The 56,324-nt window shown below is 64.7% G+C and carries 56 protein-coding genes and 1 other RNA gene (1 of these 57 running past the window's edge); 23 read left to right on the top strand and 34 right to left on the bottom strand.

The window, feature by feature from the left end; translation table 11 throughout:
• The 3 genes from EKH81_RS04220 to EKH81_RS04210 form a co-directional block, all read left to right on the top strand.
• Positions 1-421 carry the final stretch of an ABC transporter ATP-binding protein gene (locus tag EKH81_RS04220; protein ID WP_132059116.1) on the top strand. Its footprint begins 578 nt before the window's first position, so the window shows 421 of its 999 coding nt (coding positions 579-999); its start codon lies off the left edge, out of view; it ends in the stop codon at positions 419-421.
• Positions 418-1,191, top strand: a complete 774-nt coding sequence (locus EKH81_RS04215; protein ID WP_132059115.1) for an ABC transporter permease — start codon at positions 418-420, stop codon at positions 1,189-1,191. Before EKH81_RS04220 ends, EKH81_RS04215 begins: the two co-directional genes overlap by 4 nt.
• Positions 1,192-1,807: 616 nt before the next feature.
• The gene (locus EKH81_RS04210) at positions 1,808-3,091 is read left to right on the top strand and encodes a DUF6895 family protein (protein ID WP_132059114.1); all 1,284 of its coding nucleotides are present in this window, start codon (positions 1,808-1,810) and stop codon (positions 3,089-3,091) included.
• A 57-nt stretch (positions 3,092-3,148) separates the two neighbouring features.
• On the opposite strand, the gene EKH81_RS04205 is transcribed toward EKH81_RS04210, so the two are convergent.
• The 3 genes from EKH81_RS04205 to kynU all read right to left on the bottom strand — a co-directional run bounded on the left by EKH81_RS04205 (position 3,149) and on the right by kynU (position 7,090).
• Complete coding sequence (locus EKH81_RS04205) at positions 3,149-4,768, bottom strand: hypothetical protein (RefSeq protein ID WP_132059113.1); 1,620 nt, start codon at positions 4,766-4,768, stop codon at positions 3,149-3,151.
• Positions 4,761-5,636: an ABC transporter ATP-binding protein gene (locus EKH81_RS04200; RefSeq protein ID WP_132059112.1), complete on the bottom strand. Its 876-nt coding sequence runs from the start codon at positions 5,634-5,636 to the stop codon at positions 4,761-4,763. Before EKH81_RS04200 ends, EKH81_RS04205 begins: the two co-directional genes overlap by 8 nt.
• 164 nt (positions 5,637-5,800) lie before the next feature.
• Positions 5,801-7,090, bottom strand: a complete 1,290-nt coding sequence (gene kynU / locus EKH81_RS04195; protein ID WP_132059111.1) for a kynureninase — start codon at positions 7,088-7,090, stop codon at positions 5,801-5,803.
• 131 nt (positions 7,091-7,221) lie between these two features.
• On the opposite strand from kynU, the gene EKH81_RS04190 reads away from it, so the two are divergent.
• From EKH81_RS04190 to EKH81_RS04170, 5 genes are all read left to right on the top strand, one after another.
• A complete protein-coding gene (locus EKH81_RS04190; protein ID WP_132059110.1) occupies positions 7,222-8,799 on the top strand; it encodes a heme-binding protein in 1,578 nt (525 codons plus the stop codon).
• 221 nt (positions 8,800-9,020) lie between these two features.
• A complete protein-coding gene (locus EKH81_RS04185) occupies positions 9,021-9,923 on the top strand; it encodes an acyltransferase (RefSeq protein ID WP_132059109.1) in 903 nt (300 codons plus the stop codon).
• 45 nt (positions 9,924-9,968) lie between these two features.
• Complete coding sequence (locus EKH81_RS04180; protein WP_132059108.1) at positions 9,969-11,081, top strand: PQQ-dependent sugar dehydrogenase; 1,113 nt, start codon at positions 9,969-9,971, stop codon at positions 11,079-11,081.
• 375 nt (positions 11,082-11,456) lie between these two features.
• The gene (locus tag EKH81_RS04175) at positions 11,457-11,978 is read left to right on the top strand and encodes a PadR family transcriptional regulator (RefSeq protein WP_132059107.1); all 522 of its coding nucleotides are present in this window, start codon (positions 11,457-11,459) and stop codon (positions 11,976-11,978) included.
• Between the two features lie 281 nt (positions 11,979-12,259).
• Positions 12,260-12,493 carry a hypothetical protein gene (locus tag EKH81_RS04170; RefSeq protein WP_132059106.1) on the top strand — a complete coding sequence of 78 codons (234 nt, stop codon included), beginning with the start codon at positions 12,260-12,262 and terminating at the stop codon, positions 12,491-12,493.
• A 209-nt stretch (positions 12,494-12,702) separates the two neighbouring features.
• Here EKH81_RS04170 and EKH81_RS04165 read toward each other — a convergent pair whose 3' ends face one another.
• From EKH81_RS04165 to EKH81_RS04155, 3 genes are all read right to left on the bottom strand, one after another.
• A complete protein-coding gene (locus EKH81_RS04165; RefSeq protein WP_132059105.1) occupies positions 12,703-13,188 on the bottom strand; it encodes a twin-arginine translocation signal domain-containing protein in 486 nt (161 codons plus the stop codon).
• A 135-nt stretch (positions 13,189-13,323) separates the two neighbouring features.
• Complete coding sequence (locus tag EKH81_RS04160; RefSeq protein WP_132059104.1) at positions 13,324-13,743, bottom strand: hypothetical protein; 420 nt, start codon at positions 13,741-13,743, stop codon at positions 13,324-13,326.
• Positions 13,744-13,892: 149 nt separating this feature from the next.
• Positions 13,893-14,504 (bottom strand): helix-turn-helix transcriptional regulator, encoded by a 612-nt coding sequence (locus EKH81_RS04155; RefSeq protein ID WP_132059103.1) that lies wholly within the window; start codon positions 14,502-14,504, stop codon positions 13,893-13,895.
• 133 nt (positions 14,505-14,637) lie between these two features.
• Here EKH81_RS04155 and EKH81_RS04150 point away from each other — a divergent pair, with 133 nt between their 5' ends.
• Complete coding sequence (locus EKH81_RS04150) at positions 14,638-15,255, top strand: hypothetical protein (protein WP_132059102.1); 618 nt, start codon at positions 14,638-14,640, stop codon at positions 15,253-15,255.
• Here EKH81_RS04150 and EKH81_RS04145 read toward each other — a convergent pair whose 3' ends face one another.
• The 4 genes from EKH81_RS04145 to pyrH all read right to left on the bottom strand — a co-directional run bounded on the left by EKH81_RS04145 (position 15,256) and on the right by pyrH (position 20,163).
• Positions 15,256-17,064: a site-2 protease family protein gene (locus tag EKH81_RS04145; protein WP_132059101.1), complete on the bottom strand. Its 1,809-nt coding sequence runs from the start codon at positions 17,062-17,064 to the stop codon at positions 15,256-15,258.
• Between the two features lie 112 nt (positions 17,065-17,176).
• Complete coding sequence (locus EKH81_RS04140) at positions 17,177-17,491, bottom strand: hypothetical protein (RefSeq protein WP_132059100.1); 315 nt, start codon at positions 17,489-17,491, stop codon at positions 17,177-17,179.
• Between the two features lie 156 nt (positions 17,492-17,647).
• Positions 17,648-19,441 carry a lysine--tRNA ligase gene (lysS, locus tag EKH81_RS04135; RefSeq protein ID WP_368407695.1) on the bottom strand — a complete coding sequence of 598 codons (1,794 nt, stop codon included), beginning with the start codon at positions 19,439-19,441 and terminating at the stop codon, positions 17,648-17,650.
• Positions 19,438-20,163, bottom strand: coding sequence for a UMP kinase (gene pyrH / locus EKH81_RS04130; protein WP_132059099.1), 726 nt, complete (start codon positions 20,161-20,163; stop codon positions 19,438-19,440). The genes lysS and pyrH overlap by 4 nt, the downstream gene beginning before the upstream one ends.
• Positions 20,164-20,269: 106 nt before the next feature.
• Between pyrH and thiL the strand changes: the two genes are divergently transcribed.
• Complete coding sequence (thiL, locus tag EKH81_RS04125) at positions 20,270-21,145, top strand: thiamine-phosphate kinase (RefSeq protein WP_132059098.1); 876 nt, start codon at positions 20,270-20,272, stop codon at positions 21,143-21,145.
• A 15-nt stretch (positions 21,146-21,160) separates the two neighbouring features.
• On the opposite strand, the gene EKH81_RS04120 is transcribed toward thiL, so the two are convergent.
• The 7 genes from EKH81_RS04120 to EKH81_RS04090 form a co-directional block, all read right to left on the bottom strand.
• Positions 21,161-21,448, bottom strand: coding sequence for a type II toxin-antitoxin system RelE family toxin (locus EKH81_RS04120; RefSeq protein ID WP_132059097.1), 288 nt, complete (start codon positions 21,446-21,448; stop codon positions 21,161-21,163).
• Positions 21,423-21,632, bottom strand: a complete 210-nt coding sequence (locus EKH81_RS04115) for a hypothetical protein (RefSeq protein WP_132059096.1) — start codon at positions 21,630-21,632, stop codon at positions 21,423-21,425. The genes EKH81_RS04120 and EKH81_RS04115 overlap by 26 nt, the downstream gene beginning before the upstream one ends.
• 211 nt (positions 21,633-21,843) lie before the next feature.
• Entirely contained in the window at positions 21,844-22,962 is a 1,119-nt protein-coding gene (locus tag EKH81_RS04110; RefSeq protein WP_132059095.1) for a site-2 protease family protein, read from the bottom strand.
• Positions 22,963-23,043: 81 nt separating this feature from the next.
• Positions 23,044-23,997, bottom strand: coding sequence for an AEC family transporter (locus tag EKH81_RS04105; RefSeq protein ID WP_132059094.1), 954 nt, complete (start codon positions 23,995-23,997; stop codon positions 23,044-23,046).
• 142 nt (positions 23,998-24,139) lie between these two features.
• Positions 24,140-24,391, bottom strand: coding sequence for a DUF7123 family protein (locus EKH81_RS04100; protein WP_132059093.1), 252 nt, complete (start codon positions 24,389-24,391; stop codon positions 24,140-24,142).
• 324 nt (positions 24,392-24,715) lie between these two features.
• The gene (locus tag EKH81_RS04095) at positions 24,716-25,522 is read right to left on the bottom strand and encodes a molybdopterin synthase (protein WP_132059092.1); all 807 of its coding nucleotides are present in this window, start codon (positions 25,520-25,522) and stop codon (positions 24,716-24,718) included.
• Positions 25,523-25,579: 57 nt separating this feature from the next.
• A complete protein-coding gene (locus EKH81_RS04090; protein ID WP_132059091.1) occupies positions 25,580-26,458 on the bottom strand; it encodes an HVO_0234 family beta-propeller protein in 879 nt (292 codons plus the stop codon).
• 139 nt (positions 26,459-26,597) lie between these two features.
• Here EKH81_RS04090 and glmM point away from each other — a divergent pair, with 139 nt between their 5' ends.
• Complete coding sequence (gene glmM / locus EKH81_RS04085; RefSeq protein ID WP_132059090.1) at positions 26,598-27,962, top strand: phosphoglucosamine mutase; 1,365 nt, start codon at positions 26,598-26,600, stop codon at positions 27,960-27,962.
• 25 nt (positions 27,963-27,987) lie between these two features.
• Here glmM and EKH81_RS04080 read toward each other — a convergent pair whose 3' ends face one another.
• The 3 genes from EKH81_RS04080 to EKH81_RS04070 are packed head-to-tail and all read right to left on the bottom strand — an operon-like array spanning position 27,988 to position 30,202.
• Complete coding sequence (locus EKH81_RS04080; RefSeq protein ID WP_132059089.1) at positions 27,988-29,130, bottom strand: DUF7118 family protein; 1,143 nt, start codon at positions 29,128-29,130, stop codon at positions 27,988-27,990.
• Positions 29,123-29,527: a phosphoribosyl-AMP cyclohydrolase gene (hisI, locus tag EKH81_RS04075; RefSeq protein ID WP_132059088.1), complete on the bottom strand. Its 405-nt coding sequence runs from the start codon at positions 29,525-29,527 to the stop codon at positions 29,123-29,125. The genes EKH81_RS04080 and hisI overlap by 8 nt, the downstream gene beginning before the upstream one ends.
• A gap of 51 nt (positions 29,528-29,578) precedes the next feature.
• A complete protein-coding gene (locus EKH81_RS04070; RefSeq protein ID WP_132059087.1) occupies positions 29,579-30,202 on the bottom strand; it encodes an IMPACT family protein in 624 nt (207 codons plus the stop codon).
• 578 nt (positions 30,203-30,780) lie between these two features.
• On the opposite strand from EKH81_RS04070, the gene EKH81_RS04065 reads away from it, so the two are divergent.
• The 5 genes from EKH81_RS04065 to EKH81_RS04045 all read left to right on the top strand — a co-directional run bounded on the left by EKH81_RS04065 (position 30,781) and on the right by EKH81_RS04045 (position 34,610).
• The gene (locus tag EKH81_RS04065) at positions 30,781-32,214 is read left to right on the top strand and encodes a single-stranded DNA binding protein (protein ID WP_132059189.1); all 1,434 of its coding nucleotides are present in this window, start codon (positions 30,781-30,783) and stop codon (positions 32,212-32,214) included.
• 161 nt (positions 32,215-32,375) lie between these two features.
• Positions 32,376-32,807 (top strand): histone family protein, encoded by a 432-nt coding sequence (locus EKH81_RS04060; RefSeq protein ID WP_132059086.1) that lies wholly within the window; start codon positions 32,376-32,378, stop codon positions 32,805-32,807.
• Positions 32,804-33,814 (top strand): histone deacetylase family protein, encoded by a 1,011-nt coding sequence (locus tag EKH81_RS04055; protein WP_132059085.1) that lies wholly within the window; start codon positions 32,804-32,806, stop codon positions 33,812-33,814. Before EKH81_RS04060 ends, EKH81_RS04055 begins: the two co-directional genes overlap by 4 nt.
• Positions 33,815-33,948: 134 nt before the next feature.
• Positions 33,949-34,407 carry a hypothetical protein gene (locus tag EKH81_RS04050; protein ID WP_132059084.1) on the top strand — a complete coding sequence of 153 codons (459 nt, stop codon included), beginning with the start codon at positions 33,949-33,951 and terminating at the stop codon, positions 34,405-34,407.
• 17 nt (positions 34,408-34,424) lie between these two features.
• Positions 34,425-34,610, top strand: a complete 186-nt coding sequence (locus tag EKH81_RS04045; protein ID WP_132059083.1) for a hypothetical protein — start codon at positions 34,425-34,427, stop codon at positions 34,608-34,610.
• A 68-nt stretch (positions 34,611-34,678) separates the two neighbouring features.
• Here the strand turns inward: EKH81_RS04045 and EKH81_RS04040 are convergent, their stop codons facing one another.
• Together EKH81_RS04040 and rnpB are read right to left on the bottom strand one after the other, a co-directional pair.
• The gene (locus EKH81_RS04040) at positions 34,679-37,198 is read right to left on the bottom strand and encodes a heavy metal translocating P-type ATPase (RefSeq protein ID WP_132059082.1); all 2,520 of its coding nucleotides are present in this window, start codon (positions 37,196-37,198) and stop codon (positions 34,679-34,681) included.
• A 380-nt stretch (positions 37,199-37,578) separates the two neighbouring features.
• Positions 37,579-38,104: RNase P RNA component (gene rnpB, locus EKH81_RS04035), an RNA gene on the bottom strand.
• 173 nt (positions 38,105-38,277) lie between these two features.
• Between rnpB and EKH81_RS04030 the strand changes: the two genes are divergently transcribed.
• Complete coding sequence (locus EKH81_RS04030) at positions 38,278-38,883, top strand: TIGR00296 family protein (protein WP_132059081.1); 606 nt, start codon at positions 38,278-38,280, stop codon at positions 38,881-38,883.
• Between the two features lie 96 nt (positions 38,884-38,979).
• On the opposite strand, the gene EKH81_RS04025 is transcribed toward EKH81_RS04030, so the two are convergent.
• From EKH81_RS04025 to EKH81_RS03985, 9 genes are all read right to left on the bottom strand, one after another.
• Complete coding sequence (locus tag EKH81_RS04025; protein ID WP_202935057.1) at positions 38,980-40,131, bottom strand: nicotinate phosphoribosyltransferase; 1,152 nt, start codon at positions 40,129-40,131, stop codon at positions 38,980-38,982.
• Positions 40,132-40,503: 372 nt separating this feature from the next.
• On the bottom strand, positions 40,504-41,922 hold the full coding sequence (locus EKH81_RS04020; protein ID WP_132059079.1) for an amidohydrolase: 1,419 nt from the start codon (positions 41,920-41,922) through the stop codon (positions 40,504-40,506).
• 102 nt (positions 41,923-42,024) lie between these two features.
• The gene (locus EKH81_RS04015) at positions 42,025-42,294 is read right to left on the bottom strand and encodes a DUF5808 domain-containing protein (RefSeq protein ID WP_132059078.1); all 270 of its coding nucleotides are present in this window, start codon (positions 42,292-42,294) and stop codon (positions 42,025-42,027) included.
• Between the two features lie 232 nt (positions 42,295-42,526).
• Positions 42,527-42,922 carry an SHOCT domain-containing protein gene (locus EKH81_RS04010; protein ID WP_132059077.1) on the bottom strand — a complete coding sequence of 132 codons (396 nt, stop codon included), beginning with the start codon at positions 42,920-42,922 and terminating at the stop codon, positions 42,527-42,529.
• 44 nt (positions 42,923-42,966) lie between these two features.
• Positions 42,967-44,274: a histidine--tRNA ligase gene (hisS, locus tag EKH81_RS04005; RefSeq protein ID WP_132059076.1), complete on the bottom strand. Its 1,308-nt coding sequence runs from the start codon at positions 44,272-44,274 to the stop codon at positions 42,967-42,969.
• A gap of 35 nt (positions 44,275-44,309) precedes the next feature.
• Positions 44,310-44,936, bottom strand: coding sequence for a DUF7411 family protein (locus EKH81_RS04000; protein WP_132059075.1), 627 nt, complete (start codon positions 44,934-44,936; stop codon positions 44,310-44,312).
• A 1-nt stretch (position 44,937) separates the two neighbouring features.
• Positions 44,938-45,279: a DNA-binding protein gene (locus tag EKH81_RS03995; protein WP_132059074.1), complete on the bottom strand. Its 342-nt coding sequence runs from the start codon at positions 45,277-45,279 to the stop codon at positions 44,938-44,940.
• A 107-nt stretch (positions 45,280-45,386) separates the two neighbouring features.
• On the bottom strand, positions 45,387-45,842 hold the full coding sequence (locus EKH81_RS03990) for a 30S ribosomal protein S19e (RefSeq protein WP_132059073.1): 456 nt from the start codon (positions 45,840-45,842) through the stop codon (positions 45,387-45,389).
• A gap of 189 nt (positions 45,843-46,031) precedes the next feature.
• Positions 46,032-47,075, bottom strand: coding sequence for a lysylphosphatidylglycerol synthase transmembrane domain-containing protein (locus EKH81_RS03985; RefSeq protein WP_132059072.1), 1,044 nt, complete (start codon positions 47,073-47,075; stop codon positions 46,032-46,034).
• Positions 47,076-47,167: 92 nt separating this feature from the next.
• Here EKH81_RS03985 and EKH81_RS03980 point away from each other — a divergent pair, with 92 nt between their 5' ends.
• Complete coding sequence (locus EKH81_RS03980) at positions 47,168-48,028, top strand: ribose-phosphate diphosphokinase (RefSeq protein WP_132059071.1); 861 nt, start codon at positions 47,168-47,170, stop codon at positions 48,026-48,028.
• Between the two features lie 153 nt (positions 48,029-48,181).
• Positions 48,182-48,313: a hypothetical protein gene (locus EKH81_RS19715; RefSeq protein ID WP_274380473.1), complete on the top strand. Its 132-nt coding sequence runs from the start codon at positions 48,182-48,184 to the stop codon at positions 48,311-48,313.
• 110 nt (positions 48,314-48,423) lie between these two features.
• Here the strand turns inward: EKH81_RS19715 and ileS are convergent, their stop codons facing one another.
• Entirely contained in the window at positions 48,424-51,621 is a 3,198-nt protein-coding gene (gene ileS / locus EKH81_RS03975; protein ID WP_132059070.1) for an isoleucine--tRNA ligase, read from the bottom strand.
• 128 nt (positions 51,622-51,749) lie between these two features.
• Here ileS and EKH81_RS03970 point away from each other — a divergent pair, with 128 nt between their 5' ends.
• The 3 genes from EKH81_RS03970 (at position 51,750) to EKH81_RS03960 (ending at position 53,969) form a co-directional block, all read left to right on the top strand.
• Positions 51,750-52,175: an SHOCT domain-containing protein gene (locus EKH81_RS03970; protein ID WP_132059069.1), complete on the top strand. Its 426-nt coding sequence runs from the start codon at positions 51,750-51,752 to the stop codon at positions 52,173-52,175.
• A gap of 502 nt (positions 52,176-52,677) precedes the next feature.
• Entirely contained in the window at positions 52,678-53,106 is a 429-nt protein-coding gene (locus tag EKH81_RS03965; RefSeq protein ID WP_132059068.1) for an HIT family protein, read from the top strand.
• Between the two features lie 74 nt (positions 53,107-53,180).
• Positions 53,181-53,969, top strand: a complete 789-nt coding sequence (locus EKH81_RS03960) for an AAA family ATPase (RefSeq protein WP_132059067.1) — start codon at positions 53,181-53,183, stop codon at positions 53,967-53,969.
• A gap of 2 nt (positions 53,970-53,971) precedes the next feature.
• On the opposite strand, the gene EKH81_RS03955 is transcribed toward EKH81_RS03960, so the two are convergent.
• Positions 53,972-54,484, bottom strand: coding sequence for a DUF7858 family protein (locus EKH81_RS03955; protein ID WP_132059188.1), 513 nt, complete (start codon positions 54,482-54,484; stop codon positions 53,972-53,974).
• A gap of 172 nt (positions 54,485-54,656) precedes the next feature.
• On the opposite strand from EKH81_RS03955, the gene EKH81_RS03950 reads away from it, so the two are divergent.
• Complete coding sequence (locus EKH81_RS03950; protein WP_132059066.1) at positions 54,657-55,532, top strand: transcription initiation factor IIB; 876 nt, start codon at positions 54,657-54,659, stop codon at positions 55,530-55,532.
• On the opposite strand, the gene EKH81_RS03945 is transcribed toward EKH81_RS03950, so the two are convergent.
• Positions 55,523-56,191: a MinD/ParA family ATP-binding protein gene (locus EKH81_RS03945; RefSeq protein WP_132059065.1), complete on the bottom strand. Its 669-nt coding sequence runs from the start codon at positions 56,189-56,191 to the stop codon at positions 55,523-55,525. The genes EKH81_RS03950 and EKH81_RS03945 overlap by 10 nt on opposite strands.
• Positions 56,192-56,324: the final 133 nt, after the last annotated feature.

Raw genomic sequence — 56,324 nt, 5'->3', positions numbered from 1 at the left:
ATTGGCCGAAGAGGACCGGACGGTAATCATCAGTAGTCATAATATGGATCTCATACAGGACATCTGTGACCGAGCAATCATCATGAGCGACGGACGTGTGATTGCAGACGACGAAGTTCAGAATCTCATTCACGTGTTCAACACGAAACGGTATCGCTTCTCAGTGTCCGGCGCATTCGGGTCGGAAATTCGAAACGCACTTGCGGAGTTTCAGACGAACGACTTCGAGGAGACCGAAGACGGAGTCAAGTTCGAAGTACTCCTTGGTGCGGACGAGAATTTCTATCCACTCATCGACCGTTTGCGCGAAGCGGGAGCCATCGTGGAGAACGTCGATTCATTGGACGACGACTTGGAGAAGGCGTTCGTCCGGGCTGTCGATGAAAGCACGGAATCGGAACCGCGGGGCGTGGTACAATGAGCAGCATCCTCGCGCTCGCAAAGAGCATCGTTCGAAAGGCGTTGATACTCCGGTACAGGTACTTCCTCAACACGGCCGGTAACTTCGCGATGTTGTACCTCTTGTTTTTGTTAGTTTTCTTCGGCGGGCAGCGGTTTGCTGAGCAGGCAGTTTCCCAGTCGCTCGAAGGCATAATAGTAGGCGTCTTCCTGTTCTCGACCGCCCAGGTCGCATTCAGTCGTATCGCATTCGATATCACGAACGAGGCTCAGTGGGGAACGCTCGAACACTTGTACATGACACCATTTGGCTTCGACATCGTAATGCTGTTCAAGAGCATCGTGAACGTACTCATCAGTTTTCTGTTCGGGATTGTGCTACTATTACTCATGATGGTCACGTCAAGCACATATCTCGATATCCACCCACTCACGATTACTGTCCTTGGATTGTTGACTCTTTCGTCAGTTATCGGTCTCGGATTTATCATCGGTTCCATCGCGATTATATATAAACGAGTGGAAAACATGTTCAACCTCATGCAGTTCGGCTTCATCGCGTTTTTGTCCGTCCCCATCGGCGAACACGTACTTGTGAAAGCGCTGCCGCTTTCCTTCGGAAACCACCTCATAGGCATCGCTCTGACCAGAAATTTGCGGCTATGGGAACTCCCGGCATCGGACTTAGCGTTTCTCACCGTTCACGCGGTTGGGTATCTTCTCATCGGGATGGGATGCGTTCGGTTCACGTCTGAAGTCGCGCGAAAACGCGGTGCACTCTCTCACTACTGACTTACTTTTTAATTTATCATTGGCGATGGCGTCTACAGTTCGTGCAGAAATAACTTTTCAGATTTTATATAATAGATGAAAATGAGAGTCACTCTCGTATCGACCTGTCCTTCTGATCCGTCCGAGATATATTGGGTCGAAATTAAGGAACGTCGCTTTCCAATAGAGGATATCTAATGGTGTAGAACCAAGTGGCCTTCAAATCATTTTATTCTGTAAAAGACAAGGCTACCGCTAGTAAATTATTAGTTAAATATAATTTATTTAGTTCCGGAATATTTAAGTTACCGCGTTCTGATATATGAGTTGGGTAACTTGTTACCCGGAGAATCATGAACTCGGAAATGACTGACCTCACCGAAGAGGTCTCGGACGAAGAGGACGTTTGGAAAGGCAGTGTCGCTCTCATCAGCCTGTAACGATGTCGAGCGAAATGACTGACCTCACCGAAGAGGTCTCGGATGAAGAAGACGTCTGGAAGGGCAGCGTCGCTCTCATCAGCCTGTAACGATGTCGAGCGAAATGACTGACCTCACCGAAGAAGTGAACGGTGAGGAGGAGATAATCCAGGACACTTGGTTCTGGATTAATCTTTAGAGAAACCATCTTTTTTGATATGGACGAGATTACAACCATAACCGAACAGCTGTCTGTATCGGCAGACGACTGGCTCAATTCGCATCTCTCAAACTTCGACCCGTTGGTTTTCGAATCGGGCGCGATGAAACAGATTCGTCGCAAGGCGTTCATCGAGATGGCGATGATGGTGTATATCGACGAGAGACTGGGAGATCAGAACCGCCACAAAGGGTTTCGAGACCTGCTGGTAGAACGGGCGAACGAGCGTCACTACTACGAACTGCTTCTCCGCAATCCCAGCAAGCTCCGTTTCCACGGTCCAGCTTTGGTGTACGCACACGCCCTAAACGAACTACAGCAGCCCGCAACGCGAGCGTTAGAGTCCGCGATGGGACGAGATTCAGCGTGGGCCGTAGAGCGAAAACCCTGCGCCCTCATCGACGTGAGCCACCTGTGTAAACTCGCCGGACGCCCGGACATAGCCCCGAAGATGAGGGCGGTCATCGAATTTGGCGCACAATGTAATCCGCCAGGTATTATCGAGTCGGAGTTGAAAACGGTTTACGCGTTGACTCACGACGTTCTCTTTTGGCATCACTTCGGTTTCGAACATCCCGAGTATCCCTCGGAAACCACGCCGGGAAATGCCGACGACCGGTATCGGGGGCTCGTACTGCGATACTTGGCGGAAGAGAACTACGACATCGTTCTCGAACTCGTTCTCTGTGGTGTACTTCAACGGGCACTCTCCCCGACGACCGTCCGAGTCGTTCTAAAAATTGTGCTTGACTCGACCGAGGAGGCGGGCTACGTTCCGGGTCCCGACATGGACGAGAGCGGCCTCATCAGCGCAGGCGTAGACGAAATCAGCGAGGCCGAAATAAGCGATACCGCGGAGACGGAGTGGAGAAAGAACTACCACACAAACCTCGTCGCCACAGTGGCTGCTCGAATCATCGACCACCACTGGGAGCGCTTCCTCGCCGAAACATCGCGACCGACCCACAACTGTACGGCAAGAGAGTTAGAAGAGTTGGGTTCGGTTCTGAAAGCCTTCGCGAAGTATGACCTCAAGACCGGGGCTTCACGACTGACCGACGTAGCCGACAGTCGCGTCGCCGAGGCATTTCCCGACGTCATCGCCGACACCGTGGCGTTTCTCAAAGACCAGCGGAATCAAAATGGCAATTACGGCTACTGGACGGACGAGCGGCTACTGTTCGAAGCGAGCGAAGACCGAACTGGCTCGTTCGAGGCCGACCTCGTCGAACCGATTGCGGAGGAGTGTGAGACCGCGATTCAGACCTTCGAGAATAGGTGACCGAGAGAACGGACCTGCGGTGTAGCCAGTTCGGATACTGGCCAAAAACAGTGTGTTTTAACGAGTATCGAGGTAGCGACGAAGCAGAGCCGCTCCGAACAAGACACCGCCGAGAACGAGAAAAACGATTGGAGTCCCGTTTTTAACGCTTGCGTCGGAGATTCCAGCGAAATCGAGTACTTCGAGTCGGTTCACCAATCCCACGTACCACAGAACGAGATACAGCGCTTCGAAGGTCCGGCTTTGTTCGCTCCAAACCCCCAGAACGAGCGCAAACGAAGGAACGAACACGATGGCTGCTGCGTAACCGGCAAGCGAACCGACCACGCCGGATGCAACGAGGCGGCCGACAACACCTCCAGTCATTGCGACTACAAGGAGGGCACCGACGCACCACTCTGAGAACAGTTGTCGGAGCGGCCATCGAGACGAAAAGATCAGCGGTGCCGTCTGATGTTGAGTTGGGCGAACGCCCATCTTCGACCACACGAACAGCGGCCATCCGAGCCCGAGGGGAAGCAGTATCTCGCGACTCATCGACAGCGGGACAACTGGAAGGAGACCCACAACGGCAATAGCGATAGCACCGATGTACCACCATCGAGGGAGCGGCTTGAGCGCGAGTCGGACCTCTGCCAAGAGGAGTCGTTTGAATCCGCCAGCGTTCCGTTCGGTGACGGGAGTGAGCGAGATATTCGAAGGGGCGACCGAATCGCTCAAAGCGGTCGCTGTGACCACGTTTTCGGCTTCCTCGTCGGTAAGAGAGCTGTCGCTCGTATCAGAACGAGCGGTCGGGTCGAAGCGGTCGAACAGCGGAACACTTAGTGACACGATGACGACCCCGAATAGAGCGATAATGCCACGTTGAGCGTACACCCACGGTGGCCACGTACTACCATTCCAGGTGAATGTCGATACCTCGCCGGTGATTATGCCAAACGACGGCGGCCCACCCGCATAGTTCGAGACGGTATTGAGGAGAGCGTCGGATGTCATGGCATACACAGTGAGATACCCGAATACATCGGCAAACTGAATTGCAAAGGGAACTGAGTCAACTATCGTACCGACCGCCGTGAGAGCGCTGAACGCCGTCACCGCTCCGAAAAAGTAGACGATGTTTCCGAGAGTTCCGTTGAGGCGGTCGGTAGTCTCGAACAGAATCGAGACCGCACCGACTAGCGCACCGAGCGGAAGACCAAGCAAGAACACAGGCGTGACGAGCGTGACCACGTCGGTCGAACCGACGCCGTGAACCGCATGGTTGACCACCGTCGCACCGGCGAGTGTCCCCAGCATGACAGCTACGACCGCGACGTTGCTCATCCACTTTCCAAGGAGATAGGTGCGGTCGGTGGTGCAGGTAGACGCGACGAGCGTCCCAACCCCGGTTGAACGGTCCCGAGAAAGGACGTTTTTGAGCACGTAGAAGCCCGCGATACCGACAAAAAAGGCTCCCGTGAGTCCAGCTTTCATGCCTATCCAAGCAGCGTTTCCAATACCACGGTAGAATTCGGCTCCACCAGTCTGTTGCTGGTAATAGAGGCTGATATCCCCCACGTTGACCAGATATCCGATGTAGGCAATTGTAGCTAGAACGACGAGAAAACGCTTCGAGCGAGTACGCTGCAAGAAATCTGCCCGAGCGACGTGGTACACTCGGCGGAGGCTAGGCACGGACACCACCGTCGATGGTCTGAAGATAGGCGTCTTCAAGCGTCGGTTCGACGGTCGTCGCCGACGCTGTGGGTGGCGATTTGGCTATCACTCGTGCTCGGACACCATTCCGCTGCTGGACCGTACTGCTCACCCGATACTGCTCCCTAACCGTTTCGAGTTCGTCACGGGAGACGACGAATTCGTAGACATCGCCGCTGACACGCTCAATGAGTGAGCCGGGGTCCGTATGCGTGAGGAGGTTCCCGTCGTCGAGGAGTGCGACGCTGTTCGCGGTTGCCTCGATATCGGGGACGATGTGTGTCGAAAGGACGACGACGCGGTCTGCGGCCATCTCCGAGAGGACGTTTCGAAAGCGGACCCGCTCCTCGGGGTCGAGGCCGACGGTGGGTTCGTCTACCACCAGAAGGTCCGGGTCGTTGAGCAACGCCTGCGCGATGCCGACGCGCTGGCGCATCCCACCCGAGAACGTTTTCAGTTTTTCGTCACGCTCCTGTTGGAGATTCGTGAGCTCGAGCAGTTCCGCAATCCGGGCGCTCGTCGTTTCGGAATTGAGACCGCGAAGCGCACCGATGTATTCGAGAAACTCCTCAAGAGTCAGGTCGGGGTACACGCCAAAGTCCTGCGGGAGATACCCCAAAACCGACCGAACTGTGTCAGGTGACTCGGTGATGTCGGTATCGTTCCAGTAGGCCGTCCCTTCGGTCGGTGCCATGACTGTCGTCAACATCCGCATGAGAGTGGACTTTCCGGAACCGTTTGGGCCGAGAAGCCCGTGGATTCCCGTCCCAAGTTCGAGGTCGATTTCTTTGACACCCCACGTCGTAGACGAGTACCTCTTCCCGAGGTTATTAGTTCTGAGCTCCATTAGTTATACTTGGGTATTAAGTCGAAGTTATAAAAAGACTTCTAAAAAGAACTATTATATGATTTCCAATAGGAGTTCGATGGCGGTAGATACAGTACAAAAATGGGGTACGGGTCTCCGACCCGCTATCAATCGACTCAAAATATTCTATCGAAGCTAATTCGTTATACTACACCACTCCCCCGCGTCTCGAACGCCTCGTACTCCTCGTTCTCCAAAATCCCGCTCAGTTTCTCGACTACTTCCCGCACATCCCGATAACCGACGTACAACGGCGAGGGACACACCCGAACCACGTCCGGCGGCCGGAAATCCACGACCACACCGCGCTCTTTCAGCGCCTCGCTCACCCGATACGCCTCGGGATGCTCGACGGCGACGTGGCCGCCCCGGCGGTCGGGGTCGCGAGGCGTCCCCACCTCGCACTCCGGCAGGCGCTCGTCCACGAGGAACATCAAATACTCGGTCAGATTCAGCGACTTCTCTCGGACCGCCTCCACCGTCGTCTCGGCGAACACGTCGAGCGACCCCGCGAGCGGCGCGGCCGAGAGGACCGGCACGGTCCCGATTTGGTAGGCTCCGGCGTCGTCGGCGGGCGTGTAGGTCGGATTGAGTTCGAACTGCGTCTCCTTGTCGTGGCCCCACCACCCCGCGAGGGCGGGCGTCTCGCCGAAGTGGCGTTCGTTGACGTACAGGCCCGCAATCGCACCCGGCCCGGCGTTGAGGTACTTGTAGCCACACCAGACCGCGAAATCGACGCCGATATCCGAGAGGTCGTGGGGGACGACGCCGACCGAGTGGGCGAGGTCGAATCCCGCGAGAGCGTCGTGGTCGTGGGCGGCGTCGGTGAGTCGCTCGATGTCGAACAGTTGGCCGCTCCGGTAGAGGACTGACGGCATGAACACGATGGCGGTGTCGTCGTCGATGGCGTCGAGGACGTCGTCCTCCTCGATAGTCCGGCCGTCTCGGCTCTCGACCACCGTCAGCGCCTCGTCGGGGTCCGCGCCGTGCTGTCGGAGTTGGGCGCGGATGGCGTAGTGGTCGGTCGGGAAGTCGAGTTCGTTCACGACGATTTTCGACCCCTCGGCGCGGTCGTAGAAGGTGCCGACGAGCGTGTGGATGTTGACCGTCGTGGAGTTTCCGACCACGACCTCGTTCTCGTTCGCGCCGACGAGCGGCGCGAGTCGGTCGCCCAGTTTCTCGCCGTAGTGGAACCACGGCGGGTCGGCGTCGGTCCATCCCCGGATGCCGAGGTCGCGCCACTCCGAGACGGCCGCGTCGAGCGCGTCCTCGGCGTCCGTCGAGAGCAGACCGAGGGAGTTGCCGTCCATGTACTGGGCGTCGTCGGTGTCGTAGAAGCGGTCTGCGAGGTGCGCGAGCGGGTCGGCGTCGTCGCGCCGGGCCGCGAAGTCGGCCCCGAGTTCGAACTTAGATTCCAGTTCGGAGTCGTCCATGCCCGAATCGTTCGGCGGAGCCGATATATTCCTTGGCACTCTCAGAAACGGGCGCGAAGGGGGTGGCGACTCGCCACCCCCCTCGCGCCAGACTCAAAAACTCCTTACCGCCGGAACGCCGAGGTGAAGATATGACCAGAGAACCCCCGGCGACGAACGAGGGTTGGTACGCGCTGCACGATTTCCGCACGGTCGATTGGGACGCGTGGCGGGCCGCGCCCGAGCGCGAGCGCGAGGCCGCGCTCGCGGAGGGCATCTCGTTCCTCCGGCACCACACGGAGGTGGCCGACGCCGAGGATGGTTCGTCGGCCGTCTTCTCGATGCTCGGGCACAAGGCCGACCTGCTCGTGGTCCACTTCCGGCCGACGATGGCCGACCTCGACACCGCCGAGCGCGCGTTCGAGGACACCGCGTTCGCCGGGTACACCGAGAAATCGAACTCCTACGTCTCGGTCACGGAGGTCGGCGGCTACACCAACGAGGAGATGGCCGCGGACCCCGAGGACATCGAGGACACCGGCCTCGCGCGGTACGCCGAGAGCAAACTCTACCCGGATATCCCGGACAGTGAGTTCGTCTGCTTCTACCCGATGAACAAGCGCCGCGCGCCAGGCGAGAACTGGTACGACCTCCCGTTCGACGAGCGCGCCGAGATGATGTCCACTCACGGCGACATCGGCAAGACCTACGCCGGAAAGGTCACGCAGGTCATCTCCGGCTCCATCGGCTTCGACGACTACGAGTGGGGCGTGGACCTGTTCAGCAACGACCCGGTCGTCATCAAGGACCTGCTGTACGAACTCCGATTCGACGAGAGCAGTTCGAAGTACGCCGAGTTCGGGCCGTTCTACTTCGGCCGACAGTTCCCGCCCGAGGACCTCCCGGCGTTCATGGCGGGCGAGGCGGTTCCCGCCGAGGGCGAGGAGGGCGACAGTGGGCATCACCACGGCGAGAGCGGCCATCATCACGGCGAATCCGAGAGCCACCACGGTCACGGAGACGAGGGCGGTCATCATCACGGTGGTTCGGACGGCGGCCACCACGGCGGCGACTCCGACGACGACTCCGAGAGCATCCGGGGCGAACTCGAAGACCTCGACATCTACGCGGGCCAGCCCCACGGCGAGGACGTGTACGCGATGGTCCTCTACTCGGAGGCCGACCCCGAGGAACTGTTCGAGGAAGTGGACGGCCTGCGGAAGAACTTCGACCACTACGACACCCACGTCAAGACCGCGGTGTATCAGACTCGGGAGGCGCGACGCGCCTCCGAAAACGCGAGCGGTGAAACCGCGAGCGACCGCGACGCGACCGAAGACGGTCGCTCGGCGGTCGTGAGCATCTGGAAGACTCAGAGCGCGGCCGACACCGCGGGCGGATTCCTCGCCGACCTGCCGGGAATCGTCGCGCGAGCGGGCGAGGAAAGCGGTTTCGGCACGATGGGGATGTTCTACACCGTCAAACCCGAGCACCGCGAGGACTTCGTGGAGAAGTTCGAGACGGTCGGCGGCGTCCTCGAAGACACCGACGGGCACCTCGAAACCGACCTGCTGGCCAACCGCGAGGACGAGAACGACATGTTCATCGCGAGCCAGTGGGAGTCGAAAGACGACGCGATGGGCTTCTTCCGGAGCGACGCCTTCACCGACACCGTCTCGTGGGGCCGGGACGTGCTTGCCGACCGACCGCGCCACGTCTTCTTGGCGTAGTCGCGGAGAGTCGGATTTCGGTGTCGGCCGTGTGCGAGCGCGCGGTGAAAGTGAAATATTCGAAGAAATTCTCGACGCAGTCTGTCGGTTTCCGGATGAAACGGAGGGGTCGGAATCGGCTGGGAGGCACCGCGAGTCGAGGTATCGACGCGTAACGCCGCAACCAAAACCCCCATCAAGACAGGAGCAAAAGTGTCCGGTAGAGAAATCGGAGGCCCCACATGACAAAACGACAGATACACCTCCCCGACGAGATGGAGGCGTCGCTCGAAGCGTTCATCGCGGAGGTAGACGACCGACTCGCGGGCGAGGAAGACACCTGCGAGGTGGTCGAGGAGGTGCTGGTCGATTTGCACGGCGACCGGGACGCCTACGACCGGTGGCAGGACGGCGAGACCGTCTCGCCCGCCGAGCGGGTCCGACTCCAGAGCTACGACCCCTGTAACGCCACCCTCGAAAGCGAGTACTACGCCGAGAAGGACGAGGAGAAGTTCAAGCGCTCGAAGCACCTCCAGTGGCTCTGGCGGCAGTTCGACGCGACCCCGATGGCCGACAACGTCGAGTTCGCGCTCCGATTCCGCGCGATGCTCGCCGACCACCTCTTCGAGGAGTGTGGCGACGGCTGTCGGTTCTTCAAGGGCATCTCGTTCACCTACGGTCACAACATCACCGTCGGCGACAACGTCGTGGTCCACGACGACGTGCATCTCGACGACCGCGGAAAGCTGACAGTCGGCGACCGGGTCTCCGTCTCGGACAGCGCGCACGTCTACACCCACGACCACGACGTGGTGGACCAGACCGAGGTCACGAACTACCACACCGTCATCGGGGACGACGCGCGCATCACCTACGATTCGATGATTCGAGCGGGCGTCCGAATCGGCGAGAACACCATCGTGGCGGCCAAGTCGGTCGTCCAGCGCGACGTGCCCGACCACCACATCGCGGCGGGAACCCCAGCCAAGAGCATCAAGGTCAAGCCCGGATGGGAGGACGTGGCCGCCCCCCTCGACGCCGAGGGCGGCGACAAGGAAGACCGGCGCATCGAGTACGACGTCCCCGACGACATCGACGTGTTCGACGAGTTCCAGCGCGACCTGCAACCGCCGAACGAGCGATAGGTGCAACCACGTCACTTTTCTCCCGTCGTGTCGTGAGTTCGACGCATGGAGCGGCGCGCATATCTGCGGTCGGTGACCACGGGACTGGCCGGAGTCACCGGAATGACGGGGTTCGCGGGATGCTTGCGAACGGGGGGGACCGAGCAGACGGCCACGACGACGGAGGCGGTCCAGTTCCGCACCGAGACCGTCACGATGGAACTCGAAATCCCGTGGGGAGCGGCGTTCGACCCCGAGGGAGTCCTCTACCTCACCGAGCGACCGGGGCGAGTCCAGCGAGTGACGCCCGAGGGCGAGGACCGCGAGGAGGTCGCGGACTTCACCGACCGAATCGCCCACGAGGGCGAAGGCGGCCTGCTCGGACTCGCGTTCCACCCCGGCGACCCCGACTTTGCGTACACCTACGGCACCTACGACGCCGACGACGGACTCGTGAATCGCGTCGTTCGCCACCGGGTGGACGAGGGCTTCGCGACCGACGGCGTCGTCGTGGACGACATCCCGGCGGGGTCAATCCACGACGGGGGTCGCATCGCGTTCGGGCCGGAGGGCGCGCTCTACGTCACCACGGGCGACGCGGGCGAGGGCGAGCGCGCACAGGACCGCGACTCGCTCGCGGGCAAGGTCCTCCGGGTGACGCCCGACGGCGACCCCCACCCGGACAACCCCGGCGAGGGCGGCCCGCGAGTGTTCACCTACGGCCACCGGAATCCGCAGGGGTTGGCGTGGCGCGACGGCACCCTGTTTTCGACCGAGCACGGTCCCGACCACGACGACGAGATAAACGTCCTCCGGGCGGGGAACAACTACGGCTGGCCCGACGTGATGGGACCGAGCGACGACGAGACGTTCACCGACCCCATCGAGTCGTACACGCCGACCATCGCGCCCGCGAGCGCGACGTTCTACGACGGTCCCATCGACGACTGGCAGGGCGATTTCTTCTTCGGAAATCTCGCCGGGCGACACCTCCGGCGGGTCCGCATCGACGGTGAGGAAGTCGTCGAACAGGAGCGCCTGCTCGACGAGGAGTACGGCCGACTCAGGAGCGTGTTCACCGGACCGGACGGCCACCTCTACGTCGCGACCAGCAATCAGGACGGCCGGGGGACGCCCGCGCCCCAAGACGACCGTATTCTCCGGATTCAGCCCGCTTGAGCCTGTTTTCGGGCGTCGAGTGAGTGACGGCGTTCAGTCGCGTCGCGCGGTGACACAGCCGCCGAAATCGGCTGGTGAGACAGTCCACCCGAAAACAGCCGGTGAGATAATCCTCGGGTGGGACTGAAAGGGGCCGCCCGGTCGCGTGCAGTTTAGTCGTCTGTGCAGGCCACTATTTGCGCCGGGCAGTGCGGAGAGGCGCAAATATCCTGCACAGCGACCGCGACCGGGCGGGGGCTTTCGAGGCGTTTACGGTCTCGAATGCCCCACAATCGCGAAACAAGACTGGACCGGAGCGTTCAAAAACGAAATCACGATGTTCGGTCGTTTTCCCGACCGAAAGCCTTTCAAAAACACGGTCAGAACCCTTCAGCAATGCGGAAAAGCGGCCCGCCGAAAGGCCTCATCTCGTATCTCGTCCTCGAACTCTTAGACGAGAAGCCGCGATACGGGTACGAAATCCTCAAGGAGATTCAGACGATAAGCGGCGGCCACTGGGAACCCTCCTACGGGTCGGTGTACCCCATCCTCTACAAGTTCGAGGAGAAGGGGTGGGCCGAGCGCATCGAGCGCGAGGACGAACCCGACCGCAAGTACTTCGAACTCACCGACGCGGGTCGCGAGGAACTCCGCGAGAAGCGCACCGAGAGCGGAAGCAAGGCGCGAGACTTCGCCGACGTAATCTTGGGCTTCTACCACGTCTTCGTCGCGTTCGCCACCGACGACCGATTCGAGGTCGAGGACCACGACGGCGAGTGGCGGTTCGACGAGGCGTTCAGCGAGTGGATGATAGAACAGATTATCCGCCACCACGAGCGCGACTTCGGCGACTTCGAGCGGATTCCCGACACGCCCGAGGAGTTCTACGACCGGATGGGATTGGACGACGAGGAGTGAACCCGGAGCGAGTTCGATTCGCGACGGGCACTCGAATCGAGAAACGAAATTGGTTGTCGTGTTTCTCCGCGCCAGTCGCCAAGGAGACGGTTCTCGGCACGCCGACCGAGAGTGCCGTAAATCGCTTAAACACGTTTCTCAACCCGTTTCGAACGCGTTTTCAACGGGAATCTAAGTGGGTTTTCGTACAACAGTAAAGCGGGTGGCTCGGACGGAGGTCCCCGGCGACCACCTCGAACGGAGTCGCTAACGAGACCCGTCCGCGCCACTCGCCTGATACCATGAAATCGAAACTAATCGCGCTCACGCTCGCGGTCGTGGCGATAGCGGCCGTCACCGGCGGCGGCATCGTCGCTGCCGACGGCGTGAGCTCCGACTCCCTCGAAGACAGCACCGAAACGAGCGACGATGGCGAGCGACTCACGGCCGACGACTCGTTCGAACTTGACTTCGCCGAAGACGACGTGCAGTCAACCGGAGGCGACACCATCGAAATCGATACCGACGGCGAGTAAGCGACTCCGCCGTCATCGCTCCGAGAGTTCCCGCTTCGACTAATTTTTTTGCGACAATGGGTAGAGAGCCGAGCGAACGACGACGTTTGTGCCGGTGTCGTCGTGGTGGGTCCGAGACGGGTCGCAAGCGGATTGGAGCGTCTCTCGGCGGCGTCTTTACGTGCTTACTCCTCCGAACGCGCAAAAAATGAGACGGCGGGGACGGCTGATTACTCGTCTACCGAAAGGTCGCCCGAGACCGCCCGACTGTTGTCGGAGGGGTTGAGAATCCCGACGGCCGCGCTGTCCTCGGGAATACCCTCAGGAGCTTCGAGACGGTACGTGCCGCTTCCGTTCACCGTGTACCCGTAGAGCGTGTCGGTGCCGGTGTCGAGGAAGCCGATGTCGATGGACAGTTCCGGCGAGTAGCTCAGGTCGAAGTCGTAAAACACGCCCCCGACGATGTCGGGTGCGTCTCCGGCCTTCCCTTCACCGGGAGCCGAGTCGAAGCTGAAGCTCACCGGCCACGTCGCCTGCGTCGTCGCGTCGCCGCCGACGGATTCGACAGTGGCGGCGTCGAGTTGCATCCGCTCGGCTTGGTCCGCAGTGAGCCGTTCGCGGTCGGACGCGGAGCCGACCCCGCTGGCCAACGCGCCGAGACTGACTGCAGTTATCGCACTATTCCGCACGAACGAACGCCGTGTCTGGTCTGACATGGCATTCATAGTGTTAGAACACTAACTATTAAAGTTTTCTTCTAGAACATTAGTATTAAATTTTCTAGTAAAAAGATAGTATTTAATATGTGTTGTATTTCTATTGTATGGGGGGTGGGAGTTTCGAACGGCGTGTCAGCGCTGGTCAGCCCCGCGCGTCCCGTTCTCCGCATCGGACTCCCCCATCAGTGTGACGGTCTCGACCTCGACGGTCGCCTCCGAGGGCGCGACGGTCACCGCGACCTCCGAGCTTTCGCCGGGCGCTGAGGCGTCCATGTGGACGCGCCCGTCGGGAGCGACACCGACGACTTCGAGCGTCACCGCGCCGGGGTCGTCGAGTCGGGCTCGCAGTTCGCCCATCGCATCGTCGTTCGAAACGAGATTTCGAATCATCTCGTGCTCGGACTCGTTCAGTTCGTCGTTGCGGTCTACGATTTCGAGGTCAGTTTCGGCCCGTTCGCCGTCCGTCGTGTCGGCGTCCGCGAACACGACGGCCCCAGCCCCGAGGGCCGCCACCGTCACGAACGCCGATATCAGTAGCGCATCGCGTTGCATGTCCAGTCTCCGCGTTCGAGCGACGTTCCGACCGCGTCCGGGGGAATCGCCCGAACTGCGTTGAGTACACGTTGCGTGAAAGACCACATAGTCGTTCGTTGGAAACGCCAGCAAAACCGGGTGAAACAGCTGTTTCGGCGGCTTTTCGCCTACAGAAGCGTGATGACGTTACCCATACCGCGCCGCTTGCGTTCGACCAGATTCTTGGTCTCTAAGTTGTCCAGCGTCCGGCTGACCGTCGCCTTCGAGAGGTCGGTCTCCTCGACGATTTCGCTCTGGGGACGAGTGCCGTCGGCTCCGAGCACCGCCTCGTACACTTCGCGTTCGTTGTTCGAGAGCTGTTCCGCGGTGGTTTCCCACTCTTCGAGGCGGGCGTCGGTCGGTTCGACGTTCGTGCGCGCGTTCGGGCCTGCCGCGATGGGTGTTGTCCCTGCCGCGGTCGGTGTCGCCGAGTTCCGGTGAGACGACGCCGACGGTCGCCCCGGTCTCTCGTCCGCGTCGATGTCGAGTCTCGTCTGCGACCGCCGCCAGTCTCCGATTAAGTACATCCCGCTGCCCCCCAGCAGAACCGCCGCCGCGACGAGAACCAGAACGTCTTGATACGTGAACACACCCGCAAACTCGGATATCTCAGTGGTGGTCCCGTCGACCGAGACCACGACCGACGTCGGGCTGATTAGCTGAATCGTGAGAACGAACGACGAGATAACGCAGATGACGGCCGCGAGGAGTCGTTGCCTTCGGAGCGAGCCCAGATCCATATCGAACTGTCCTGCCCAGAAGCTTATAATATCCTCCATTTTTAGCGGTGAAAAACGCGTGAAACGCGTTTGGAACCGGTTTCGAGCGGTTTCACGCCAAACGTATATCCGGTCTTTCGCATAATGTACGGACATGGCCAGCGCGAGCGAAATCGGAATCGTCGTGGGACTCGCAGTTCTCGGGGTCGGATTGGCGGGTCTCGGAGTCGCCGTCGGAGTTACCGCTCCGGCGTCGGACGACCCCGCCTCCGAGTTCGCGTTCGAAGGCGAGAAGCTCACCTACTCTGGCGACGAGACGAACGTGACAATTCTCAACGACACCTCGGCGGTCGAGACCGTCGAGTTCGAAGCCAATCCGGACGCCATCGAGGTCTCCGTCGCGGAAAATCGTCCGCTCTCTGAATCGGAGCGCGACCGAGCGCGGGAAACAGCAGTCGCGAACAGTACCGTTCAGGAACGACTCGACGGCCACGACTACGAGAGTTCCGTCGAGCCGATTCGAAAGTTCGATGCGAACCAAAGCGTGAGCGTGTCGGTCAGCGGGGCGAACGAAACGAGCGCCGGGACGGACGAAAATACGACGACGTTCACCGTTCGCGACGACGAGGAAAATGACTCGGTAATCGCCGAGCGGCCGACGCCGTCGTACGTACCTGACGAAGCAGTCGTCCGATTCGAACACTCGGACGCCGAGGCGTTCTCCGTCGTCGTGGATTTCGATTCCGGAACGGTGTTACGAATTTCGTCGTAGCTACCCCGCCAGCAACTGCGGCCCGAACACCATCAACAGCAGACTCATCAACATCAGCAGTCCGACAGCCGTCGTGACCATCGTGGTTAGCTGTCGGCCCTGGTCGGTCGGGAGCCGCGAGATTATCGCCTCGACGCCCATCCGGAGGATGTGGCCGCCGTCGAGCGGGAACGCCGGGATGCAGTTGAAGAAGCCGAGGTTGAGATTTATCCACCCCGTCCAGAACAGAAGGTTCGCGAGCAGGAACAGCGCGCCGGTCCCGAGGAACGAGAGCGGCCCGCCCTCCGCGACGAAGAAGGCGCTGTTCGACCCGACGAACCCCGCGAAGTTGTACGACGCGCCGAGCGAGACGCTCGAAAACGGGAGCAACAGCACGCCGAACATACCGGTGAGGAACGACGCTATCGGGCCGACGATAGTTCCGCCAGCGAGGGCACCGAAGTCGCCCCCGAGCAGGCCGAGGAACTGCCCCGCGGGGTAGAGCCGAACCCCGAAGCTGTTGAGCGTCACGCCGCTGGTGCCCTCTGCAACGAGGATGCCGACGATTGCACCCCCGTCGTCGCCTTCGCCGAGCGTCACGTCGTAGGAGTCGAGCGTCCCGTTCACGGACGCCTCGACGGTCGCGGTGTCGCCGGGGTCGTACCGGTCGAGGGTGTCGCTCAGGTCCGACCCGTTGAGGACGCGCTCGCCGTCGATTTCGGTGATGACGACCGACTCGCCCGCCGGGAGTCCGGCGTCGTCGCCGGGTCCGTCGGCTTGCACCGTCGCCAGTGCGCCGACCGCCCCGGTTTCCGACCCGCCCGAGTCGTTCGTTATGGTCGCCAGCTTCCGGTCGGCGACCGCCTGCCGGAACGCCTCTTCGGTGCGGACCTCGGTGCCGTTGACCGCCGCGATGGTCGTGGGATTTTCGGGGTCAACCGAGAGTATCGACTCGAACGGCGAGTCGGGGTGGAAGTCGGTCACGAGGAGCGACCGTTCCAGTTCCCGGGTGTCGCCGCCAGCGAGCGTCACCGAGACGGTTTCGTCGCCCGACCGGGAGAGCGCGGCGTCGAGGTCGGCGTTCGACTCGATGGAGGTGTCGCCGACTTGGACGATTCTGTCGCCCGCGTCGAGGCCGGCGTTCTCCGCGGCCGACCCGGGCATGACCCCGCCCACCGCCGCACCCGGTGCGACGCCGATAGAGCCGACGACCGGGCCGAAGAGCGCGAGGAACACCACCAGCGTGACCGCGAAGTTGTTGGTGACGCCCGCCGCGAACATCCGACTCTGGCCCCCGCGGTCGGTGTCTCGGCGGTTGTCCTCGTCGGGTTCCACGAACGCGCCGATGGGGAGAATCGCCAGCGCCGCCAACCCCATCGACTTGATTTCGATGTCCTCGACTCGGCACATCAGACCGTGGCCGCCCTCGTGCACCACGAGACCGACGAGCAGGCCGAACAGGATTTCCGGCGCGACCGACAGCGGGAGGAACTCGTTCACGCCCGGAATCACGAGGACGTTCCGAGGTTGGGTCACGGCAGACGCTGGCGGAGGGTTTCGAATGACGGCGACGGCCTGCAAGACCAACAGCAGGAACGTGCCGACCATCACCACGAGCGCGATGCCGAGACCGAAGTTCCCCCACGCGCGCCAGAATCGCTTCGGCCGAGCGAGCCGGTCCAGAAGCTTCTTGCCGCGCTGGGTGTGGATGGTCAGAATCGGTCCCTGCGTCCCGATGTAGGAGGGGAGGAGGCCGCGCGACTTGAGCGCGAGGACTCCGAACCAGTAGAGCGAGAGACCGATGAGGACCCACACGAGCGTCTCGTTCATCGGGTGAAAGAAAGGACGCGGCGGTCAAATGCGTTTGGGAACGCGGACGGGGACCCGCCGCGGTGTATCGGACTGCGCTGCGGTGTGTCGAACGACTCTGCAATCCGGCGGGCTACTCCGCGGTCTGCCAGTCTTCTTCGAGTTCCTGCTGTTCGGACGACTTGTTCCGGCGCTGGCGAATCTTCCGGGCGGCCGCGACACCGGCGGCGGTTCCGCCGAGAATTGCGAGCCGACGGCCGTACCGTCGGGCGCGACCGCGGCCGCTCGACGCTTCCTCCTCGGTCGATTCGGATTCGGTCTCGGTGGCCGTCTCCGTCGAGTCCGTCTCGGTCTCGACGGTGACGCTTCGTTCTTCTCTGGTGGGCGCTTCTCCTGTTTCGACCCGCTTCAGAGCGGGTTTCTCGAGGTTGAGTTCGATTAGGGCCATAGTAACGCTCCGTTCGGTCGCGCCGACGACGGCTCGTCGGCCGACTTCACACGTCGAGTAACGGCGCAGGTCACTTTGTTATGCTGTCGTTTCCCGACGCTAGTGAGCGCTTACTAGTTGGGTGCGAGCGAAGATGAGCCTTTCGCCAAAAGGGACTTATCCCTCGCGTCGAAGCCGAGCGAGCACGAACTCGCGGTCGAGCTTGGCGAGGAACGGCCCGAGCTTCGGTCCCTGGTCGTCGTCGAAAAAGAGCCGATAGCCGACCGAGAAGAACTCGCCCACGTCGATGTCGTGGCGCTTGGCGGACTCGTAAATCTCGCCCTGAATCTCGTCGGGAGCGTGACCCGCCTCGATGAAGTCGGCGAGTTCGTCGAGCGCGACCTCGGTTTCGGCGTCGAGGTCAACGTCGGGCATCTCGGTTCGCTTGAGGTCGTAGTCGAACTCGTTGCCCGTCCTGCGCGCCCACTCTCTCGCACGCGAGACGCGAGAGAGCGCGAACTCCGTGACCCACTCGGGCGCGTCGTCGGGGACGTGACCTTCCCGGCGCGCGATTTCCTCCCGGAGCGCGGGGTCGTCGGTCATCCCGAGAACCGCGGCGAAGGTGTACGGAAGCCGGATTCGCTCCCGGAAGGTGTCCTCGGCGAGCGCGTCGAGTCGGTCCCGAGAGTCGGCGTCGGTGACGGAGACGCTCGCTCGCTCGGGGTTCGAAATCGGCGCTCCCTCGGCGTCGAACCGCGCGGCCACGGTCGGCCGAATCACGGGCGGGTACGCGGCCGCCGCGATGTCGGCGTCCGTTTCGTCGGCGTCGTCCTCGCCGAAGAACGCCCGCTCGAAGCCGTCGAACTCGTCCACTAACTGGTCGAGATGCTCGATGCTGAAGTCCCGCGCCTTGCTCGGGTCCTTCGTGAAGAAGTACCGGAGGACTTCGGGTTCGAGGAGCTTCAGGGTGTCTTGGACCATGATGACGTGGCCCGACGACGACGAGAACGGCTGGCCGTCGAGCGTGAACCACTCGTAGGCCATCGGCACCGGAGGCACGTCCCCGAAGACGTTCCGGGCGATGTCCGCGCCGCTCGGCCACGAGCCTTCGGCGTGGTCCTTGCCGAACGGTTCGTGGTCCACGCCGAGGACGCGCCACTGGGCGGGCCACTCGAAGCGCCACGGGAGCTTTCCCTCGCGGAACGTGGCGGTGCCCTCGTGACCACAGCCGTCGATGGTCTGGTCGCCAGCCTCCATGTCGGTGCAGACGTACTCGACAGTGCCCGCGTCGAGGTCTACACCCGTCACGGTCTCGGTGATTTTGCCGCACTCCTCGCAGATGGGATTGAACGGAACGTAGTCGCCGTCCACTTTGTCCTGATACTCGCCCAGAACGTCGCGGGCCTGCTCGCGATTTTTGAGCAGATACCGGGTCGCGTCGTCGAACTCGCCCGACTCGTAGAGTTCGGTGTTCGACACCATCTCGACCGGGATGCCGAGCACTTCGGCGCTCCGCTCGATGAGGTTCGAGAAGTGCTCGCCGTACGAGTCACAGCACCCGAACGGGTCGGGAATCGCGGTGTACGGCTTGCCGAGGTTTCGCCCCAAAGCTCCGGCGTTGACCTCGCCCAAGTCCACGACATTGCCGTCGAGGTCCGCCAGCTTTCGCGGGAGTTTCCGGAGCGGGTCGCGGTCGTCGGCGGTGAACACCTGCCGGACCGCTCGGCCTCGCTCGCGGAGGGCCTCGGCGACGAAGTAGCCCCGCACGATTTCGTTCATGTTGCCGAGGTGCGGGACTCCGGACGGCGAGATGCCGCCCTTGATGACGATGGGGTCGTCGGGGTCGCGGTCGGGGTGGTCGTCCACGCGGTCCAGAATCTTTTCGGCGACGGATTCGGCCCAGAACGGGTGGGGTTGGGGTCCCTGCAGGACGTACGGGTCGTCGTCGGGGTGCATCTCGGGGTCGCTCATCGTTCGTCGCTCGCCCAGTAGGTCATCCCGTCGGCGGTGCCCTCGGGGATGATGTCGGTGCCGTCGTGTTCGCCGAACCGGACCGCGTCGGCGATGCGCTCGGGTTCGGTGCCGTCGAGGACGATGGTGCGCACACCCGACCGCTCGATGAGTTTGGCGGCGAGCAGGTCCACCGGGGCGGAACTCCCCGCGGTCATCTCGATGCCCGCGATGACGTCCACGAGTTCGCCCGCGGTGAGTTCGTCGTATCGGGTGGCGTCGTCGGTCTCGTTCGGGTCGTCGCTGAACACGCCGGGGACGCTCGTGGCGTAGACGAGCAGGTCGGCGTTGGTGTACTCCGCGAGGGCCGCGCTCACGGCGTCGGTGGTCTGGCCCGGCGTGACCCCGCCCATAACCGCGATGTCGCCGCGGTGCATCGCGGCCCCCGCCGATTCGTAGTCCTCGGGCGGGCTCGGGGCGGCCCCCTCGCCGAGCGCGGCGATGAGCAGGCGAGCGTTGAGTCGCGTCACGTCGATGCCGATGTCGTCGAGTTCGATTTCGTTCGCGCCGAGGTCGCGCGCCGCACCGATGTACTCGCGGGCGACCCCGCCGCCGCCGACGACGGTTCCGACCGTGCATCCCTCGTCGGCGAGGGACTCGATTACGTCGGCGTGGTCGCTGACCCGCTCGGAGCCGAGGTCCGGCGCGAGGACGCTCCCGCCGATGGAGACGACTACTTTCATTCTGTCGGCGAGTAGCCCGGACGCGGCCTTAAGGGTTGCCAACTTCGGGGACCGGCCCCCGGAACGAGACCGGAGAACTTTCACGCCGGGCCGTCGATTCCCGGACATGGACGAGCGGGCCGCACTCTCGTTGCTCGCCGACCGACTCCCCGCCGCGGGCGACGACGCGGCGGTCGTCGGCGAGCAGGTGCTCACGACCGACATGCTCCACGAGACGACCGACTTCCCCGACGGGACGACCCGGTACGCCGCGGGGTGGCGCGCGGTCGGCGCGTCGCTGTCGGACGTGGCCGCGATGGGTGCCGAGGCGACCGCCGCGGTCGCCGTCTACGCCGTACCCGAGTTCGACGCCGACGAACTCGAAGCGTTCGTCGCAGGCGCGAGCGACGTGTGCGAAGCGGTCGGCGCGTCGTACGTCGGCGGCGATTTGGACGAGAGCCGAGAGTTCACGACCGCGACCACGGCGCTCGGTCGGACCGCCGACCCGGTCCTCCGGTCGGGCGCGAGCGCGGGCGACCTCGCGTGTGTCACGGGCACGCTCGGGCGGAGCGCCGCGGCGCTCCGCCTGTTCGACCGCGGCGAGGTCGAGCGCGCGAACGACCTGTTTCGGTTCGAACCCCGAGTCCGGGCGGGCCAGGCGCTCGCACCCTACGCCACCGCGATGATGGATTCGAGCGACGGACTCGCGCGCTCGCTCCACCAACTCGCGGAGGCGAGCGACTGCGGATTTTCAGTCGAATCAGCGGCGCTCCCGGTGGACGAGGCGGTTCGCGACGTGGCGGAGAACGAGGCGGAAATCAGGGAACTCTCGACGTTCTTCGGTGAGGACTTCGAACTGGTGTTCACGGTGCCGGAGTCGGAACTTGGAAGGGTTCGAGAGGAGTCGCCGACGCCGATCTCGGTGATTGGCGAGGTGACGGCGGACGGTGTAGAGATGGACGGCGAGGAATTGCCCGACCGCGGGTACACGCACGGCGAGTAGTCGAACACCGTCGTGCTACCGACCGTACTCCTTATGGGCGTCCTCGATAGTCATCAAATCGGTCACGCGGACCTCGCCCTCGGCTTCGAGGACGACGTAGAACGCGGTGTACGTTCGGCCGACGTGTATCCGATAGATTTCCTCGTCTTGGGCTTTCAGCTTCTTTTTGTCGCCCTGTCCGCGGCCGGGATACGGATTCGCTTCGAGGTAGCCGAGCGTCTCGGCACAGATTCGCTGGCTCTTCTCGTCGAGGGAAGTGTAGAAGGCCCGTGCCTCCTCACTCAGCAGTATCTCGTAGCTCATCGAGAGACGTTAGCTCCTCCCGGTCGGCTTCGCGGACTTCGCGTGCTCGCTCGGCGAGCCGACGCTCTCGATGCTCCTGAATCAGTTCCGTCAGGAGTTCGTCGAAGGTCTGTCCGGGTTCTTTGAGTTCGTGCAACTCTTTCCATGTGTCTTCGGTCGTGGGGATGCGTTTGTTAGCGGACATTTTTCCTCCCGTACCCCTTGTTTTATGGTCGGAGTACGCGATTCGTGGCCGTGCGTGTCGTTTCTTCGTAGCGTTGTTCGGTCTGAGAGTACAACTCTCGTATCGATACTCGACGCTGTAACTCTGGCACATATTTACAACGCTTACAGGATAAGCCTTCGGGAATCTATCATCTAGACAGAGTCACTTAAGAAGAATCAGAACGACCGCTTTACGCGATTATCTCGATGGGAACCGGCGTAAAACACAGTACGCCGAACACGAACGTCAGGAGTCCGACGAGCTTTCGGCGCGTGTCCAACCCCTCGTCGTCGATGGGTTTTGCCGGGCCGACGTAGGCGACCCACGTCGCGAGCAGGCCCCAGAACACCCAGAGCACCGAGGCGTTGCTGACCTGCTCGACGTAGAAGACGTAGGCCGCGAGACCGAACAGCGCGACCGGGACGAGCGCGGCAACTCGCTCTTGCTGTTCGCCCATCATCGCCCGGACGATGTGACCGCCGTCGAGTTGGCCCACCGGGATGAGGTTCAGGAAGGTGACGAACATCCCGACCCACCCGCCGATGACCACCGGGTTGACCGCCTTTGTGGGGTCGTCGTACACCATCGGCTGGCCCACCGCCCACGCGATGAGTTCGAGCAGGGGCGGATAGCCGAACTCGACTTCGATGGTGTTCGCGCTGTCGATGACCTCGACCGGAACGTCTATCGGTCCCATCAGCAGTCCGATTGCGGTCACGACGATGGTGGCGACGAGTCCCGCAATCGGCCCCGCGACACCGATGTCGAACAGCGCCTCGCGGTCGGGCATCTGGCCTTTCATCCGGATGACCGCGCCCATCGTGCCGATGAGCGTCGGCATCGGGATGAAGTACGGCAGACTGGCTTCCACGCCGTGGTACCGAGTCATCACGTAATGGCCGAGTTCGTGGGTCAGCAGGACGCCGACGACGGCGGCCGCGAACGGCCACGCTTCGAGGAGACCGAGCGGATTCGCGGCGACATCGACGTGGTACCACGCGGCACCGGCGTACAGCGTCGAGACCACCGTCATGACGAACAGCACGACGTTCGTCCACGGAATCCCGTCGATGCCCGTCTCGGCGGGTTCGGCCACGAGGACGTACTCGCCGGTTCTGACACCGAGCGTGACCTCGTAGCCGTTCTCGCGAAACAGCGGCCACACGGTCTTCATGAGCCGCTCCTGAGCCACCAGCGGTTCGCCGTAGTACACCAGTTGCTCGCCCTCTTGGCGAGTCTCGTACACGCGGAACACGGAGCGCAATCGCTCCAGCGACGGACCATCTACGGGCGGGTCGCTCGAACCCATTCGGTACGGGCTACGGTGTCGGCGTTGATAAACCCCGTGACGACGGCGGCGCTCGCACACTCCAGTGCGCGAGCGCCGCCCTCACACCAACAGTCCCGCCTGCAACACCGCGATGAGGACGGTCAGCGTGCCGACGCTCGCGAGCGTGCTGACGAAGATGGCGGTACTGACGTACTCCGGGCCGGACAAGCCCTCCGCGCCCTCGTCGTACTCGATGGATAGGATGAGGGGCGTGACCGCGGCGGGCATCCCAGCTTCGAGGACGAACACCCGCGCGACCGTGGGGTTCTCGCCGAGACCGAGGGCGAGCGCGACGCCGACCGCGACGAGCGGTGCGACCACCAATTTCAGGCCGTTCGAGACGCCGACCCGCGAGAGCGCCGCGCCGTGTCGGGTGTTGGCGAGCTGGATGCCCAAAATCAGGAGCATCACCGGAATCGCCGAGTCGCCGACGAGCCGTATCGTCTCCATCGCGGCGGTGTCGGTCGGCGGGACGACGCCGAGCCATCGCGCGACCCACGCGGCGATGACCGCGTACACGAGCGGGAGTTTGAACACCTCCATCACGGCCCCGCGCGCGGACGTCTCCCCACCGCGCGAGGCGAGGTAGACGCCGACGGTGTACATCAGGAGCGACTGGCTCGCGATGTAGAGCACTGCGGTCGAGCGCCCGACCGCGCCGAAGGCGAACACCGCGAGCGGAATACCGTAGTTGCCCGCGTTCGGGAACGCCGAGGAGAGGACGAGCGCGCCGAGGACGGGTTCGGACTCGCCGAGTAAGCGGCCGACGCCCTCCGCGAGGACGACCATCGCCATGGTGGTCACGATTGCGCCGCCAACCAGTTTCGCGGCGAGACCGCCCGAGAGCGACGACGTCGCGAGACTGTAGAAGACGAGCGCCGGCGTGAGGACGTAGATGGTGATGGTCCCGAGCGGGTCCACGTCGATTTCGCGAGCCTTCCCGAGCAGGAAGCCGACCGCCGCGATGGAGAGGACCGGCAGAATCGCGGTCGTCAGCGCGGAGACGAGTGACACGCTCGGACGGTGTTTCCGGGCGGTTACAAACGTATCGGACGCGGCTATCCGCGACGAAACGAAAGCGAGGGAGAAAGGGACCAATCGGGCGGCACGCGAACCGTTCGACGAGCGATGCGGGGGACCTCGGCGAGGAACCGACTTACGCGGGGGAGACGCGCCACGTGGTCGCGCTCGTGTACGACCACTTCTCGATTTCGAGGTCGGTCGCCGAATCCTTGAGTTTCACCATCAGCGCGCCGATTTCTTTGGCCGAGAGGCCGACCTCGTCCGCGATGAACTTGCTCTTGAAGTACATCTCACCGTCGTCGGCCTTACGCTGGAGGAACTGCTCGAGGCGCTGTTTCTTCGAGTTCGGTTCGGGGGCTTCGGAGGGCTTCGTGGTTGCGCTCATGCCTCATCCACCCATTGGGTACGGGGGGTGTTATAAAGGGCAGACGGTTAGTGTCGTTTTCCGAATATTCGCATCTCGAAGCCGGGTCGATACCGGAAAATGGGCTAAAAGCAACGTTTTACGACGTTTTTTGAGGCCGTTAGATAGTTCAAAAACCATTTTCGCGTTTTCTTTCGCAAAATAGAGGCCCGAGTCAGAACGTCTTGCGAACGACTGACGAGAGCGGGAAACGAACGAGTCGCGGCCCCGGAGCGGACGAGATTCGACCCCGGAGCGGACGAGGCGCGACCCCGAACAGACGAGGCGCGAATCCGGACCGACCGGTCACGACCGCTCGTGGACCCAGAACTGCTCGTCGGTCGTGACTTCCTTTTTGAATATCGGCACTTCGTCCTTGAGGCGGTCGATGCCGTCCTCGACCGTCCGAAACGCCTCTTTTCGGTGTCCCGCGAGCACCACGACGAACACGATGTCCTCGCCGTACTCGATGACGCCGGTCCGGTGGTGCATCACCACCTCGAACACGCCCTCGCGCTCCTCCAACTCGGCGCTGATGGCGTCCATCCGGTCCTCGGCGACCCCCTCGTACTTCTCGAACGCGAGGTACTCGGTGGGTTCGTCGTCGGCGTCCTCCTTCGCGCGGACCCGCCCGGTGAACGTGGCGATGGCTCCCGAGTACGGGGCGTCTTCGGAGCGCTTCGCCTCGGCGACGAGCGATTCGAGCGTCTCGTAGGGTTCGGTGGCGTCGAGGCGCGCTCGAATTTCTGCGGGGTCCACACCGTCGGCGTCGGCCGCTTCGAGGAGCGTCTCGCCCGCGTGGTCCACTTCCTCAGGGCCGGCCCCGACGACCACCTGCGGCACGTCTGCCGCCGGAAAATCAACGAGAATCGCGCGGTCGTACTCCGGCGCGAGGTCGTCGAGAACGTCCGAGAGCGCTCGGTCGCGTCCCGACGCGGTCCACCCGCCGTCCGCGAGTCGGTAGGTCGCGTCCGCCGAGGTTTCGAGTGCGGTCCCGTCGCTCGCGGTCGGGTCGCGCGCGACGACCGCCACGCGACCGTCCTCGCCGAACTCCGCCGCCAAGTCGTCGGCGACCGCCCGCGCTTCGTCGCCGACGACGCCCAGCACGTACATGGACGACTCATGGATCGGGACGCGCTTGTAGCCTTCGATGGGGCGAGAATCCGCGTCTCACGGGGCCGCGAGTGCTCGGACGCCCGGAAGTCCGAGCAGTTGGGAGCGCCACCCGTCGCCGACCGAGAGCAGGAAGGTGCCGTCCTCGGTGACGGCGTACGCCCCCTCGCCGTGGGCGAGCGCGACGATTTCGCTCTCGGTCGGAATCTCGACCGCGCGCCACTCGCCGTCCTCGCGGGCATACAAACCCGACTCGCCAGCCGAATCGCTCACCGATTCGCTCGCTGACTCTCTCGCCGCGTGGGCCCAGTCCGCGCGGTCAGCGCCGCGTCTCGCGGCGCTGACCGCGCGAAAGCCGCCGTCGAGTTCGTCCAGCCAACCGTTTCCGAGCCGGTAGAGACCGTCGCCGGTCGCCGCCAGCGGGACGCCCGCGGCCGACACGTCCCGAACGTCTTCGAGACCGACGTGTTCGAGGCTCGCGGACGCCGATTCGGAGTCGCCCGTCGCCCGGTAGACGCCCGACGCCGTCGCGAGAAAGTCGCCGTCGATGGCGCGCACGTCCGGAAGTTCGCCGATTTCGGTCCACGAATCGTTGGCGTCGGCGTCACCGTCACCGCCGCCGCTACGGAGAATCCGACCGTCTTCCGTAGCCACGAGCAGGTCCGACCCCGCGAATCCGACCGCGACCGCCGGACCCACGCCGAGCGGTTCGAAGCCGTCCCGGCCGCCGACGAGCACGTCCTCGTCGGTGGCGACCGCGACCCGGCCGTCCGCCCCGGCGGCGTCGCGCGCGTCGCACTGGCGTTCGAGTTCGAATCCGCCCACGAGGTCGTCGGAGGTCTCCACGACTGCGATGCCGAACTCACCGACGACGTACACCGGGGCGGTGTCGTCGTCCCCGGCGTACACTCGCTTCTCGTCGATGCTGATTCCCATACGCGAGATTTCGGCGGTGGGGTGGTTAGGCGTTCGGATTCGAAGCCGAGAGTCGGGGTTCGAGACGCCTGTGACGGCGACTCGACACGAGAGAGCCCGCTCCGGAATGCCTTTTGTTCCCCGGTCCTCACGCTCGCACATGAAGGTATTTGGGTCGAGCGGAACGAGGGGGGTCGCAAACGAGGAACTCACCCCCGAGTTCGCGCTGAAAGTCGCGAAGGCCGCCGGGACGGTGTGGCGGGCCGACCGCGTGGCAGTCGCCCGCGACACCCGCGCGACCGGGCGGATGCTCGCCGACGCCGCCGCGAGCGGTCTCGCCAGCGTGGGCGCGGACGTGGACCGCCTCGGAATCGTTCCCACGCCAGGCGCGCAAGCGTACGCCGAGCGCGAGGCCACGCCGGTCGTTATGATAACCGCCTCCCACAATCCGCCCGAGTACAACGGCATCAAGCTAATCGGTGCCGACGGCGTCGAACTCGTGGTCTCCGATTTGGAGCGCATCGAACAGAAGTTCCTGACCGAGCAGTTCGACTCGGTCCGGTGGAGCGAAACGGGCGGCAGCCGACGCGTCGAGGGCGCACGCCGGGCGTACGTCGAGGGACTTCTCGCGGCGGTGGACCGCGAGAAAATCTCGGGTGCCGACCTCACCGTGGCGCTCGACCCCGGCCACGGCGCGGGGTCGCTCACCAGCCCGGAGTTCTTCCGAAAGCTCGGCTGTCGGGTCGTGACCGCCAACAGCCAGCCCGACGGCCACTTCCCCGGCCGGGAGCCCGAACCCGTCCCCGAGAACCTCGGCGACCTGGGCCGACTGGTCGCCGCCACCGACGCCGACGTCGGAATCGCCCACGACGGCGACGCAGACCGCGCAATCTTCTACGACGAGAACGGCAAGTACGTCGAGGGCGACGCCACGCTCGCGGCGCTGGCGGCCGCCGAACTCGAACCCGGCGACTCGGTGGTCTCGGCGGTCAACGTCTCCCAGCGACTCGTGGACGTGGCCGACGACCGGGGCGCGACGCTCGAACTCACGCCCATCGGTTCGACTAACCTCATCACCCGAATCGAGGAGCTTCAGAGCGAGGGCGAGTCGGTCCCGGTCGCGGGCGAGGGCAACGGCGGCATCTTCTTCCCCGGCTACCTGCTCGCCCGCGACGGCGCGTACACCGCGGCGAAGTTCCTCGAACTCCTCGCCGACCGCTCGGCGAGCGAAGTCGTCGCGCCCTACGGCGGCTACCACAACGTCCGGGTCAACATCGGCTACGACACCGACGCCGAGCGCGACGCACTGCTCGACGCCGCCGAGCGCGAGGCCGAGGAGAGCGACGCCGAGATGACGACCCTCGACGGATACCGATTCGACTACGGCGACGCGTGGGTGCTGGCCCGACCGAGCGGCACCGAGCCGATGGTCCGGATTTACGCCGAGGCTCGCGAGGAGAGTTGGGCGACGGAGTTAGCCCAAGCGATGGAAGAGAAACTGCTGGAAGCGAAGGCGGAAGTGTAGTTTTCGCCCGGCGATTCCGTCGCGACTACCGGTCGGGATACGCTTCGAGCGAATCCTCCAGCGCGGAGATTCGCGCCTTCAAATCCTCGATTTCCGCGGTCACCTCCCCGTTCTCGACCTTCTCTCGCTCCGCGTCGGATAGCTGCGCTTCGGCCTCCGCCGCGGTTCGAAGCCGTTCGAAGCGCGCCTCGTCGTGGACGGCACGCTGTACCTCCCGCAGGTCGGCCACCACCGCCTCCGGGGCGAACCGGCCGACGACCGAGACCAGTTCCTCGACGCGCCACTTCAGGTCGGTCGCGGACCGCGGCGGCCAGTCGAGTTCGAGCGGGTCGGCGTCGAGGCGTTCGAGATACGTCTCGTTGGTCGCGACCGCGCGCTTGAGCGCGCCGGGGTCGCCGACGTAGTGGGAGAGCTTCGAGTTCGAGTAGCGAGCGTATTTGAGCAGTTTCGTGAGCGGTTCCTCGCCGACCTCGCGGTTCTCGACGTACTCGCGAAGATTCTCGGGCGGGCGGTCGAACTCGACCAGCGGGTAGCTCCGAGTCGTCGCCACGAAGTCGAGGACCGCGCGGGCGCTCGACTCGCGCCGGAACTCGGCGAACGCCTCGTTCACGGCGTCGTTGTACGATTCGATGGGGTCTCGAATCTCCTCGACCGGTGCGTCGAGGTCGGCCGCCCCGAGTTCGACCAGTCGCTCGCGGTCTGCGAGGTCCGCCTCGGCGGCTTCGAGCGCGCGGTGAGTTTCCTTCAGGCGCTTTCGGTAACGCGAGCGCGCTTCCCGGCGGTCGTCGAGCAGGTCCGCGACCCCTTTCGCGGGTTCGAGGTCGTCGCGAGCGCGCTCGAAGTCGGACTCGTTGAGCCGATTCTTGTCGACCCGGTCGCCCGCCGCCTCGAAGGCGTCGCGTGCGGGCAGGTCGTCGTCGAGGCCCTCGACGAGCGAACTGAACTTCGATTTGAACTCCACGAACTTCTGGAAGTTCGACCGGCCGGTACCGGTCGCCTGCGCCTCGTAGCGCGCGAGCAGCGTGGTCGCGCGGTCGTACGCGTCCGCGACGGCTTCGACGTTCTCCTCGCCGTGAGACTCGATTTCCGCCACCACGTCGCGGTAGGCGGCGTCGGCGGCTTCGAGGTCCGCGACAGCGTCGGGCCGGCGGTGGACGTTCTCACTCATACACGTCGTCGGGGTCGAACGCCCGGTCGGCGACCTCCTCGCCGTCGAGCGTCCGGTAGAAACACGTCTCGTAGCCGGTGTGACACGCGCCGCCGCCCTCCTGTTCGACGAGGTAGAGCAGGGCGTCGCCGTCGCAGTCGGCCCGGACCTCCCGAACGCGCTGGACGTGGCCGCTGGTGCCACCCTTCTGCCACAACTCCTCGCGGCTTCGGGAATAGTAGTGGGCCAGTCCGGTCTCGCACGTCTGCTCGACCGCTTCCGGCGTGACGTACGCGAGCATCAGCACTTCGCCGGAGTCGGCGTCCTGTGCAATCGCGGGGATGCGGCCGGTGTCGCCGAAGTCGAGTTCGACTGCGACGTCGGCGTCGTCCACCTCGGCGGTCTGGCTCTCGCTCATTGGCTGGTGGTTCGGCTTTCCCGGCGATATGTCTTGTGTGTCGGCAAGTCGTTATCCCGACCGCGAGCCAATCTCCGCCCGGCCGCTGGTCGCGCTTCGAATCCGGTCTCGGAGCGCCTCTGCCTCCCCGACCGGAACGTCCACCTCGAACGCGACCCGCTCGGCGTAGTCGGCGTCGAACGCCGCGTCGGAGTCCGCGCTTTCGAGAATCCCCCTGACCGTCCCCGAGTCGTCGTACTCCACGACGACCTCGAATCGCTCGCGGGGGCGGCGCTCCACGATTTCGGCGTCGGCGAGCGCGTCCTTGACCGCCCGGGAGTACGACCGCGCGAGACCGCCGACGCCGAGATTCGTCCCGCCGTAGTACCGGGTCACGACCGCGACCACGTTCTCGACGCCCTCCTGCTGGAGGACGTTGAGCGCGGGCTTGCCCGCCGACCCAGTGGGTTCGCCGTCGTCGTCGGCCCACTCCCGAAGCGGGTCCTCCCGAACGCGGTACGTCGGGACGTTGTGGGTCGCGTCGTCGTACTCCGCCCGGATTTCGGCGACGAACGCCTCGGCTTCCTCGCGGTCGGCGACGGGCCGAACGTGGCCGACGAACTCCGACCCGCGAATCTCGAATCTGGCCCGGCCCCGGTCGGCAACGGTCCGGTAGGTGTCCTCGGCGTCGGTCATCGTCGGGGGTTGGCGGGCGAGCGACGAAAAACCGCGGATTTGGCCGCGATGCGTGTTGCGGGATACTGGTGCCGAACCAATCACCGAGCGATAATGAACAGAGAGCTTTCCTCCTTTCTGAATCGCAAGCGGCTACAGAACCAACAACGGCCAGAAAGCCCCCGTCCAGTCGCTCTATGTCGAGGATAACAACAGCATGGACACCTCGAAAGCCCCCGCCCGGTCGCGGTCGCTCCGCGGGATATTTCCGCGCTCTCCACACCGCCCGCGCGGAAATACTGGCCCGCGGAGGCGACTAAAGTGGACGCGACCGGACGGCCCCTTTCATTCCCACCTCGTAGATTGTGTCACTGGCTGTTTCCGGTGGACTGTGTCACCGGCTGTTTCCGATAGTTTGTGTCACCGAGCGCCACTCCCGAGAATTTATATACGAAAGCGAAGCCAACTCGGGCCATGACCACCCGAGACCCGGTCCCGGAACGCGACCCGCCCTACCGGTCGAAATCGCCCGACGAGACCGAGGGAGAGCGCCAAGGACAATGCTTAAGCGCGGGCCACTCCTGCTCGGTAATACGATTATGGGCGCGATAGAGGACGTTCACGCCGACCTCGACGCGGAGGTATCCCTAGAGGAGTTCCGCGAAGCGGTCGAAGAGAAAGTGGCACAGATGGGCGGACTGGCCGACGAGGAGACGGCGGCGATGCTCATCGCCCACGAACTCGACGAGGAGGGCGGCGAGGTCAACGGCATCGCCGACATCGAGCCCGGAATGGAGGAGGTGAAATTCGCGGCGAAGGTGGTCGGCATCGGCGACCTCCGGACGTTCGAGCGCGACGGCGAGGACGACCAAGAGGACGGCCGCGTGCTGAACGTCGAAGTCGCCGACGAGACCGGGTCGGTCCGCATCACCTTCTGGGACAAGCAGGCCGACGCCGGAGTCGAGGAACTCGAAGTCGGCGAGGTCCTCCGCATCGCGGGCCGTCCGAAGGAGGGGTACAACGGCGTCGAGGTCAACGTGAATCAGGTCGAACCCGACGGCGAGACCGACATCGACGTGCAGATTCAGGACACCTACCGGGTCGAGGACCTCTCGCTCGGTCTCTCGGACGTGAACCTCCGCGGGAAGGTCCTCGACACCGACTCCATCCGGACGTTCTCGCGCGACGACGGTTCGGAGGGGCAGGTGTCGAACCTGAAGGTCGGCGACCCCACCGGCAGGGTCCGGGTCACGCTGTGGGACGAGCAGGCCGAACTCGCGAACGAAATCGACGCCGGAACTTCAGTCGAGGTCGTTGACGGCTACGTTCGCGAACGCGACGGCGACCTCGAACTCCACCTCGGCTCTCGGGGCGCGGTCGAGGAAATCGACGAAGACATCGAGTACGTGCCCGAGACGGCTGACATCGACGGTCTCGAAATCGGCGAAACCGTGGATATCTCGGGCGTCGTGCGCTCTGCGGACCCCAAGCGCACTTTCGACCGCGACGACGGTTCGGAGGGGCAGGTCCGGAACATCCGGGTCCAAGACTCGACCGGCGACCTCCGGGTCGCGCTCTGGGGCGAGAAGGCCGACGCCGACGTCGGGCCGGGCGACGAAGTCCAGTTGGCCGACCTCGAGATTCAGGACGGCTGGCAGGACGACATCGAGGGGTCGGCCGGATGGCAATCGACCGTGACCGTCCTCGGCGAGGCCGACGCCGACAGCGACGGCGAGACCGGACTCGACGCGTTCGCGGGCGACGCCGACTCGTCGGCGTCGCCCGCTGGCGGCGATTCGGGCGGCGACTCCGCAACGGGCGACGGTGCGACCGCCGGAACGGCGGTCGCGAAAGAGAGTGACGAGGAAATCGAGTTCACGGGCACCGTCGTGCAGGCCGGAGACCCCATCATCCTCGACGACGGCCAAGAGACGATGAGCGTGAGCGCGAGCGCCGACGTGACGCTCGGCGAGAAAATCACCGCACGTGGGCAACTTCGCGACGGAAAGCTCGACGCCGACGACGTGTTCTAACTCCGGGACGGTTCGCCATCGTGCGGTTTCGGTCGTGTTCCCCTATCGCCTGCGCTTGGGTCGGGAGTTCGGTACGCCTGCTGGCGGGCCAAAAGACGGACGGAGGTCGCCCGAAAGACGCGACGGAAAGAACTAAGGGCGCGAGATACCCGGATTCGGGTATGAGCGTCGAGCTGCCGTTTGCACCGGTCGATACCATCATCCGACGGAACGCTGGCGACCTTCGGGTCAGCGCCGACGCCGCCGAGGAGTTAGCTCGGCGCATCCAGCGCCACGGGGCCGAGCTCGCGGTTGACGCCGCGAAACGAGCGAGCGCGGACGGACGGAAGACGCTGATGAGCGACGACTTCGGCGTCGAACAGGTCGTGGACAAGGCCGACCTCGAACTCCCGGTCGCGCCCGTGGACCGCATCGCGCGCCTCGACATCACCGACGACTATCGGGTGGCGATGGACGCCCGCATCGCGCTGGCGGACATCTTAGAGGACTACGCCGACAACGTCGCGAAGGCGGCCGCCATCCTCGCACACCACGCCGACCGGCGAACTGTTAAGGCCGAGGACATCGAGACTTACTTCGAACTGTTCGGATGAGATTCGGCTACAGCGAGACGTGTCTCGCGCACGATACGGGCCAGCGCCACCCCGAGAACCCCGACCGTCTGCGAGCCATCCGCGAGGTACTGGCCCGCAAGCACTGCGTCGAGTACGTCGAGGGCGACGCCGCCAGCAGGGCGGAAGTGGAGGCGGTCCACGATGCCGACTACGTCGCGGAGTTCCGGGAGTTCTGCGAGGACGGTGGCGGGAGCTGGGACCCCGACACCATCGGCGTCGAAGCGACATGGGACGCCGCGCTCCGGTCAGCGGGACTCGCCGAGTGGGCGGCCGACGCCGCGCTCGACGGCGACGACGGCAGGAAGACCCCGTTCTCGCTCGGCCGCCCGCCGGGCCACCACGCGGTCGAGGACGACGCGATGGGGTTCTGTTTCTTCAACAACGCCGCGGTCGCCGCGCGCTACGCCATCGACTCGCGCGACGTGTCGCGAGTCGCCATCTTCGACTGGGACGTGCATCACGGCAACGGCACTCAAGACATCTTCTACGACGCCGACGACGTGTTCTACGCCTCGATTCACGAGGAGGGCCTCTACCCCGGAACGGGCGAAATCGAGGAGTCGGGCGAGGGGGCTGGCGAAGGGACGAACTTGAACGTCCCGCTCCCCGCGGGCGCGGGCGACCCCGAGTACCGCGACGCCTTCGACGACCTCGTCGCACCTGCGATACGGGCGTTCGACCCCGGACTCGTGCTGGTGAGCGCGGGGTTCGACGCCCACCGCCACGACCCCATCTCGCGGATGCGGGTCTCGACCGACGGCTACGGGATGTTGACTTCGCGCGTGCGAGAACTCGCAGACGACGCCGACGCCGCGCTCGGATTCGTTCTCGAAGGTGGCTACGGTCTCGACACCCTTTCGGACAGCGTGGCCGAGGTCCACGAGACGTTCGACGGCCGAAAGCCGGTCTCGACCGACGACGACGCGGACGAGGACGTGGTGGAGCTAATCGAGGAGATTCGGGCGGGACATCCGGCGTTCGAGTGAGACGAAGTCATCTCGATAGTTCTCTACCTTCGAGTCGAGGACTTCAACATATTTTTTGTTGGGGCGCGTGACGAAATAGTCGAATGGTGGATGTTGACTTCGATGTTCCACGAGTCTTCCCCGCTACCCCGGGGATGACCGAAGAACTCCTCTACTGCTACTACGGAGTCGATGATTGGAAGCGTCCTACTGCGTTCACGGTTCGACTTCAACGAGGAGTTCACCGAGAGGACGGGAAACTCATTCTCGAAGACGTTGCCCGATTCGACCACAACGGGCACAGCGCCTTCGAGTGGAACCCAGCGACCGATGACGGATTTCACATCGACGTGTATCCCGACGGTCAGAAAGAGAAGATTTGGCTCACCACACCGCCAACGGGCGTCGATTACGAAGCGTTGTCGGAGCGATATCCGCCGTCAGAACGCATTTACGCGACGATGGAGTACTGTCGAGACATCTTTACCGACGAACACAACCGAGCGTACCTCTTCGAAGTGTATCGGGGCAACATCGAAGAGTTCGACCCCCAAGAGATTGGACTGAGTCCGCCACCCTCGATAGTCCAGTCGTCCGAAAGTTTATCCGGATAGATTGACTAATAACAGGTATGAGTCGTTACGTCGTGGATCCGCCGGAGGACACCCACCACAGTGAGGAGGAAGTTCTCGAATCCGTGGCAAGCCGCCGAGAAATCACCGTCGAAGAGCTAAAACGACGCCGAGAGACGGCCGGTCTCGATTCGACATCCGAAAACGACGAGGAAGTCCACGACGAAGTTCCCGTTGAAGGGTAGTTTACGAAAGCCCTATTTTCCGGGTTTTCGGGCGTATGGTATAGCACAGACACGTCACTTCTTTCGATTTACTCCATCTCCTCGGGCTTCACCCGCGCGAGTCGCATTGCGTTCCCGGTCACGCCGAGGCTCATTCCCATGTCGCCGACCACGATGGCCGCGGCGACCGAGACGAAGCCGAGCGGCGCGCCCGCCGCCAGCACCGCCTTGACCGCGAGACTCGACCAGATGTTCTGTCGAATCACGCCGTTGGCCTTCCGCGAGAGCCGATAGAGGTACGGCACCGTCAGGAGGTCGTCACCCAGCAGGGCGATGTCGGCGGTCTCGATGGCGGTGTCGGTTCCGGCCGCGCCCATCGCCACGCCGACCGTCGCCGCGGCCATCGCGGGCGCGTCGTTGATGCCGTCGCCGACCATCGCGACCGACTCGTGGCGGTCGGTGAGTTCCTCGACGGCTTCGACCTTCTCGTCGGGGAGGAGTTCGGCGCGGTACTCCTCGACGCCGACCGCCTCCGCGACCGCTCGGGCGGTGCCCTCGTTGTCGCCGGTCAGCATCACGCAGGTCAGTCCGCGGGCCTGGAGGCGCTCGATTGCGGTCGCGGCCTCCGGGCGAATCTCGTCGGCGATTGCGACCACGCCTTCGAGTTCGGCTTCGGTTCCGACGAGGACGACGGTCTTGCCCTCGCGCTGGAACCGGGGCACCACGTCGGCGAGCAGGTCGAGGCAGTCCTCGCGGTCGGCACACTGGCTTCCGGCCGCTTCGGCGGCCGTTCCGCCGTCAGTCGAGAGGTGGACGTGTTCGAGGTCGAAGCCCAACTCCTCGAACAGCGCGGGCTTTCCGGCGTAGTGGGTCACGCCGTCGAGGTCCGCGCGGACGCCCTTGCCGGTGAGGCTCTCGAAGTTCTCGATGGGGCGGTCCTCGCCGGCCTCGCCGTGGGGGTCGCCGCGGTCGTGGGCCGCATCGACGATGGCCTGCGCGATGGGGTGTTCGCTCCGGCGTTCGAGGTCGTGCGCACACCGCAGGAGGTCGGCCTCGGCGTTGCCGTTGAGCGGAACCACGTCGGTCACCGCGAGGTTGCCCTGCGTGAGGGTGCCGGTCTTGTCGAACGCGACGGCTTCGACTTCGCCCATCGATTCGAGGGACGGCCCGCCCTTCACGAGGACGCCGTTCCGGGCGGCGCTGGTCACGCCCGAGACGACCGACACGGGCGTCGAGATGACGAACGCGCAGGGACACGCCACCACGAGCAGGGTCAGGCCCCGGACGAACCACGTTCGGAACCCCTCGCCGAAGAGGAGCGGCGGGACGAACGCGGTCAGAATCGCGGCGACGACGATGACCGGCGTGTAGTACGCCGCGAACCGCTCGATGAACTGCTCGCGGTCGGTGCGGTCGCGCTGGGCGTCACCCACGAGTTCGACCACGCGCGAGAGCGTGGTCTCGTCGGACTCGGCGGTCGCCTCGATTTCGAGGTAGCCCTCCTCGTTGACCGTCCCGGCGTACACCTCAGCGCCCGCCGACTTGTCCACCGGGACGCTCTCGCCCGTGATGGGGGCTTGATTCACCGCGCTCTCGCCCGCGACGACATCGCCGTCCACCGGAATCTTCTCGCCGGGGCGAACCACTACGAGTTCGCCGACCGCGACTTCCTCGACGGGGACGGTCTCTTCGTGGGTCTCGCCGTCGCCGTCGCCTCGCCTCACTGTCGCGGTGTCGGGCGAGAGGTCCATGAGTTCCCGAACCGAGTTCCGAGCGCGGTCCATCGAGAAGCGTTCGAGGAGTTCGGCCACGCTGTAGAGGACCGCGAGCGTGGCGGCCTCGACGTAGAGACCGACCGCGATTGCGCTCACCACGCCGGTCCCCATCAGGAGGTCGATGTCGAGGCTCAGATTCCGAGCGGAGTAGTAGCCGCTTCGGACGATTGGCTGGCCCGCGACTCCGGCCGCGAGGAGGAGCAGGACCGCCGAAGCGTGGAACTCGCGGCCGACCGCGTCGAACAGGTGGAGGTTCGCGCCCGCGAAGACGAATTCGAGCGCCATCCCCGCAAGCATGAGAATCGCCCCCGCCCACGTCTTCAGCCCACGGGTGCTGGTCCAGATTGCGCTCGATTCGGCAATCTCGGGACCGCCTTCGTCGGTCGTCGCGTCGGCCACCTCGTAGCCCGCGCCTTCGATTGCGGCGACGACCGCGGCGCGGTCGTCGCCGCCGGTCACGACCACCTCGCCGGTCGCCGGGTGCGTCTCGACGGTTTCGACGCTCGGAACGGCGTCGAGGGCGCTCTCGACCTTTCCGGCGCACGACGGGCAGTCCATCTCGGGCACGGAAAGCCGGAGGGTCCCGCCGGTCTCGGCGTCGGATTCGACTGCGTATCCGGCGGCTTCCACGCGGTCGCGGATGGCCGCGGTGTCGGCGGTGTCGGCGGCGTCGGGGACGTAGGTCACGACGAGCGTGCCCGTCGTGGGTGCAGCGTCGGTGTCGCGAACCCCGTCGAGCGACTCGACGCTCGACGTGACCTTCTTCGCGCACGAGGGACAGTCCATCTCCGGAACCGAGAGTCGGACCGTCCGGCCGGACTCGGGAGTCGTCATTGTCCGAAAGTAGTCGCTCACGAGCTATTAATCCTGCTGTCACGAACTCGGCACAGAGTATGAATCGTTAATAAATAATCCGGAGTACGTTATCAATATCTCGGGCGATGACGGTCGTGTCGGTGTAAGCGTAGATTTCTCGCTCGCCGAAACGGTTCACGACCGTTCGTTGCGTTACGAACCGGTCGAAATCGAGAACGGTGAGTAACGTTGCTCTCGACTTATTGGGAACGCTACCCAAGGTGGAGACGAGATGAGCACCTACGAAATGGGGATGGAAACGTCCGCCTTGAAAATCGGGGCCGCGGTCACGGTTCTTGCAGTCGAGGTCATCGTCGCGCTCGTTCTCCTCGTAGTCGTCCTTGGGTAGTACGGAAAGCGGCTGAGGGGAGTAAGCCCCCTTCTGTTCGTCCGAGTATTCGGCTGAGCGTCCGCGCCAGCGTTCGGGCTACCAGGCGATGCTCTCGCATCGCGCGGCGCGGACTTGCACCGGCGAGGATTCGCCGTTCCATCCGTTCTCCACCGTCGGCGTTCCGACGAAGTCGGAACGCCTCAGTTCGACGGTCACACCGTCTCACCATAACGTGGCGACGAAGTCGCCACGCGTTCGGCGGCTATGCCGCCTCACATTTCGTTCCGGCGATGCCGGAACGCGCTCGGCGGTTACACCGCCTCGTCGAACGTGGCGGCTTCGCCGCCACGCAGCCCTCGGTGGGTTAGCTCCCCCTCGTTACCTCGGGGTTCGCGCACCTCATCGGTCGGGTGGAGTGGTCTCGTTTCTGTTCCAGAGCCAGCGGTCTCCCGCTCCGGGCTTGCACCCGGTCGCCCGCCCGAACGGTGGGGGGACTTTCCTCACGTCCGCGCTCGCGGTGCGAGCGCGGTCGCGGAGACTCGGCTCCCTCTGCCGTGCGAACGTAGCGCCCGACCGCGTTTAAGCCGTTCGGTGGGACGGTCGGTACGCCGGGTCTAACGTCCCGTTGCCGCGTGATAACCACTGCCAATCAAAAGGTAGCGGGTCATTACCGGATTTAGTATTCAAGGGAAGACTTGAAGGCAGTGCCCGACATAAGGTGTTCTGTATGGCACAGGCCCAGGCAGTTACTCTCTCCTACGAGGATGGCACGCGCGCCGTCGAACTCGCACGCGAGTCGGTCGAATCCTACGTTATCAACGGACAGCGAGAACAGCCCGGAAGCATGCGCGAAGCGTTCTACGCTCGAACCGGCGTGTTCGTCCGACTCACGTCCACCCGAGGCCGAGGACGGCTTCGAGGATGCGACGGTGCGTACGAGGGCAGCGACCAGCTCGGCCACCTCATCGTGGACTCGGCAATCAGCGCCGCGAGCGACACGTCCTGTGGCTCCGAAGTCGAGGCACCCGAACTCCCGAACCTGCAAATCTCGGTGTGCGTCGTTCGAGACACCACCCTCACCGACGACCCTATCGCCGACATCGAACTCGGCACCCACGGCGTCGCCATCGAAGGCCGAGGCAAGCAGGCGTGGATGTATCCGACGCTTCCCTGCGAGAACGACTGGAGTTCCTTCGAGTACTTGGACCGCACCTGTCGAAAGGCCGGACTCCCCAAAGGCGCGTGGGAGGACGACGACGTGTCGGTCACGCTGTTCGACGGACAGGTGTTCCGCGAGCGCGAACCCGAAGGCACCGTCGAAGAACTCGACTAGACGATTCGAAGCCCCGAGACGAAGCACCGCACATTTCTGAAGCCGACCGAACAGAGAGCAATTGCGCCGCGTTACTTCGCAAGCGACCGCGCCGCGCTACTCCGCAGAACGGAACCCCACGACGTCGGCGTCCCGACTCGCGCGCTCGGCGGCTTCGTCCACGTCGAACTCCCGGACGATTTCGCCGTCCCGAATCAGCGGTTCGAGCAAGGCTTCGCCGCCCTCGGGGTCCGCACGGTCGGCCAGTCCGACGTGGTGGCCGCCGTCGGGGGTCCGGAACGCCTGCTTCGTGCCCGAGAGCTTCCCGCGCTTCGAGACGATTTCGCCGTCCAACTCCACGATGTCGAGCGCGAAGTCGAGCGGGTCGGCGTTGCTGACGTGGCCGCCGACGCCGAAGCCGTCGGCCACGTCCCGGAGGTCTCGGAGGTCGGCCGGGCCGAGACCGCCGCTGACGAAGATGTCCACGTCGTCGTAGCCCCGCACGTCGAGTTCCCACCGAACCTCGCGAACGATGTGCCGGAAGTCGCCGCGCCGGGAACTGGTGGTGTCGAGGCGAACCCCGTCGAGGGCGTCACCGAGCGCTTCGGCCGCCCGAATCGACTCGTCTTTCTCGTCCGAAAAGGTGTCACAGATGGCGATTCGCGGCACATCCGAATCGACCGTCTCGTCGAACGCGGTCCACGCCGCCTCCTGGTCACCCATCGCGATGACGAGCGCGTGAGGCATCGTGCCGCTGGCCTCTTTGCCGAGAATCTCGCCCGCCGCGACGTGCGAGAAGCCGTCGAGACCGCCGACGAGCGCGCCGCGCTCGACCACGGCCGCGATGGCGGGGTGGACGTGACGCGCGCCGAAACTCAGCACCGACGAGTCGGGCGCGGCCACCCGGGCTTCGAGCGCCGCGGTGGCGATGCCGCTCGCGTGGGAGAGAAAGCCCAACAGCGACGTTTCGTACCGCGCGAATTCGAGATACGACCCCTCGATTCGCATCACCGGCCCGCCGTCGAACAGTCGGCCCTCCCGAATCGCGTCCACGTCGATGTCCAGCCCTTCGAGCAGGCGGGCGGCGTCCTTCACGCCCGCCAGCACGTCGAACTCGCCAGTCGGGAACTGGTCGCGCGTGACCTCGGCGACGACGTTCGGATTGCGGTCGGCGGCCGCCAGCGTCTCCTCGGTTCGCTGGAAGTACGCGTCGGTGGCGGTTCCGTCGCGGATGGCCGACTCCGATACGATGTCGAATCGGTCGGTCACTCCCATCGCCTCCGGAGCGGGTTCATAGTCGGGAGTACCGGGGGGCGAGCGAAAAAGGTCCCGCTATGAACTGGAGATAACAGAAGTGACGACGGTCAGAAAGCCCATCCGCCAGGAACAGCAGATAGCAGAACCACCAACAGTCAGAAAGCCCCCACCCGGTCGCGGTCGCTCCGACAGATATTCGCGGCTCTCCGCACCGCCCGCCGCGAATAGAGCTGTCGGAGACGACCAAGACAAGCGCGACCGGGCGGCCCCTTTCAGTCCCACCCAGAGTATGGTTCACCAGCGATTCCCTCGTGGTTTGTCTCACCGGCCGTTTCCCGTCAGCTGTGTCACCGAGCTACGCTCCGCCCATCACGACCGCCGGGGTCAGTCGGCGGTCATGTCGAACGGGAGTTCGGTGTCGGGTCGGAGGGGAGTTTCGTAGCTCCGGTCGCCCGTCACTTGGTCGAACTCCTCGTTCGCGCGGTCGAGGAGTTCGGGGTCGTCGAGGAGCGTGTAGGCCGTCCCGCCGAGGACCTTCGCGGCGTACACCGCGCCTTTCTTGCCGAAATCGCCGTTCGCGGCCGTGGCCTGCCACGTGTGGGCGGGCGTGCCGACCGCCCACGTCGCCGCGCGGAACTGGCCGGTGGGGGTAATCCAGCTCACGTCGCCCACCTCGGTCGAACCGCCGCCGACCTCGCCCTCGGCGTGGGGCGGCACCGGGTCGTCGTAGAGGCCCGCTTCGAGAATTTCGCTCGCGTACTCGTCGGGTACGTCTTCGAGGCTGGCTTCGACCTGCTCGTCGGGAATCGTCTCGCGGAGGTCGGCCGCGAACTCGCGGTCCTCGTCGGTGTAGCCGATTTCGCCGAGGTCCTCCATCGTCTCCCAGATGACGTCACTCACGACGTGATTCGGAAGGTAGTCCCAACAGCCAGTGATGTATCGCTGGCTGACCTCGGTCTGGGTCATCAGCGCCGCGGCCTCCGCGATATCGGTCAGCCAGTCGGTGATGCGCTCGACTTCGCCGCGGGTCGGCGCGCGGACGTAGTACCAGACGGTCGCTTCGGCGGGCACGACGTTCGGAGCCTCGCCGCCGTCGGTGATGACGTAGTGGATGCGCGCCTTCTCCGAGACGTGTTCGCGCATGTACTCGGTCCCGGAGTTGAGGAGTTCGGCGGCGTCGAGCGCCGACCGACCTGATTCGGGCGAGGCCGCGGCGTGAGCCGACACGCCCTCGAAGGTGAACTGAATCGAGTCGAGCGCGAGCGACCGGTCCAGCGTCGGCGTGTTCAGGCTCCCCGGGTGCCACGTAATCGCGGCGTCGAGGTCGTCGAACGCGCCGTCGCGCGCCATGAACACCTTCCCCACCAGCGTCTCCTCGGCCGGACAGCCGTAGAACTCGACGGTGCCGTCGAGGTCGCCGCGCTCGATGGCGCGCTTGACTCCGATTGCGCCGCCGACGCCCGCGACCCCAAACAGATTGTGACCGCATCCATGACCGGGTGCGCCCTCCTCGACCGGGTCGTGTTCGGCCTTTACCTTCTGGGAGAGGTCGGGCAGGGCGTCGTACTCGCCCAAAATTCCCACGGTCGGGCCGCCGTCGCCGTACGACGCCACGAACGCGGTCGGCATCCCGCCGACGCCGACCTCGATGTCGAAGCCCTCCTCGTCGAGCCTGTCGATGAGGACCTGCGAAGATTCCTCCTCGTGAAGCCCCAACTCAGGGGTCTCCCAGATTTGCTGGGCCATTCGGTCCAATCGGTCACGCTCGCTCTCGATTTCGTCGTAGACGCTCGCTTTCGTCATGAGAGGGGGTTACGCGCCGAAACTATGAACGTTCGCCTCCCGGAACTCGACCGCGGCGCGGTCGAGTTCCGAAAAGCCGAGTCGAAAATCGACCGCGAGCGCTCAGTCGTCGTCCACGATGACTTCGACCGGCTGTTCCTCCTGGGACTGCACGTCGCCCTTGCGCTCGTGCCAGACGAGCGCGCCCGCGACCGCCAGCACGACCCACGACCGCCAGTTGGCGAGGTTGAGAGTGTAGCCGATGCCGAACGGCTTGTCCACGAGCATTCCCTCGTCGGGTTTCCAGTACGCCGACAGCATCCGCCCGATGCTCGGTCGCTCGAAGTTGTACGGCACGCCGAACAGCGTTCCGGTGCTGGGTCTATCTGCCATGTGGGAGATATACGCCGGACGGGAATAAAGTGCTTTGGCTGTTCGGGTGCGGTTCGCGAGACGCGCCGGGGCGCGTCTCGCGAAGGTTTATACGCGAAAACGCGACCAAACTGCGCCGTGACCTGACCCTCGCCGCGAAGGGTCCGCGATTGCACGGCACACCCCTTCGCGCCCGCGGCGTGCCGTCTGTTCGCCACTCGCGCCAGCGACTGCTTTCGGGGGAGATGAATTCCTACTCGCGCTCGAACACTCGCTCTCTCGACACGGTTCTCTCGGGGTCTTCTCCCACCGTCTCGATGTCCTCGGTCTCCAACAGTCGTTCGAGTCGCCGCTCGAACTCCTCGTGGGTCAGTTCGCCGCTCGCGTAGCGCGACCGGAGTTCGTCCACCGGGTCGTCGGCCGCCGACTTGCGCTCACCGCTCGCGCCGTCGGTCTCGTCCTCGACTATCGGCAGTGAATCGCCGAGCAGCGCGACCAGCGGCACGACGATGAAGAATCCGAGGACGAAGATGGCGGGCGTGAGAAACTCCAGCCCCGCGACCGCCGTGAGCGCCGTCAAACCGAAGGTCAGCACCGACAGCACGCCGAGCAGGGTCTTCCGGTCGAACTGTACCGAACTCTCGCGCATAGCAGAGCGTATGCGGGACGCCGGTAAAAAGGTTGAGCGGCCGACTACTCGAAATCTTCGTAGGTCGGCCGCGACACGTCTTCAGGTGGGAACTCCGCGACCGGTACCTGCGTCTGCTCGCCCGATGCCATGTCTTTGACCGTCACGTTCCCGTCGGCGAGGTCCTGTTCGCCCACGATGACCACCGTCTCGGCGTTGATGGAATCGGCGTAGTCGAGCTGCGCGCCGAAGCTCCGGCCCGACACGTCAGTCTCGACGACGAACCCGCGCGACCGGAGTTCGCGGGTCACGTCGGCGGCCACATCTCGGGTGTCGCCGACCTGCAGGACGTAGTAATCGGTCGTCGCCGACTCGTCGGGCCAGACGCCCGCGCGCTGACAGAGGAGCGAGAGCGGCGCGGCACCCGGCGCGACCCCGACCGCGGGGGTTGGCTGGCCGCCGAAGCTCTCGATGAGGTCGTCGTATCGGCCGCCGCCGAACACCGAGCGACTGACCTCGCCGGTCGCGTCGAAGCACTCGAACACGACGCCGGTGTAGTAGTCGAGACCGCGAGCGGTGCGGAGCGAGAGGTCGCAGTACTCGCGCGCGCCGAAGTCGGCGGTCGCTTCGAGGACGTTCTGGAGGTTCGTGACCGCGCTCTCGACGCGGTCGGTGCCCGCGAACTCGACGAGCTCGTCGAGGTCCTCCTCGGGAGTGTCGAGCAGGTCGTCGAACTCGGCGGCCTCGTCGTAGGAGAGTCCGGCGTCGTTGAGCAGGCCGTGGTACTCGGCTTCGCTCACCTTCTCGCTCTTGTCCACCGCACGAATCGCGGCCTCGGTATCCACGTCGGCGTCGAACGATTCGAGCAGGCCGCCGAGGATGTCGCGGTGGCTGACCCGGAACTCGAAGTCGTCCTCGGTGAGACCCAAGCCCGTCAGCGCGTCGGCGGCGTACGCGAGGACCTCGGCGTCCGCGGCGGGGTCCGAGGAGCCGAAGATATCGACGTTGGTCTGGTAGAACTCCCGGAACCGACCCTGCTGGGGTTCCTCGTAGCGCCAGAACGGTCGCGTCGAGAACCACTTGATTGGCTTCGAGAGCTCCTGCTGTTTGGCCACCACCATCCGAGCGACGGTCGGCGTGAGTTCGGGCGTGAGCGCCACGTTTCGGCCGCCCTGGTCCTCGAAGGCGTAGAGTTCGTCTACGATGCCCTCGCCGCTCTTGTCCACGTACATCTCGGTCCGTTCGAGCGCGGGCGTCCCGATTTCCCGGAAGCCGTACTGACGCGCAGTTCGTTCTAAGGTGTCGAACATCTCGCGGCGCGCGCCCATCTCCGGCGGGTAGAAGTCGCGAAAGCCCTTGATGCGGTCGTACATGCGAGGTCCTTGGGCGACCGCGCGCTTGAAACCTTTTACTTCGCGTCCGGCCGACCGGGTCTCGCGCCCGCACGCGAGAACCCCTTCACGTACGTCTGGGTGTGGTCGGGAAACACCTCGCTGACCGTCCCCTCGCCGTACTCTCGGGCCAACAGGACTCGAAGCTCGTCCTCGTAGTCGGCCTTCGGAATCTCCTCGCTCGGCCCCGTCTGCACGTCGAGAGTCGCGTCCACGAGCGAATCGACCGCGTTCCGGCCAAATCCCGCCAACGGAACGATGTAATCGACGTCGTGGCGGTCTTCGAGGCTCTGGGCCTGCGCGCGCGACACCGACGGCACGCGGTCGTCGCGCCGCGTGCCGTCGGCGACCGCGTCGAACTCCATCTCGGCGACCGCTTCGAGCGCGTGGAGGTGGACCTGCTGGATGCCGTTTCGGGGGTAGCCGTCCTCGACCATCGTCTCGACGGCTTGCCCGGCCACGTCGTCGTCCAGCGCGACGGTGTCGAACTCGAAGCCCGTGGCGTCGGCCGTCTCGCGGGCGTGCTCCCACGCGTCGGTGATTCCGAAGCTCGCGGTGACGAGCGTCACGTCGTAAAAATCTTCGAGGAGGAGCCCGGCGAGCGTCGAGTCCTTGCCGCCGCTGTAGAGCAGACCGAGGTCCATCTCAGCGACGCCGGATGTTGAAGCTCTTGGAGTCGGGCTTCAGCTCCCGAAGAATCTGTTTCATCTTGTCTTCGTCGATTTTGCCGTTGACCCGGCCGCTCTGGGCGATTGCGATGACTTGGCGCTCGACCTGGTCGGCGAAGTCGGGCTTGCTCATCCGGACGGAGTTGAGTCGCTTGCGCGCGCCGTCGGTGAGATGTTTGCGGAGCATGGCCTGTTTCTGGGCGTCAGCCTGCTGTTGGGCCTGCTCTTGGGCTTCCTGCTGGCCCTCCTGGTCCTGAAGCTCCTGCATCTTCTTCTTGCGGAGTTCTTCGAGTCGCTCGTCGTCGGGCGTATCGCTCATAGCTACGTGTTCGTTAACGCGCACGGCCAAAAACCATTACGGACGGGGCGGACGAACTGCGGAGCTATCAGTTCGGAAAACTGCACGAAACGCGTTCAAAAGTGCGTCTACGCGTAGCGTTCGAGTTCGGGACGGTCGAGGTCCTCCATGACCTCGCCCGCGGTGTCGTCGAGCAGGCTGCGACCGTCGCCGGTCACGACGCGGCCCGCGCTTCCCTCGCTCATGACGAGGTCCTCGTCCTGAAGCTGCTGGAGGATGGTCCGGATGACGTTCCGGCTCCCGTCCGTGCGGTGTTCGGGCGCGACCTGATAGCGGTTCGAGCCGTCCTTCTTGCCGCCGTACTCGGTGGAAAGGCGCTCGACGCCGACCGGGCCGTCGGTGGCGACCTTTCGGAGCACGCTCGCGGCGCGCACCGACCAGAAGTTCTCCTGTTCGGGGGGCAGTTCGCGGCCGTCGCCACTCTTGGCGAACTCGGCCCAGTCCGGCTGTTCGAGTCGGTCTTCGAGCTTCGCGGCGACGGCCTCGTTGAGGTCGGCCGCGGGAACGTCGTAGAGCGTCGTCATACCCACGAATTCCGTTCCGCGGCGTTTAAACCCATCGTTAGCGAATCGGGGCGTGCGTTCGGGCGGAGCCGACAGTATCATAGTGATTGCTGTGACTCTGTACCGCCAAGCAGTCACAGACCGACGGGGGCAGCCCTCGATACCCCGAAATTTCTGGCGGGATGCTAAGAATACTCACAGCAATCACTATCAGTCGCTCGCCGACCCGTGGACGTTGTCGGCTTCGAGCATCGCGGTCGCGCTTCCGCCGATGAGAACCGGGAACCAGTAGGTCGCGCCGCGGTGGATGACCGCCGCCGCGCCCGCGGTCGCGGCATCGACGCCAGTGATGGGGACGATGAGCAGAATCAACACCGCCTCGACGCCGCCGAGACCGCCCGGAAGCGGTGTGACGCTCGCCACGCTCCCGAGCGGGACGATGAACAGCGTGGTCGCGAACGGGACCGTGTGGCCCAGCGCGAACAGCGAGAGCCATAGTGACACCGACAGCAGGAACCACCCGACCGCCGAGAACGAGAGCGCGAGCGCGAGCTGGTGGTGGTCGCCGCCGACTCGCTCCAAGGCTCGGAAGAAGCCCTCGATTCGACGACGGACGCTCGCCTCGTCAGGGGTTCCGACGACCGGAACGATTCGGGCGAGCGCCCTGCTCGCTGGCACGACGACCGCGACGACGACCGACGCGAGTCGGTCGCGGCCCTTCCAACCGAGGTACGCCGCGAACGGCACCGCGAGCGCGAGCGCGACGAGCGCGAGCGCCGCGAGTTCGACCCGGTTCCCGACGGTGAACTGCGTCGCGTAGTAGCCGAGACCGACGAGCGCGAACGAGATGGAGGGGACGAAGTTGAGCGTATCGACGCTTGCGACCGTCGCCAGCCCGTTCTCGTACTCGGTGCCGGTCGTCCGCGAGACGAGCAGCGCGCTGAACGGCTCGCCACCGGCCTGCCCGAACGGGGTGACGTTGTTCGCGAACGTCGCGCCCGCGAACAGCAGGAACGCCCGCCGGACCGACACCTCGACCGCGACGACCGCGAGGACGGTCCGGAGCGCGAGGCTCCACGCCACCAGCCACGCGAGCGCGACCAGCCCCACCGCGACGACTGCGAGTGGGTCGGCCCGAGAGAGCGCCCCGAGAACTTCGCTCAGGCCGACGACGGAGTAGAGTGCGAGCAGAACGACGACCGCGGCACCGAACCCGACGGCTATCGAGCGCACGTCTCCGGAGTCTACGTCCATCAGTCCGACAGACGGCGGGTTCGGGCTTGAAACCACCGACGCCCCGAACCCGAGTGAAAACCGATTTACCCCCCGACGCCCACCCCTCGCGTATGATTATCAGCGGGTCCGCTTCGCAGGTGCTCGCGGCCGAACTCGCGGCCGAGTTGGACGAGTCGCTTGCGAGCGTCGAGTACGAGCGATTTCCGGACGGCGAACTGCTCGCGAGCGCACCGGGGTTCGCGGACGAGGGCGACGACCACCGCGCGGTGGTCGTCGCCTCCACGGTGTCGTCGGACGCCCACGTCGAACTCCTCCAGTTGCAGGACGCCGTCCGCGAGTGGGGAGCCGAGGAGGTCGTGACCGTCCTGCCGTACATGGGCTACGCCCGACAGGACGACGCGTTCGAGCGGGGCCACCCCGTCTCGGCCCGCGCGGTCGCCCGCGCTATCTCGTCGGGGACCGACCGCGTGCTGACGGTGAATCCCCACGAGGACGCGGTCTGTGACTTCTTCGACGTGCCCGCCGAGTCGGTCGGCGCGGCCGACCGACTCGCCGCCCCGCTTCCCTCGGACTTGGCCGACCCGGTGTTCCTCTCGCCCGACGACGGCGCGCTCGACATCGCAGAATCGGTCAGGGACGCCTACGGCGCGGGCGAAGTCGATTACTTCGAGAAGACTCGGCTCTCGGGCACCGAGGTCGAGATGACGCCGAGCGACACCGACGTTGCCGGTCGGGACGTGGTCGTGACCGACGACATCATCGCCACCGGGTCGACGATGAGCGAGGCGGTCGGGATTCTGGGCGAGAAGGGGGCGGGCCGGGTGTTCGTGACCTGCGTCCACCCGATGCTCGCGGCCGACGCCTACGCGAAGCTCTCTCGGGCGGGCGTCGAGGCGATTTACGGGACAGATACGATAGAGCGGGCCGTGAGCGAGGTTTCCGTCGCGCCAGTTATCGCCGAGGAGTTGTAACGGCGACGCCATCGAACCCGGTGGACCGCCAAGTTTCGAAGTGATAAATAATTGTGGCTTTTCGATAGTTCATAGCCTTTTTTAAGATAATAAATCCCATATAGAAATGTTTATTTACACTCAGTCATATCATATGAATGAGGCGTGTTAGGAATGTACAAGAAAATCAAACTCGCGCTGTTCGCAACGGTCGCACTAACTGCAATCGCAATTGACCCGGTCGCTGCCGAAGTCGGTGTCGAGTGTGGGAGCCTCTATGGCGGAAACTTCTGCCCTGAACCGTAGAGTCCGAAGGACACCCACAGAGCAGTAACGTCACAACATTTTTGCGAGCGCTCGGAACCAACCGCTTTCCGACGGTTCCGACCAACTCGAAAAGTCGAATTCTGTCGGTGCTACGCCTGTGCTTCCGCCAACGCCACGACCGCAATCTCCATCTCGACGCCTTCGACATCCCACGTCTTTCGGTGGCCGTCGTCAACGTCGCCCACTTCGTCCGCGCGGACCTCCGATTTCACGAGGTCCATGTGCTGTCCTACGAGGTCCGCGACCCGAGCGTCGGCCACGTCGAGTTCGAGGCGCACGCGCTGTTCGATGTCGAGGTCCATCTCCTTGCGCATCTCCTGGACCCGGCGGATGACCTCGCGGGCGTACCCTTCGCTCTCGATGTCGTCGGTGAGTTCGGTATCGACGTAGACGACCCCGCGCTGGTCGCCGTCGGTGTCGAACCCGACGCCGGTGACGCCCTCGGGAGTCTGCGTGACGAACTCGACCATCTCGTCGGTGAGGTCGACGTCCATGCCGGTCTCCTCGGCGACCGCGGCTTCGAGCGCGTCGAGGGACTGTTCCCCGACGCGCGCGGCGTTCAGGGCTCGCATGACTCGACCCGCGTCGTCGCCGAACGCGGGGCCGAGGACGCTCATGTCGGCCTCGGCGCTGTATTCGAGTTCGCCCCAGTTCTCGCCGGGCGCGACGACCTGGACCTCGCGGGCGTTGAGTCGGTCGGCGAGCAAGTCGCTGTGGCGCTCGACGGCCTCGACCACCCGGTCGTCGTCAGCATTGACCACGACGCGCGTGACGGGCCACCGGAGCTTTCGCTCGGCCTGCTGGCGGGCGTTCGACCCGGCCTCCTCGACGGCGCGGAGGAGCGTCACGTCGGTTTCGAGTTGTTCGTCGCGCCAGTAGTCGTCGGCCTCGGGCCAGTCGAGCATGTGGACCGTGTCGTAGCCGTCGTCGCCGGTGAGATTCTGGTAGACCTCCTCGGCGACGAACGGCGCGTAGGGCGCGAACAGCGCGGCGAGCTTCGACAGCACCTCGTAGAAGGTGGCGTAGGCCGCGCGCTTGCTCGCGCTGTCGGCTTCGTCCCACATGCGCTCGCGGACGACCTGAATGTAGAACCGGGACACGTCCTCGACCACGAAGTCGAGCAGGGCACCGAGCGCCCGGTCCTGTCGGTAGTCGTCCCAGTGGTCGGTCATCTCGGCGACCACGGTCTGGAGCCGCGAGAGTATCCACTCGTCCACGAGTTCGAGGTCCGAATCGACCGCTTCGAGGTCGGTTTCGGCGGGGTCGAAACCGTCCAAGCGCATGTACGGCAACGGGAACCGGAACACGTTCCAGAAGATGTTGAGGTCGCGCTGCATCGTCTCCATCTCGTCCCACGAGAAGCGCATATCGTCGCCCTGCGGGTTCTGGTGGAGCAGGAACGCGCGCATCGGGTCCGCGCCGTGACGGTCGATGGCCTCCTCGGGCGCGACGATGTTGCCGATGGATTTCGACATCTTCCGGCCGTCCTCGGCGAGCGCCCACCCGTGCATCAGTACCTCCTTGTAGGGAACTTCGCCGACCGCGGCGCTCCCCATGCCGAGTTGCGACCAGAACCACCCGCGGGTCTGGTCGTGGGCCTCCATGATGAGGTCGGCGGGCCAGAGTTCCTCGAACTGCTCTTGCTCGCTCGGGAAGTCGAGGGTGCCCCACGACGCGACCGACGAGTCGAGCCACACGTCGAACACGTCGTTGACACGGGTGTACGTGGTGCCGTCCTCGGTGATGGTGAGGTCGTCCACGGTGGGCTTGTGGATGTCCACCTCGTCGGGGTCCACGTCTTGGTCCACCTTCTCCGCGAGTTCTTCGCGGGTGCCGACGACGACGACTTCGGACATGTCACCCGACCAGTCTTCGGGCGTCCAGATGGGGATGGGAACGCCCCAGTAGCGCTGGCGCGAGACGTTCCAGTCGGGGGCGTCCTCCACGAAGTCGCGGAATCTGTTATCCCGCGCCCATTCAGGATGCCACTCGCTGTCCTCGATGTTGTCCAGCAGTTCGTCTTTGATGTCGGTGATGGTGATGAACCACTGGTCGGTCACGATTTGGAGGATGCCGGTGTCGCACCGCCAGCAGTGACCGTAGCTGTGACTCACGGTGTCCGACCGGAGCATCAGGCCCGCTTCTTCGAGGTCGGCGATGATGCCCTCGTCGGCGTCCTTCACGAACTGGCCCTCGTACTCGCCGCCTTCGTCGGTGTAGACGCCGTCGCCGCCGACGGGACAGAAGATGTCGAGTCCGAGTTCGGTGCCGCGCTCGAAGTCCTCCTCACCGTGGCCGGGCGCGGAGTGGACGAGGCCCGTGCGGTCGGCTTCCACGTAATCGGCGGCGTAGACTTGAAGTGTTCCCTCTCCGTCGGGGTGGTCGGGGACTTCCTCGGAGAGCGGGTGGTCGTACTCCCAGCCGACCATGTCCTCGCCCGTGACCTCTTCGGCGACCTCGTAGTCGTCGTACCGGCCCGCCTTTAGTACGCCTTCGACGCACTCCTCGGCGACGTAGAGGACTTCCGATTCTCCGTCCTTTTCGGCGCGAACGCCCTGATACGTGAGGTCCGAATCGACCGCGACGAAGGTGTTGGCCGGGATGGTCCACGGCGTCGTGGTCCAGATGACGAGATACCCTTCGCGCTCTTTGAGCGGGAACTTCACGTAGATAGAGGGGTCCTCCACGTCCTCGTACTCGACCTCGTTGTTGGCAATGGCGGTCTCGCATCGGGGACACTGCGAGATGGACCGCTGGCCTTGCTCGACGAGTCCCTTCTCGTGGGCCTGCTGGAAGCCCCACCACGCCGCCTCCATGTACTCGGGGTTGACGGTCTTGTACGGGTCGTCCCAGTCCATCCAGACGCCGAAGGACTTGAAGTCCTCTTGGAGACCGACGAGCTGGTCCTCCGCGAACTCCTTGCACTCGGCGATGAAGTTCTCCTCGCCGAACTCCTCGATGTCCTTCTTGTTCTCGAAGCCGAGTTGCTCCTCGACTTTCGTCTCGATGGGCAGACCGTGCATGTCGTAGCCCGGCCGGTCGGTCACGTCGTAGCCCGACATCCGGAGATAGCGGATGTAGGCGTCCTTCAGCGTCTTGTTCCACGTCGTTCCCATGTGGGCCGCCCCGGAGGTGTACGGCGGGCCGTCCACGAAGAAGAAGTCCTCGGCGTCGGCGCGGTGCTCCTTGGCCTTCCGATAGGCGTCCACGTCGTCCCAGTACGAGAACACCCGGTCCTCGACCGCGTCGGGGTCGTACTGGTCGTCGACTTCGGCAAATCTGCTCATGTGCAAGGTGTTCTCCTGCGAAGTTAAATTGGGTTCGGTTGTGCAGTCGGGTCTGTCCGTGCGCGTCTCGTCAGTAGCGAGCGGCGTCACCCGCGTATTTTTAGGCGTGTCAATCCAATCGGCACCGTATGACCGCGACACCCGCCGAGCGCCTCCGGGCGAACGCGACGTCCATCGCGAGCACGGTGGTGACCGGCGTCTGGCTCGCCGCGTTGCTGACCGGCCAGAGCTGGTGGCTCGGCGCGCTCCTGTTCGGGTACATCGTCGTCGTGCCGATAATCGCGCTCCTGTTCGGCGACAACGACGACATCGAGGAGTGGTGGGACGGCGAGTGGAAGGACTCCTGGGACGGCGGCGAGACCGAACCCGAGGCGAAGACCGAATCCGAGACGCCGGTCGAGACGAACAACCGCGATGCGCTGGAGACGCTTCGACAGCGATACGCGCAGGGCGAACTCACCGACGAGCAGTTTGAGCGAAAACTGGAGCGACTGCTCGACACGGAGACGCTGGAGAACGTCGAGGACCGCGCTCGTGAGCGCGCTCGGGAGTAGGAAACGAGAAGCGGGAAGCAAGAAGCGGAGTACGAGAGCTGAAAGCAAAACCGGACAAGACTAGCTACTCCCGGTACCTATGAGGACCGCGCCGCACAGCACCGGGCCACACGCCTCCCCAGCCGATTCCTTCGTTCGCGCCTCCGGCGCATCACTCAGTCATCCCTCGCGCGACAGTGGCGCACCCACGAGGGGTGCGCCAGCGCGCGCCGTGTCGATTGGTCAGTATCGCGTATTTTCGCCGACCACCCGGCGCGCGAAGTCGCGCCCGAAGGGTGCGACCGCGCGAGGGATGAGAATCGGAAGGAGTGAGCGACTGAAAGGAGCGAACGACTGAGAATCGCAATCGGTTGGGGAGGGCGTGGTGCGGTCTCATAGGTACCGGGAGTAGCTAGCTTCTTGCCAGCAGATAACACCTCTCTGGCTCTGTTGGTCAAGAATCAATCTCGAAGTAGTAGCCTCAACCTTGATACATCGGGGCGACAAAACCAACCACAGACCCATGAGCCAAGACGACTGCATCTTCTGCAAGATAGTCGCCGGAGAAATCCCGAGTCGAACCGTCTTCGAGGACGACGTGGCGATGGCCTTCCTCGATGCGAACCCCCTCGCGCCGGGCCACACCCTCGTCGTTCCGAAAGAGCACTACGAGACCCTGAGCGAGGTGCCCGAGGACACCGCGGCCCACGTCTTCGGCGTCCTCCATCGCCTCAACACCGCGGTCCAGAACGCGGTCGATGCGCCCGCCGCGAACGTCGCGTTCAACGACGGCCCGGCCGCCGGACAGGAGGTACCCCACGTCCACGGCCACATCATCCCGCGATTCGAGGACGACGGCGGAAGTCCGGTCCACGCCGTGGCGGGCGAGCGCCCGGACCTCTCGGACGAGAAGCTGGACGAAATCGCGGTGGAGATTCAGAACACCGAGTAGCCGAACGGAATCCGACGGAGTCCGCAACAGCCGAAGCAGACCCTTTTATATCATAGCGAGACAACTTCGAATCAATGCCTCACTTCACCACCGCCCTCGTCGGTGCGACCGGCGGGGCAGGAACCACGCGACTCGCGGTCGAACTCGGCGCGACCCTCGCGCGCGACGGCCGCGAAGTGGCGATTCTCGACGCCGCGTTCGCCACCGAGGGACTCGCTCGCCACGTCTCGGGCCGTATCGACCCCGACGTGACCGCACTCGTGACCGACGACGAATCGACCGCGGAGGCCCCAACTCTCACCGACGGCCTGCGCGAACACCCCGCGACCGCCGACCTCGCGGGCCGACTCGAACTCTGTCCGGCGCGCGCGCCCTTCGAGCGGATGGCCCGCGCGAAGACCGCCGCGGCCGCCCGGCGATTCGAGGACCTGCTCGCCGACGCCGCGAGCGAGTTCGACCACGTCATCGTGGACGCGCCCCCCGTCGCCGCGAACCAGACCGTCGCTGCCGTGACCGCCGCCGACCGGGTCGCAGTGGTCGCCCCCGCAAGCAAGCGCGGCGTGGACGCGGTCCAGCGCGCTCGCGGGCGCATCGCCGACGTGGGCGCGAGCGTGGACGCCGTCCTCGCGAATCGCGCGGCCGCTGACCAGCCGCTTCGAAGCGCCGACGCCGCGATTCCCGAGAGCGAGGCCCAGCGTGTCGAGGAAGTTCCTGCAAGCGCACCCGAACCAGAGGCGGATTTCGCGCCCGCGGTCGCCCGCGCCGCGGAAGTCGTGTTCGACGCCGAACTCGACCTCGAATTCGAGGAGTCGAGGCTGTTCGACGTGGATACAGACGAACTGCTTCCCGACGCGCTCTCCTGAGTTCAGAGGAGGTCGTTCGGCGAACTCATCGCCTCGGCGAGTCCGTCGCGCTTCGAAATCCGGGCGTCACCGTCCGAGGCGAGCGCCGATTCGACCGCCTCGTGACCGCCCGGAATCGGGTCGTGGGTCTCGACGAACGTCGCGAGCGCGAACTCCGTCTCGGACGCGCCGGTCAGCGTCTCGGCGTCCGCCCGCGAGAGGTCGGCCGAGAGCCAGTCCCGGAGAATTCCGTGGGCCTCGGGCGTGAGCGGCGAGACGCCTTCGAAACCGAGCAGGTGGAGCGTCTTGGCCGCGGTCATCGGCGCGACGCCCGCCGCCCGCGCGCTCTCGCCGACCGCCTTCCCTGAAGTGTGGCCTTCGATTATCGTCGCGGCCGCACGCCCGTCGCAGGGCAGGTCGGCCGCGAACTCGGCGAGTCGCTCCCGGAGGTCGCCCGTGTCGTCCACCGTCGCGACTCCGCGGTCGCGCTGGCGGGTGGTCACTTCCAGTCCGTCCGCGATGTCCGAGAGCGTCACGTTCGAAACTGGGCGTGCCATCGGTTTAAAATTTGAGTATGTTATCGGAGAGAATAACTCCCTGGCGACCGGAAGCCTACCGGTTACCGGTACCTTCTTCGCCCCGATTTCGGGTGTTTCTTCCCAGTTCGACCTTCGTTTAAATGCGCTTCAGGTCGAATCTCCAACTGTGATGAGCAAAGCACACGCCCCGGCACAGACGTGCCCCGAGTGCGACGGACGACTGAGCGCGAACTGCGACGAGACGGTCTGTAACGACTGCGGTCTCGTGGTCGCCGAAGACCGCATCGACCGCGGGCCGGACTGGCGCTCGTTCGCCGACGACGAGACCGACGCCGAGCGAACCGGCGCGCCCCTCACCCGGTCGCGCCACGACCGCGGGCTGACGACCGAAATCGGTCGCGACACCAACCTCCGCCTCACCGGCCGAAAGCGCCGACAGGTCGCCCGAATGCGCAGGGAACACGAACGCGCCCGCGTCTCTTCGAAGACCGAGCGAAATCAGGTGTACGCCTTCACCGAGATTCGGCGGCTGGTGAGCGCGCTCCAACTGCCCGAAAGTGTGAGAGACCGGGCGTGCGTCCTGTTCGAATCCGCCCAGTCGGAGGACCTGCTCCGCGGGCGGTCGCTGGAGGGATTCGCGTCGGCCGCGGTGTACGCGACCTGTCGGACCGCCGCGGTCTCGCGGACTCTCGACGAGATTCTGGACGTCGCGCGGGCGTCCCGCGACGAACTCAAGACCGCGTACGGCGCGCTGAATCGCGACCTCGGCCTGCCTATCGGTCCCATCGACCCGCGAGAGTATCTCCCGCGGTTCGCCAGCCGACTCGACCTTCCGCCGCGAGTCGAGCGCCGCGCGGCCGAACTGGTCGAGCGCGGCCACGACGAGAACCTCGTGAGCGGCCGGGACCCGAGCGGGTTCGCGGCGGCGTGTCTCTACACCGCGGCCCGCGAACGCGGACGCCGAGTCACCCAAAAAGAGGCCGCGGAGGTGGCCGACGTGACCGCGGTCACGCTCCGAACGACGTACCGCGACCTTCAGGACTGAGGAGTCGCAAATCGGACTGTTTCTCCGAGACGCTCGAATCGCTCGACCGGAACGCTCTCCGGACCGATTTCGCGCACCGGCCAGCCGTGGCGCTGCGCGCGCCGAACCCGGTCGTCCTCGGGAATCGCGACGACCGGCGTGCCGAGCGACCGCCGGACCTGTTCGGTCGGCGCCTTCTCGCCGGTACGATTGAGCGCGACTGCCGCGAGTCCGGCGTCGAGTTCGCGGGCGAGTTCTTGCGTTCGGAGGGCGTCGGCAAGCGCGAACTTTCGCGTGGAGGTCACGAGGACGGCCGCGTCGGCCGCCAACAGCGCCATTCCCGTGTCGGCGGCCATCCCCGCGGGGGAGTCGATGACGACCCGGTCGTAGGTCGCCTCCACGGCTTCGACCGCCGATGCGAGCGCGGTCACGTCGCCCGCTCGCGCCCCGGCGAGCGTGCGACCGCACGGGAGCAGGGCCACGGGACCGCCCTCGCGGACGGCTTCGACCGGGTCGGCGCGACCCGCCAGCACGTCGTGGAGGTCCGGGCCGCGGTCGGTCGGCAGGTCGGCCATCCCGAGGTCGGCGTCCACCACCACGGCGTCGAGTTCTGCACCGAGATTCAGCGAGACGGTTGACTTGCCGACGCCGCCTTTTCCGCCCGCGACCGCGAGAATCACCGGCGTCCCCCCGACCGTCTTGAGTCGTCCGAGCGCGCGGCGCTCGCCGCGCGCTCGGACAGCGTTTCGACCCGTCGAGCGACCGACCGGAGCGCGTGCCGGTCCTCGGCGTCGAGCGCGGCGGGACCGCCGC

The sequence above is a fragment of the Halorussus amylolyticus genome, assembly GCF_004143485.2.
GTDB lineage: Archaea > Halobacteriota > Halobacteria > Halobacteriales > Haladaptataceae > Halorussus > Halorussus amylolyticus.
This window is presented reverse-complemented; position numbering and strand designations above follow the sequence as displayed.

Coding starts and splice junctions, on each gene's coding strand:
- EKH81_RS04110 (WP_132059095.1), bottom strand. CDS start 22,962: ATGGGTTCGAGCGACCCGCCCGTAGATGGTCCGTCGCTGGAGCGATTG.
- EKH81_RS03965 (WP_132059068.1), top strand. CDS start 52,678: ATGAGCCAAGACGACTGCATCTTCTGCAAGATAGTCGCCGGAGAAATC.
- EKH81_RS04155 (WP_132059103.1), bottom strand. CDS start 14,504: ATGGATCTGGGCTCGCTCCGAAGGCAACGACTCCTCGCGGCCGTCATC.
- EKH81_RS04055 (WP_132059085.1), top strand. CDS start 32,804: ATGAGATTCGGCTACAGCGAGACGTGTCTCGCGCACGATACGGGCCAG.
- EKH81_RS04090 (WP_132059091.1), bottom strand. CDS start 26,458: ATGGGAATCAGCATCGACGAGAAGCGAGTGTACGCCGGGGACGACGAC.
- EKH81_RS04185 (WP_132059109.1), top strand. CDS start 9,021: ATGACAAAACGACAGATACACCTCCCCGACGAGATGGAGGCGTCGCTC.
- pyrH (WP_132059099.1), bottom strand. CDS start 20,163: ATGAAAGTAGTCGTCTCCATCGGCGGGAGCGTCCTCGCGCCGGACCTC.
- EKH81_RS03985 (WP_132059072.1), bottom strand. CDS start 47,075: ATGGACGTAGACTCCGGAGACGTGCGCTCGATAGCCGTCGGGTTCGGT.
- EKH81_RS04160 (WP_132059104.1), bottom strand. CDS start 13,743: ATGCAACGCGATGCGCTACTGATATCGGCGTTCGTGACGGTGGCGGCC.
- EKH81_RS04070 (WP_132059087.1), bottom strand. CDS start 30,202: ATGACCGACGCCGAGGACACCTACCGGACCGTTGCCGACCGGGGCCGG.
- EKH81_RS03980 (WP_132059071.1), top strand. CDS start 47,168: ATGATTATCAGCGGGTCCGCTTCGCAGGTGCTCGCGGCCGAACTCGCG.
- EKH81_RS03970 (WP_132059069.1), top strand. CDS start 51,750: ATGACCGCGACACCCGCCGAGCGCCTCCGGGCGAACGCGACGTCCATC.
- EKH81_RS04190 (WP_132059110.1), top strand. CDS start 7,222: ATGACCAGAGAACCCCCGGCGACGAACGAGGGTTGGTACGCGCTGCAC.
- EKH81_RS03950 (WP_132059066.1), top strand. CDS start 54,657: ATGAGCAAAGCACACGCCCCGGCACAGACGTGCCCCGAGTGCGACGGA.
- EKH81_RS04015 (WP_132059078.1), bottom strand. CDS start 42,294: ATGGCAGATAGACCCAGCACCGGAACGCTGTTCGGCGTGCCGTACAAC.
- thiL (WP_132059098.1), top strand. CDS start 20,270: ATGGACGAGCGGGCCGCACTCTCGTTGCTCGCCGACCGACTCCCCGCC.
- lysS (WP_368407695.1), bottom strand. CDS start 19,441: ATGAGCGACCCCGAGATGCACCCCGACGACGACCCGTACGTCCTGCAG.
- EKH81_RS04000 (WP_132059075.1), bottom strand. CDS start 44,936: ATGGACCTCGGTCTGCTCTACAGCGGCGGCAAGGACTCGACGCTCGCC.
- glmM (WP_132059090.1), top strand. CDS start 26,598: ATGAAGGTATTTGGGTCGAGCGGAACGAGGGGGGTCGCAAACGAGGAA.
- EKH81_RS04200 (WP_132059112.1), bottom strand. CDS start 5,636: ATGGAGCTCAGAACTAATAACCTCGGGAAGAGGTACTCGTCTACGACG.
- EKH81_RS04065 (WP_132059189.1), top strand. CDS start 30,781: ATGGGCGCGATAGAGGACGTTCACGCCGACCTCGACGCGGAGGTATCC.
- EKH81_RS04045 (WP_132059083.1), top strand. CDS start 34,425: ATGAGTCGTTACGTCGTGGATCCGCCGGAGGACACCCACCACAGTGAG.
- EKH81_RS03995 (WP_132059074.1), bottom strand. CDS start 45,279: ATGAGCGATACGCCCGACGACGAGCGACTCGAAGAACTCCGCAAGAAG.
- EKH81_RS04095 (WP_132059092.1), bottom strand. CDS start 25,522: ATGTACGTGCTGGGCGTCGTCGGCGACGAAGCGCGGGCGGTCGCCGAC.
- hisS (WP_132059076.1), bottom strand. CDS start 44,274: ATGTACGACCGCATCAAGGGCTTTCGCGACTTCTACCCGCCGGAGATG.
- EKH81_RS04080 (WP_132059089.1), bottom strand. CDS start 29,130: ATGAGTGAGAACGTCCACCGCCGGCCCGACGCTGTCGCGGACCTCGAA.
- EKH81_RS04010 (WP_132059077.1), bottom strand. CDS start 42,922: ATGCGCGAGAGTTCGGTACAGTTCGACCGGAAGACCCTGCTCGGCGTG.
- EKH81_RS04145 (WP_132059101.1), bottom strand. CDS start 17,064: ATGAACGAGACGCTCGTGTGGGTCCTCATCGGTCTCTCGCTCTACTGG.
- EKH81_RS04115 (WP_132059096.1), bottom strand. CDS start 21,632: ATGTCCGCTAACAAACGCATCCCCACGACCGAAGACACATGGAAAGAG.
- EKH81_RS04060 (WP_132059086.1), top strand. CDS start 32,376: ATGAGCGTCGAGCTGCCGTTTGCACCGGTCGATACCATCATCCGACGG.
- ileS (WP_132059070.1), bottom strand. CDS start 51,621: ATGAGCAGATTTGCCGAAGTCGACGACCAGTACGACCCCGACGCGGTC.
- EKH81_RS04020 (WP_132059079.1), bottom strand. CDS start 41,922: ATGACGAAAGCGAGCGTCTACGACGAAATCGAGAGCGAGCGTGACCGA.
- EKH81_RS04175 (WP_132059107.1), top strand. CDS start 11,457: ATGCGGAAAAGCGGCCCGCCGAAAGGCCTCATCTCGTATCTCGTCCTC.
- EKH81_RS04040 (WP_132059082.1), bottom strand. CDS start 37,198: ATGACGACTCCCGAGTCCGGCCGGACGGTCCGACTCTCGGTTCCGGAG.
- EKH81_RS04215 (WP_132059115.1), top strand. CDS start 418: ATGAGCAGCATCCTCGCGCTCGCAAAGAGCATCGTTCGAAAGGCGTTG.
- EKH81_RS19715 (WP_274380473.1), top strand. CDS start 48,182: ATGTACAAGAAAATCAAACTCGCGCTGTTCGCAACGGTCGCACTAACT.
- EKH81_RS04140 (WP_132059100.1), bottom strand. CDS start 17,491: ATGGCCCTAATCGAACTCAACCTCGAGAAACCCGCTCTGAAGCGGGTC.
- EKH81_RS04165 (WP_132059105.1), bottom strand. CDS start 13,188: ATGTCAGACCAGACACGGCGTTCGTTCGTGCGGAATAGTGCGATAACT.
- EKH81_RS04210 (WP_132059114.1), top strand. CDS start 1,808: ATGGACGAGATTACAACCATAACCGAACAGCTGTCTGTATCGGCAGAC.
- EKH81_RS04120 (WP_132059097.1), bottom strand. CDS start 21,448: ATGAGCTACGAGATACTGCTGAGTGAGGAGGCACGGGCCTTCTACACT.
- EKH81_RS03960 (WP_132059067.1), top strand. CDS start 53,181: ATGCCTCACTTCACCACCGCCCTCGTCGGTGCGACCGGCGGGGCAGGA.
- EKH81_RS03990 (WP_132059073.1), bottom strand. CDS start 45,842: ATGACGACGCTCTACGACGTTCCCGCGGCCGACCTCAACGAGGCCGTC.
- kynU (WP_132059111.1), bottom strand. CDS start 7,090: ATGGACGACTCCGAACTGGAATCTAAGTTCGAACTCGGGGCCGACTTC.
- EKH81_RS04150 (WP_132059102.1), top strand. CDS start 14,638: ATGGCCAGCGCGAGCGAAATCGGAATCGTCGTGGGACTCGCAGTTCTC.
- EKH81_RS04180 (WP_132059108.1), top strand. CDS start 9,969: ATGGAGCGGCGCGCATATCTGCGGTCGGTGACCACGGGACTGGCCGGA.
- EKH81_RS04050 (WP_132059084.1), top strand. CDS start 33,949: ATGACCGAAGAACTCCTCTACTGCTACTACGGAGTCGATGATTGGAAG.
- hisI (WP_132059088.1), bottom strand. CDS start 29,527: ATGAGCGAGAGCCAGACCGCCGAGGTGGACGACGCCGACGTCGCAGTC.
- EKH81_RS04170 (WP_132059106.1), top strand. CDS start 12,260: ATGAAATCGAAACTAATCGCGCTCACGCTCGCGGTCGTGGCGATAGCG.
- EKH81_RS04100 (WP_132059093.1), bottom strand. CDS start 24,391: ATGAGCGCAACCACGAAGCCCTCCGAAGCCCCCGAACCGAACTCGAAG.
- EKH81_RS04030 (WP_132059081.1), top strand. CDS start 38,278: ATGGCACAGGCCCAGGCAGTTACTCTCTCCTACGAGGATGGCACGCGC.